Raw genomic sequence first — 57,671 nt, 5'->3', positions numbered from 1 at the left:
TCAATTCTTTCTAACTGAAAGTGTTGGTAGCCATACTTAACAACAGCTTCTAAAGCTTCACTAGCTATTCCTTTTCCCCAGTAATCTTTACTTAATTCAAATCCAACTTCAGTTCGATAATGTTTGGTAAGCATATTAAGAAAACCACAACTTCCAATAACCTTACCAGAATCTTTTAGTGTGATTCCCCATCTAATTCCTGTACCTTCTTTGAATATAGAGTCATACCATCTAATTTCATCCCATACGTCATTTACCGTTTTGAACGGTTCTAATCCCATATGTTTAACAACATTTTTATCAGATAAATATGTAAACAAATCTTCAGCATCTTCTGTTGTTACCTGTCTTAAAATTAATCTTTTTGTTTCAATTATTGGAAATTCTTTTCCCATTGGATTCCTCTCCTCACAGGCTTTAATAATACATAAATATAAAATATACATAAACATAAAATTGAAATCGTATTTTCTAGTGTTTAACTAATTAAACACTAACAATTGTAAAAATCTCCATAACCCCCTTACTGTTCCAGTATAACGTATACCCTAAATTAATCAAAAAATTCTCTTAACAATCATTGATGATGTTTGTGTTCTGTATAGAACTTTTAAGAAGTAGTGCAGCTGTGCAGCTGGTGTGGTTCTTAGCATGTTTTTCTCGTTTTCATTATTATCTACACTAATTTTTAGATCTGGGGTAGGCTTATTCCTTGGATATTTTGCTTATGAAATTTATAGCAAGAAAGAAGAAAGTTATTCATAAAAACCTATCTTCCGTAAACGGGGGCTTTACTTCAACATGGAGTGAAGCCTTTGTTTTCTTCAAGTAAAAGGGCAGCATTCCTGTAATGAATAAAATTAATTATGTAAAATCAATGAAGTTTGTGAAAAAATATACTTAAACTACCTGAAAATAAACTTCTGTAATTTAGGGGAAAAGGCAATACTTAAGAAGTCAGTTCATTCGTCTTTAAAAATGGGGAGAGCGTCTAATTCAATGGAATATTGTAGGTAGATGGAATCGGTTAAGATGCTTCAGGTTCTTGTAATGTAACTGTGTATCCTAAACCCTCAAGTCTTCGTAAGGAATGCTGAACAATCTTACAATGGACAAAAGTAACGCAACGGGGCAATTAATGTTTCACCTGTTCGCAGCCTTTGCAGAATTTGAACGTAATTTGATTGAGGAACGCTCGGCTGCAGGACGATCAGCAGCAAGAGCGCGTGGTCGTCATATTGCCTATAAAGATAATATTTTATATGTCAATAGAGAACCTTATGATGAGCCTTATTTAGAAGAATATAGAAAAAACTAATTGACGGTGGTACATTAAACAGAAGATTCCACACTAGAAGAATACACTGGAAAATTAACGATTCCTGATGGTTTCTTATTCGTAGTAGGGATCCGAAAGTCGGTTTAATACCTATGGACAAAGTTTTAGGAAAGGCCAATATTAGATTTTATCCATTAGATAATATAGGTATCGTAAAATAAATCAGGAATTGGGAGGCGAGGTGTTCAAATAGAGCAATCGCTTCTTAAGCTAACGTAACAGGTTAGTTGAAGAAGAACTGTTGCATAGATTGGTTGTATTGGAACAATTCACTTTAAATGAAGAGGTAGTTAGATTGAATATAGGCTTATTAAATAGCCACGTTGGATTCTACAAAATTAAAAATAGCATTCTCCGTAATTGTTTTAAAAGTGTTACAACATTCTGATCCTCATTTTGATGTTTCAACTTGGCTTTATTGTAATGTATACGAGCCTCTATATAATTAAATTAGGTGAATGAATGAAAAATGGATAGGAGGCTTATTCTAGTGAAGAAAACATACGGTGAATTTGCGACTAATAACGGATCTATTGAATATTCGATTGTAGGGATAGGAGAACCAGTACTCGTTTTTCATGGTGGACATTCAAATTGTCATGAAGAATTTGGATATAAAGCATTATCAGAGAATGGCTTCTCAATTATAACTCCTTCAAGAGCAGGGTACGGAAAAACATCTAAGGAAATAGGAGATTCTCTCTCAATGGCTTGTGACTACTACGCAAAACTATTACAGCATTTAAATATTGAAAAAGCTCACGTATTGGCTATATCAGCTGGTGGACCAACAGGGATTATTTTCGCCAAAAAATTTCCACACCTTACACGTTCACTTACTTTGCAATCTGCAGTCACTAAAGAATGGCTCACTCCAAAGGATCGAACATATAAGGCAGCAACGGTCTTATTCAATTCTAGAACTGAAAAGTATACTTGGGGTATGATTTCAGCGATGAATAATCGTTTCCCTCACTTCATCTTCAAACAAATGTTTTCATCTTTTAGCACTCTAAAATACAAAGATGCGAAAGATAAAATTAATGGTAATGACATTGCATTAACTGCTCAAATGAATAATCGTCAACGCTCTGGTCATGGATTCTTAATTGATTTATCGCAAACAAAGGAACTAACCGTTAAAGATTTAAAATCTATAAATTGCCCTACCTTAATTATGCATAGTAATTTTGATAGTTCAGTTGCTATAGAGCACGCCAAGCTAGCTCACGAAAATATACTACATTCAAAACTATGTCTTTTGGATACTTGGGGACACTTGATTTGGCTTGGTAACTTATCCAAAGATATTGATGATTTAGTCAAAAAATTTTTAAAAGATAATATCTCTTGATTAAGTAATTCTAACGCTAAATGATCAAAGAGCTTCTTTTGCAAATTTCAATCATTAAAAAAGTGAAATTCAATTTAAACATAATCTTGGGTTTACGTTTCCTCACACAATGTTGTGGGGAATTTTTTATTTTGTTCATTGTGGGTTGAAAGTTAGGTTCTAAAATAGACTTGTTAGAGAAAAGAGCTGCCTATGTAACTCAATGAACTTTAATTAACGCATCCGTAAATTGAATATATCGATTATTAAACGTATTACTGCATAATAAGAATAACAAGACAAAAGGAACCTTCTAATTGGTTCCTTTACCGTTCTAAATACAGCTTGCTCCAACAGGATGGGATACAGTATATAATTGAATATGTAGGGTGAAAGAGGTGTTTTTATTGGAGAATGACTTATTTTACGGTGGAGATTACAAATATATCCCGGCTACTTCTGTGAATCGTGGGAAAGGTATTGAAGTACTTCCAGATTTGTTCTGTTATACATTTTATAGATAGTTGCTGGGATAGTAAAATTATGTAATTTTTACATTTATTTCATTTACAATTTTTGAGAAGAATGATTAAATAGTTTTTACTTAAACACTTATGATTTAATATAAAATAAAAAGGGGGATTAATATTGATATTCCGACTAGAATTATTTGTCCATAATTTAAATGTATCTAAGGAATTTTATAAAAATTTAGGGTTAAGTCTAATTTACGAAAGTGAAGAGAGGGTAAATTTTGAAGGGGATAACATAGTAATAATGTTAGCTCCAGACCATACATTACATGATAATCATCATTTTAAACGAGAAGGTTACTCTAATAAAGGAAAAGGAAAAGGAGTTGAACTAATATTATTATGTGAAAATATAGAAAAAATTTATGAGAATTTTAGAAGTTTATATCCATCTTCGATTGAATCTAAACTAAAAAAACAAGAGTGGGGTCTTGTGGACTTTAGAGTAATGGACCCAGATGGATATTATTTTAGAATATCCACAGGAAAATAAATTAGTTTAAACACTACCAATTATGGCTGAAGTTTATGAAATTAAAGATTTATCTACCATGAAAATTAATTTCTTCAAGAAAAAAAATGACAATACTTAAGAAGACCCTTGCCTAATCGTTAAAAAAAGAGGAGAGCGGACATTAATAAGACTATTGTTTTCGGTAGACTATTAGTATTGACTCCACTAACCATTTTCATTCTCTGTGGTGCAGGACTATTTTGTACTGCATGGATGGCTAACGGGGTGCTTTACTTGAAGATCATTGAGTTGCATATGCAGCTGTGCAGAAATAATAAAGTTGTTTAATTTACAATAAAGTCATTTAAAAAATAATATAGTTGTTTAAAAATCCTTATTCCACGTACGGAGCAGCATTCCTGTTTGAAAGATGTTCAGGGTCTTGAAAGAAAAAGAGCCCTCTAGTATGATGCATGAGTGTCAACGAGCATTGACCCATCATCAAACAAGGAGGACTCCCTTATGCATTCTAAATGGAATGATAAAATTAATCAAGTTTCTGAAAATACACTCGTTGTCGGTATGGACATTGCCAAGCATGTTCATTACGCCTGCTTTGTTGATGAACGAGGGCGTGTGATTGAAAAAGCTTTTTCGGTACATCAATCGAAAGAAGGCTTTGAAAGTTTGTATGAAAAGATTTGTCAAACGATGAAGATAGCTAACAAAACAGAGGTGATTGTCGGTATTGAGCCTACAGGTCACTACTGGATGAATTTAGCGTATTTCCTAGATCAATATGGTATTCCACTCGTCATGGTGAATCCAATGCACGTAAAACGTTCTAAGGAATTGGATGATAATTCACCGACAAAGCACGATAAAAAAGATGCATTAGTCATCGCTCGCTTATTGAAAGATGGACGTTTCAGTTATCCACGTTTACTAAAAAACGTTGAAGCCGAACTCCGTATCGGCTCTACCCTTCGTTCAAAATTAACGGAGGATTTAGCGAGTATTAAAAATCGAATCATTCGTTGGCTAGATCGCTACTTTCCAGAATTTACTCAAGTCTTTCCGAATTTCGGGAAGATGGCGCTTGCAACACTGGAAATGACGCCATTACCAAAGGATATTCAAGGGAAAACAGCTGAAGAGCTTGTATTTCTTTACCGTCAGGTAAAGGGAATGAGAGCCCCACAGTTGCCTAAAGCAAAGCTTCTTATTGAAATAGCGAAGAACTCTATCGGATTATCAGAAGGGACACAGATGGCACAACATGAAATAGCCACGCTCTTACGTCAGTTTCGCTTATTAGAAGCAGAAATCGAAACTGTGAACAGTCAATTAGCCAAAATGGCACAAACAACAATGGAATATGAAATACTGGCTTCAGTTCCTGGTTTAGGAGATGCGACAATCGTTGATTTACTATCAGAAGTAGGTAGCTTTTCACTTTATGAAAATCCACGCCAACTTATCAAACTAGCGGGATTAACATTACGAGAAAGCTCGTCTGGTCAACATAAGGGACAAAAACATATCTCTAAACGTGGACGAAAGAAACTCAGAAATATTCTTTTCAAAGTAATGGTACCACTGATTCGTCATAACGCAGCGTTTAAACTTCTTCATGAATATTACACCACACGCCAGCAAAACCCTTTACGTGGAAAGCAATCAATGGTGGTACTGTGTGGTAAATTACTGAAGGTATTACATGGTATTTGTAAAAAGAAAGTCCGTTTTGACGAGAAACATATGATGAAAGACCTCTACTGTCTCGCAGAGGCAGCGTAAACTAATTTCTTCATCGAACTATAACTAGAAGGATGACACGGAGAAGCCAGCAAAATAACTAAACTCAGACTATGAGTCCCCGGAGCAGCTTAGCAGGCCTCTGCCTTATGAATAGACCGAACGAAGGAATGTAAGCGCACTGACGCTAAGAGACATGGGAGGGTACGTCGTCATAAGCATCGCAGAGATCCCTTGTGTATCAAATAGTGGACTAAAAAAAGCTAATGATTTTCATTAGTTTTAGCGAAGCGTACGCTTTATTTGGTAAAAAAACTATAAATTCAATCATCTGTTTACGAAAGAGGTAGAAAAATTTTTTCTTACAGATGAAAACCGTTGATACTTCAATGTTTATAGAGGGAGGTTAGTTGAAGAGTATTGTTGAATTGTTATAGGTAAACAGATAATTGTGTGCGTTATACAAGGGGGTTTTGAGGTGAATGTAATTGCGTGGCTGATCGTTGCTTGTGAAATAGGGTTTTGGGTTATTATCGCTTTAGGTCTATTCACACGATATATTCTAAAAAGAAATAAATTAGGATTATTTTTCCTAGCTTTAACACCTGTTATTGATTTAATTTTATTAGTTGCCACGGGTATTGACTTGTATCGTGGTGCGACTGCTACCCAAGTGCATGCAATTTCTGCTGTATATATTGGAATCTCAATCGCATTCGGTAGGAGTATGATTGAATGGGCTGATATACGTTTTCAATATTATGTGATGAAACAAGGAGCGAAACCATTTAAGAGATTTGGCATCGATTATGCGAAACACTATTTTAAAAGCTGGGGACAACATGTGCTTGCTTTTCTAATAGGTGCCGGGGTTTTATTCACCTTAATCTATTTAATTAACGATTCAGCTCGAACAGAAGTGTTGGCTGGATTTTTAAAAATATGGACACTTGTGTTAGGTATCGATTTTTTGATTGCCATAAGCAATTTTATTTGGCCGAAAAGGGCAAAGGGATAACAATATATACCGCAATCGGGCGCGATTGTTTAATAAGCGTCGCTGTTCTAATTCAACTAACGGGGTGCTTTACTTCAATAAGGAGTTGAGCCTTTTTCTTATTGAACTAACGGGGCAGCATTCCTGTTTGAAAGATGTTCAGGGTCTTGAAAGAAAAAGAGTCCTCTAGTATGATGCATGAGTGTCAACGAGCATTGACCCATCATCAAACAAGGAGGACTCCCTTATGCATTCTAAATGGAATGATAAAATTAATCAAGTTTCTGAAAATACACTCGTTGTCGGTATGGACATTGCCAAGCATGTTCATTACGCCTGCTTTGTCGATGAACGAGGGCGTGTGATTGAAAAAGCTTTTGCGGTACATCAATCGAAAGAAGGCTTTGAAAGTTTGTATGAAAAGATTTGTCAAACGATGAAGATAGCTAACAAAACAGAGGTGATTGTCGGTATTGAGCCTACAGGTCACTACTGGATGAATTTAGCGTATTTCCTAGATCAATATGGTATTCCACTCGTCATGGTGAATCCAATGCACGTAAAACGTTCTAAGGAATTGGATGATAATTTACCGACAAAGCACGATAAAAAAGATGCATTAGTCATCGCTCGCTTATTGAAAGATGGACGTTTCAGTTATCCACGTTTACTAAAAAACGTTGAAGCCGAACTCCGTATCGGCTCTACCCTTCGTTCAAAATTAACGGAGGATTTAGCGAGTATTAAAAATCGAATCATTCGTTGGCTAGATCGCTACTTTCCAGAATTTACTCAAGTCTTTCCGAATTTCGGGAAGATGGCACTTGCAACACTGGAAATGACGCCATTACCAAAGGATATTCAAGGGAAAACAGCTGAAGAGCTTGTATTTCTTTACCGTCAGGTAGAGGGGATGAGAGTTCCACAGTTACCTAAAGCAAAGCTTCTTATTGAAGTAGCGAAGAACTCTATCGGATTATCAGAAGGGACACAGATGGCACAACATGAAATCGCCACGCTCCTACGTCAGTATCGCTTATTAGAAAGCGAAATTGAATCTGTAAACAATGAATTAGCCGAAATGGCTAAAACAACGATGGAATATGATCTACTTGCATCAGTTCCTGGTTTAGGAAATGCGACAATCGTTGATTTACTATCAGAAGTAGGTAGCTTTTCACTTTATGAAAATCCACGCCAACTCATCAAACTAGCGGGATTAACATTACGAGAAAGCTCGTCTGGTCAACATAAGGGACAAAAACATATCTCTAAACGTGGACGAAAGAAACTCAGAAATATTCTTTTCAAAGTAATGGTACCACTGATTCGTCATAACGCAGCGTTTAAACTGCTTCATGAATATTACACCACACGCCAGCAAAATCCTTTACGTGGAAAGCAATCAATGGTGGTACTGTGTGGTAAATTACTGAAGGTATTACATGGTATTTGTAAAAAGAAAGTCCGTTTTGACGAGAAACATATGATGAAAGACCTCTACTGTCTCGCAGAGGCAGCGTAAACAAATTTCTTCATCGAACTATAACTAGAAGGATGACACGGAGAAGCCAGCAACATAACTAAACTTAGACCAAGAGTCCCCGGGGCAGCTTAGCAGGCCTCTGCCTTATGAATAGACCGAACGAAGGAATGTAAGCGCACTGACGCTAAGAGACATGGGAGGGTACGTCGTCATAAGTATCGCAGAGATTCATTGTGCATCACATAATGGATAAAAAAAGCTAATGATTTTCATTAGTTTTAGCGAAGCGTACGCTCAATTTGGTAATAAAAACTATAAATTCAATCATCTGTTTACAAAAGAGATGGAAAAATATTTTCACTACATCACGAAGTGATGAAAACCGTTGATACTTCAATGTTTATAGAGGGAGTTTAGTTGAATAAGGACAGTAAAATAATCAAAATTTAATTACGGTCAATGAAAAAAAATGTATAGAATTAATAGACAAATAACGTGAAAGAAAGATTAGCCCTTATTGTAGCTAGAATAAATGAAATAAAATAACAATAGGCATAAACAGAGCACCCAAAGCGTGGTTTGGGAATATTTTTTCTAAATGTTGTCTATACCCATTTTTCTTACGAGACCCCAAATCGCAGTAGGTCATTTTTTTTAGTACAGTGGATGTTAACATTCAAAAAAATTATCAAAAGTTTATAAGATTTATATTTTTCTACTTTAACCTTGTATCTATAATAGAAAGGGGCAAGTAGATGATGAAAAAAATTATGAAGTGGTTTTCGATAAGTTTCCTCATTTTATTGATTGTACTTATCGGCTCTGTATATAGCTTCCATAAGTTCAAAGAGAATAAAGAGTCAACTTTATTAGAGAATAATACGGGCAAACTAATCGATTTTAACGGGAAGAAGATTAATGTATATTCTGAAGGTAGTGGCGAAAATACATTTGTATTTATGGTTGGTTCAGCAGTAGCTGCACCTATGTATGAATTAAAAGGCCTGTATAGTAATTTTTCAAAAGAAGATAAAATTGCCGTTGTGGAAAGAGCAGGATATGGGTATAGTGATGTATTTAACGACGATCGAGATATTGATGTAATATTAGAACAAACTAGGGAGGCACTAATTAAAGGCGGAAATAAGCCCCCTTATGTTTTAGTACCACACTCTATTTCAGGAATCGAAGCCATCTATTGGGCGCAGAAATATCCGAAAGAAGTAAAAGCAATCGTGGCGTTAGATATTGGTTTACCATCTCAATATATTAAACATCCTGTAGGTTTAGCAGAAAAGACTTATATGAAAGTATCAAATGTATTAAGTAAATTAGGATTCCAGAGAATGATTTCGAATTTAGCATATAACGATGCCGTATTAAAGAAAGATTTTCTGACTTCGAAAGAAAAAAATATTTTTAAGGCGATATCAAATAAACAAGGAGTCAACAATGATATGGAACAAGAGTTGCTATATTCTGTAAATAATAGCGTAAAATCTACCTCATTACCTGTTCCTAAAACTACCCCTATTTTATTTATTGATGCTTACCTTGATAAAAATTCTGAACCTGCTATAGCATCACTAAAAGACTATAAGAGTTTTGCAGAGCAGTTAGACGCTTCAAGTGTAATTCAAATAAAAAGCAAGCATAGTATTTACTTGTATCATCCAACTGAAATCTATAAAGAAACCCAAAAATTCATGCTTCAGACAGTCGAAAATTAATTAGAAAGGAACTAAAAACGTTGTTTACAATTTTAGTTGTTGAAGATGATAAAATGATTGGAAGTTTATTAGAAAATATACTTCAAAAAGAATGCTATAAAGTGATTTGGATAGAAAACGGTGCATCTTTATATTCAGTAATTAAACAAGTGGACTTTGTAATTATGGATATTATGCTACCAGGCGAGGACGGGTATCAGATATCAATGAGAATTAATCGTTTAGGGCTTAATATTCCCATTATATTTTTAACGGCTAGAAGTGATATTGATAGTAAATTAAAGGGTCTTGAAATTGGAGAAGATTACATGGTGAAGCCATTTGATCCGAGGGAATTATTAATACGAATAAAAAATAAATTAGTTGCTTCATACGGAATTTACAAACAAATACAACATTTATCAATTGATGATACCCATATGCGTGTCGTTAATAGTCAAAATAATAAAGAAGTAGAATTTACAGCCATTGAAAAGAAAATATTCTTTTACCTTTATAAAAACGCAGATTTTATTTTATCTAAAGAACAATTCATTGAATACCTTTGGCAGCTAGAAGATCGTAATCCTAATTTAATTAACGTATATATCAAAAAGGTACGTAACAAGATTGACGATACAGATGGTGTGATTATACAAAATGTATATGGAGAAGGGTATCGTATGAATACCCATGTTAAACAATGAAACTAAAAAAGAAATTTCAACTATTGCTATTGTCGGTTATATTCAGTGTTCCTCTTTCTGTTGTAGTGATTAATGTTATCGTAACCGTAATTTACAATCATTTTTCAAAAGATACAGAAACCCAGTTTTTTGAGTCAAAAGCCTATCCAATTATGATAGGGTTATTTATCGTCAGTTTCTTTATTTTGGCTATTTTATTCTCTAAATCCATTAATTCATTGATCAAACGAATTAATTCATTAAACCAAACCATTATGGAGTTGGCGAGTGACGACAAGAAGAGACTTCAAAAGATTCCTTACTCTAGAAATGATGAATTAGGGGAGTTAACCAATGCAGTAAACCTTCTTATTGACCGGACGATTTCGAAGGAAATTGAACTTAAGCAACAAGAGCAAATGAAACAAGAACTTTTAACTCAGTTGCGCCATGATATTAATACACCTTTAACAACTATGCGCTTACAACTTTTCACAATTGAAAATGATTTTTGGCAACATCATGATATTTTCAATTCCCTAAACGAACAAATAAACTATATTTCAAAGTTATCCAATGAATATGACTTTGAGCGCTTATCTCGTGTTGATAACTCATATGTAATCACCGAACAAGTAGATATTCCAAGACTTATTAATACGATCATTTCTAAGTGGAATTATTTATATAAAGTCAAATATATCTCTATTGTTTCCAACCATTCCACAGCTAAATTCCATTGGGTGAGTAATGAAATTTGGTTGCATCGATTATTTGATAATATCTTCCAAAATGTAATACGTCATGCAGCGTGCGATACATTGGAAATCACTTTGCAAAAGGATTCAATTATCTTTAAGGATAATGGTATTGGGTTTAATGTGGAGGAAAAGGGTACCGGCCTACGAATCATCCAAGATATGTGTCGAGTACTTGAACTACATAGTACAGTCCAATCGAACGAAAAAGGTACTGCAATTACCATAAGTTATGTACAACATGAATATCTTCTTCGGTAATTGCAACACCTAAAAATTGAAAGCTTCCCAAATGGAGATTTGGGGACATGCTGTTCAAGCAAAATCACCCCCTACTCATTGTATGAAAAGATTGGGGATATGAGAATTTAAATAAAGTTGTATTATCTTGTTCAACTAACGAGTGCTTTAGTGGAATAAGGAGATTTAAAATAATCAATCTTTTTTATAAAAAACAGTTCTTAAAAATAATAGAAAGCAATCGTTTTGATCAATCTTTATTCAAAACGATTGCTTTTTATATGCAGTAAAATCAAGGATTTAGAGTGATTTATAATCAAACTTTATTCTAAACCAACAATAATCCTAGTACTTTAGAGATAGTCTAAACGTATTGACTAACAAAAACCTATATGTTAGAGTTTATATACACTCTTTCCTAAAGAATTTATTCTATAAATCCTTTAGGTAAGTATTAGAAGTAGGTTTTGCCGCCTGCTTCTTTCCTAAAAATATTGATTGTTAATTTAATACTAAAATGGGTAAACCCCAATCTTTCTAAAAGATAATGATAAGTTATTCCTTATCCTCATCTTTTTAAAGGTTGGGGTTTTTTGCGTTCTTTTCATATTCCCATTAGAAAGGAAGTGAACTATTGTCCGTTTTACTAGCCATTGGAGAGCAAATTTTATCGGATATGTTACGAAAACCACTTATTGAAAAAGGATTCGATGTAAGTAGCGATGAGGTTCTGCATAGGAATTACTTAAATGAGTTAGTCGATATACAAAAGCCAAGCATTGTTATTTTACATGATCTTTATTTACCAAGTGATTATAGCAATTCCGAGCAGCGTGATGCTGAAGTACTTGAATTGATTGAACAATGGCGATTGAAGTACAACAACGAATTACGTGTTGTCTATTTATGTGTTCGAGATAAGAAAGATCCATTTTTAGCACAACTAGTAGCTAGAAATGTACTGGATATTTTTTACGAGCGTGGATTAGATTTAGAGCAATTTACTACCCAGTTAATTGAATTACCTAAATTCTTTAATGTAGCCCGTTTTGGAACAGGTAACTTAGATATCAAGTATGAAGAAGATGGGGATACGACAACTGATAACGAGATGTTGGAAGCAGCTACCGACTCTATAACCCCGAAGGATGAGGAAGTAAAGCCTAATAAGTTTGCACAGTTACAGGCTGGTGCAATGAACATTAAAGAAATGGCCCAAAAGCGAGCTAAAGAAAAGGCAGAAGCGAAAGCTAAAGCTAAAGCTCCTGAAAAAGAGAACAAAGCTAAATCGAATCTTGATGATGGAATTGATGAGTATCTTTTTGATGAAGTAGTTTTGGACATTATGCCGGTACCCGCTCCTCGAGCAACTATAATCGGCACTGTACTAATAGCAGTAGCAAGTGTAACAAGCCATTTAGGTTCAACATTTACAGCGATTAATATAGCTAGTTACTTAAAAGGCAAGGGTTATTCAGTTGCCCTAGTTGAATCTAACTATTCGCAGGATTTTGATCGTATTCACGCTCTCTATGAAGGAGAGAAAAAATTACTCTTAAAAGATAAGAAGTTTGAGATGAGAGACTTAACACATTTCAAATATCGGGAAGATCAGAACTTGAATGATATTTATTCTATGTATGAGTATGTTGTTATGGACTTTGGTGATTTAGAAGAAGCGGCTAACCAAGAAGATTTCAAACGCGCGCATGTTAAGTGTGTTATGTGCTCAGCTGATGAATGGAAATTTCATTGGTTAAAGGATTTTACAAATAGACATGAGGTTGATAATACATATTGCTTCATTGTTCCTGGTTCCAGCTCTGAAAAAGCACAAGATTTACAGGAGCAACTAGAATACGGCAGTGTCTTCTCATATCCAATTCAAGATGATCCCTATGAGCCAGTAAAAGATTGTGAAAGTGTCATTACTAAAATATTGGGTGAGTTTATCAAGAGTCCTACTCTATCTTCATCTAAATCTAAGCTCGCTTTAATTGGTACAAGTATCGGTAGCGTTTTAATAACAATTTTATTAATTACAGTTTTCAAATATTTAGAATAACCAGGAGGTATGGTAGGTGGGTATTCGTCTTAGAACGAAAAAATTAATTAATGCAGGACTTGTTGGAGCGGGTATTATGCTCGTTGTTTCATCTGTTGGAGGATATGTAGTGTATAGCAATGCACAGGAGAATGCAATAAAACTTAGACAGGAATACAAGAAAGAAATTGCTGATTTAGAAAAGGTAGCAGCCACTAATAAAACGGTTTATTCCTTAAATAAGGATGTGAAAAAGGGTAACAAGATTACCGAATCGATGGTAAAGAAAGTTTACGTGCCAGCTGCAGCAGCTCCGAATGACAGCATTAGAGATTCATTATTGGGAATGAATGAGTATTACGCTAAAACAGATTTAAAAGCAAAAACAGTTTTATCAGATGCAGTGCTATATGAAGAAGAGAATATAGCAAATGATGTACGTGAAGCAGAGTACGCCTTTATTGAATTACCTTCTAAATTGGCTAAAGAAGAGTATGTGGATGTACGTATTCAATTCCCTAGTGGTGATGATTACGTTCTGCTTACAAAGAAGAAGATTAAAAACGTGCTAGGCCTTACAGTGTGGTTGAACACTGATGAGGGTGAAATCCTAACAATGTCTTCAGCGATTGTTGATGCATACATCGAGGGTGCTAAAATCTACGCCATCAAATACGTAGATGAGCACATGCAAACTAGATCTCAAATGACTTATCCAGTGAAAATGAACGTTCAGGAATTGATTAAAGAATCACCTAACGTAGTTGATATAGCGAAGCTGAATTTAGAACAGCAAAATCGTAAACGTTTAAATGCGACATTAAGTGAACTTGGTGAAGATGATAAACAACGTATTAAGTCTGGAAATACATCTACTAAAGCAGCCATCACTGAAGATAAAGATAAGAGATCGGAAGAAGAACGAATTAATGCTCTAAATGAAGCTAGTCAAGATGCTGCTCAAGACGAACTTGTTTCAGGTTCATCTTTAGAAGGGGTTGGGAAGTAATGAAGGTTTTACAATTTATCGGCACAAGAGAAAAAGCAGATTTCTCACTTTATTTTGCTAATGTACTTACCTCACTCGATAAACGCGTATTAATCGTAGATACTACTTCAACTGAAATTTATAGACATGGTTATCTTCATATTGAAGAAAATGAAACAATTGGTGAAATTCAAAAAATTGAAGTGCTTTGTGGGATTAAGAATTGGACCGGTGTTGAAAAGGCTTTAAGTAAAATCGGTGAAAATCCTTCAAATTATGATTGTATCATTGTCGATATCGACTCTATTGATGGATTACTAGATTCTTGGCCACTTGATGACCGTTATTATCTAAGTAGTAATCACAGACTACATATCACGAAAGATATCGGTCTACTTAATCGTCTATTTGATGAAGTGAACTCAACTACAGTAAAACGAATATACTTTGAATCTCCATTTGCGTTACGTGCAGACTACTTAGATCATCTAATGAATAACCGACCAGAGTGGCATGCATTCTCTCATACAGTTGAATATGACGACTTTGAAGAACGTTTGAAATTGCAAATGCAACATGAGCAAATTATACCGCTTAAACAATTAAGTAAATCATTACGTGAAACGATTGAATCCATCATTTCTTTACAATTTGAAATTGAACTGGAATCGGTTAATAAAGTAACAAAGACTTCACTATTCGGTAAACTCGGATTTAAAAAGAAACAAATGGAAGTTGATAATCAAGCAGATTCTAACATTCTTTCTATATCCAAAAAATCCAAAGAACTTACAGAATCTTAAAAGGAGGTGTGATGAATGGGTAAAACCATTGTGAGCTGGTCCCCAATTCATGGACAAGGGGCAACCACTACAAATACGGTATCGTTAGCATCAGTCTTTTCTATCGAATACCAAGTACGCTCATTACTAACACATACGCAATTGACTTACTCTTCAATGGAATCATTATTGGGCAAGGACTTACGTGGAGCAGGTTTTGAGCAAACAGGTATCCAAGCCTTAGAAAGATTATACAAAAGCAAATTGCTAAAAGCGGAAGCTGTTGAAGATTATACTGAAACAATTTTCCGAAATCGTTTAGATATGTTAGGTGGATCTAGTAAAGCAACTGACAAAGGTTTATTAGAAGATGTCCTAGCCGTTACTAAACATGTATACGACACAGTTTGGATTGATGCTCATTCGGGGTTACGTAATTGCACTACTGTTTCTCTGTTAGAAGCAGCAGATGTAGTTTTAGTAAATTTACCGCAAAACCGCTTCGTACTAGATGATTTCTTCAATGGAGATTATCTACCTGAAGAAGTGAAAAATAAAAAAATCATTATTTTGCTTAGCATATATGATTCAGATTCTACTTTCTCAATTCGTAAGATTAAGCGCAAATACAACATTAAATGCCCGATCTTCCCAATCCCTTACTCACATCATTTAAAAGATGCTAGTAATCAGCAAAAAGTATCCGATTTCTTTTTAAGACAAGTAGGACTTGGGAAAAAATCACCTTCTTATGAGTTCATACAATCGTTGCAAGATGTAACTGGGCATATTGCAAGAGAGTTAGAGTTTATTGGACAAAAAGAGGAGGATAAAGAATGAATTTTTGGCTAAATGCTACTGTCATTGGCCTGATCTTCCTTCTTGTCGTAATATATGTCGTTTGGAAAATTCGTCGTCAAAACAAAGAGTTGATGAATATACAACAGTCTAATGAAGAACGAGCTCGCTATAAGGTTGAAGTCATTGAGAACTTTATTAAAAATCGTATGACGGAGTTAACAACAATAAATCTATACGGTTTAGGGCTATCTGAAGAAGAATTCATGAGACGTACGAGAAGACGACAAGAATTGAAAGAGGCACTAAAAAACTGTAATACGGGTGACTTATCATCCAAAATATACGTTCGTGAGTACATAAATGACATCTTAATGAACGAATATGGTTTTGATGAAGAAAATATCAACTTGCCTATTCCTTATGCTACACCTGCTCAAATGACTGCAAGAGAACAATTTGACACAATTCTCTATTTATATCGTAAAGAACATGGTGAAAATGGTTTAGGACAATTAATTAGCAAGTATGAACTTGATGTAGCAAAACCAAATGGTGCTTATCGTATCAATGATGAAGATATACGCAGCATCTATAAAAAAGAAGTAAAACGATTAAAATTCGAGGATAAGTTATATATCCTTTCCGAACGAATTTATAGCTCATTTAAAGGCTTTGGAGTAATTGATGAAATTCGCGATATGAACATTGACGGTGTTTCAGGTGGGGTTAGCGGACTGCCAAAACGAATGGAATCATTTCAATCTGACCAGCAGTTAATTGATACATTACAAAAAGCTAAAAGCAGTTTGAATAGTGTATGGGTTATGTATAAAGGTAAGAGTATTCACTTCTCGTTCTTATCATTTGAACATGAAGCGGAGCTAAGAAGGGTTGTAACCAATATCTATAAATATGGCTACCCTGGACAACTTTCTGAAAACAGACCTTATATTATCAATGAAATGTTCGATGGATCGCGTGTTACGGTTATTCGACCTAAACTTGCTGAATCATGGGTATTCTTTATCCGAAAAAAATTCGATTTAAAGAAATTAAGTTTGTATGAATTGATAGCACATCCTCAAAATGATCTACCAATTCAAATGATGAAGTTTTTAATGCGAGGTAACCGTTTGACAGCTATTACCGGTTCACAAGGTAGTGGTAAAACAACATTATTAATGGCTCTTATCAAATATGTGCATCCGTCATTAAACTTACGAATTCAAGAAACAAGCTTTGAATTGAATTTACGCTCTCTTTATCCAGAAAGAAATATCCTATCATTCCAAGAGACAGATACTATGAGCGGGCAAGACGGACTGGATTTACAAAAGAAAACAGATGGTCATGTAAATATTTTAGGTGAGGTTGCAACCGATCCTGTAGCTGCCTGGATGATTCAAACAGCTCAAGTAGCATCACTATTTACTGTTTTCACTCACCATGCTAAAACTTTTGCGAATTTAGTCTATTCATTGCGTAACTCATTATTAAAAGTAGGCATGTTCTCTAATGAGGCTATTGCAGAGCAACAAGTAGTAAACGTACTAGAGTTTGACATACACCTCCGACAAGATTACGACGGTACTCGATACATCGAACGAATTACAGAATGTATTCCAGTTGATCACTCACAGAAAGCTATGGATGTAGCTAAGTTAAGTGCAACTAATACTAAGGATGAGAAATTCGATTTGATGGTTGAAGCAGCAACGATGTTTTTCCGTCAGCAAACTCAACGTCAGCAATTTATTGAAAGAAACATTATTGAATTCCAAGATGGTAGATACATTGCCAAACACAAAATTAGTGATGATCGCATTCAAAGTATCGCGAATCAACTTGATACTAATGAACGTGCTGCCTTCTTATCATTCATCTCCGAAGTTTGGGGGGAAGCTGAATGAACAAGCTGCTCGTACTAATAAGTGTTTTTAGTTTTTTAGGATTCCTAGCAATAGTTTTACTAACGGTTTTATCTACTAGGAAAAAATTAAAACTGCAGTCGAAATTGTTGGGAGTTTCTTCAACTACAAAAACCAAATGGTCAAATAAATTCAATGACTTTGCTCAACGTTGGTACAACTTATTATTACGAGTACCTTTGTTGAAAACTGTAGTCATTCGCATTAGAAAACGAATAGAGACCTTATCAATCTACGATGAATATTCATTACGTAGAGAAGTTATGAAAATCATCTTTGTGATTTTCTCAGTTTTTGCAGTAGTTGGCGTATTACTAGTTGCAATACGGCCAAATTATTTGATTGTATTTTGGGTTTTTGTTGGCATGTTTTTCACTTCAGGATTGATGGTAGACTTCTTTGTTTACCGGGTGGAAGCAAGACTACTAAAGCAGTTAAAGGAATTCAACAATAGAGTAAGGTTCTTCTTCCAACAAACAAAAATGGTTGATGAATCTGTATTTGAAAGTATTTCTTTTGCAGGACCCGAAATGAAAATTCAGGCAGAACGTATCTATAGCATTTTAAGTAGTTTAGAGCCTGAAATTGAATTAACGAAGTATGAAGAGGTTGCACCTAGCCGCTTCCTGAAAGTGCTAGCTGGATTGGTTCTAATGGTAAAAGAAGAAGGCGATGTAATTTCTGATCAAGGTAGTGCATTTTTAGCGGGGCTAACAGCAATAAATGTAGAGCTAAACAATGATATACTCTATCGTCAAAAACTCGAATATCGCTTACGTGGTCTTACAACAATTGCTATTGCACCAATCTTTTTAGCATTACCTATAAAAATGTGGGCAGTAAATACTTTCCCTATTATGGCTAGTTTTTATGAATCTCGAATTGGATTTATTTCAGAAGTTTTTGTGTATGGTGTTTCGGTTTTAGCCTACATATTAATTAGAAAAATACGAGACGTTTCTGAAAATAAATACTACATGAACATGCAAAAAGAACGATGGGAAAAAATCTTACTCAAGAAAGTCCCGTTGTTAGGATCGTTAATCAAGATATTCAAGCCAAAACAGTTTAGTAAACGTGAGTATAAGTGGAAAAAGCTGATTAATGCAGCTAATTCACCTTTAGATATTGATTCAATAGCAGTTCAAAGATTCCTATTATCTCTATCTATATTAGTGATTCTATTAAGCGGATTTATCTTCGGCCACTATCGCGAAAAGCATAACGTGATGTACAGTGTTTCATCTACTGCAATGTTTGCAGGAAATACAACAGAAGAAGAAAAGTCTATTCTCCGAAAAGAAACGGCTTTTGATCGTGAACTCATTATTGCGATGGAATCACAAAAAATTAAATCAAAAGAAGAAGTTGAAAAGTTCGTACTTGCTTCATTAGGAAAATCAAATGGTAATGACCCAGAGACTAAGAAAGTAGTGGAACGTGTTTCGACTAAGTTCCATACCGTTAATAATGCTTTCTTAAAATGGTGGGAAGTATTGGTTGCATTTATTTTGATGTATGTAACGTCATACGTGCCAATTTTTATCTTGATGTATCAGAAGGCATTACGAAAGAAGGACATGGAAAATGAGGTTTATCAATTCCTTATCCTAATTGGTATTTTAAAAGAATTTGAGAGTATGAGTGTATTCAAAATCCTAACTTGGTTGGACCGCTTCAGTATTATCTTTAAAGCACCAATTCAAGAAGCAATCCAAAACTATGATGCTGGTGCAGAAGATGCATTATACGCACTAATTGAAAAGGTAGGATTTGAGCCATTCCAACAAATTATCGAGCGATTACATCTTTCAGTTACTCGAATTTCAATCAAAGAATCATTTGATGATATTGACATCGAAAGGGCGTACTACATTGAGCAGCGTCGAGAAAGTAACGAAAGATCTATTGATATTAGGGGGCTATTTGCATCCGTAATTTCATGGACACCAGTAACAGCATTAATATTCTTGTACCTGGTTATCCCGCTCATTTATATCAGTATTAACGAGTCACAAGACTTGATTATGAAAATACAATAATTATTCAAAAGGAGAGAATTATTTATGTTAGGTTCAGCATCGCAAGCACTCAAATTAGGAGCAGGTCTATTATTAACACTTGCAATCATTTCATTATGTGTAGTTGTGTACTCCGCTTCTACAGACCCAGCAAAATCTTCAACAAGCGATTTTAATGGTATGGCTTCAGAATTAAAAGATCAAAAGTATCTTTCTTATGACAATACAACTGTTTCGGGTTCACAAGTTATCAATGCTATCCGTCGCTTCTCTAGTGAAGGTAAAGCCGGAAACCTTGGTGTACAAGTTGTAACGGGACAAGGTAATTCATCATGGTACTTCAACACAGTTTCTGGGAATGGTGACACTGTAACTACTTCAACATCTGATATTAGTAAACTATCAGATTCAGTAAGCACTCAATATGTTAATCCATCAGGTACATTTGATTCTGTAGTAGTACGTGATTCAAACCAAGTTATTCGTGCTATTAAATTCACACAACAAAGCAAGTAGTCATCACAATTTTGTAATTGGAGGAAAGGGATACGCTTTATGCGTATCCCACTACTATATATGAACAAAAGCACACTAGACGCACTTTCTATTTCTGCTAATATTTTGTTTTTTGTAGCAACTTTATCTTATATCGTATGGACTTATCTTGAAATGCCATCGAGTTTCGATGCATTACAAGGCCCCGGAACGGTATATATGGAGGAAACAAAAATTCCTGAAGAAGTGTTATGGACTGGTTCACAGGTTGTTGCAAAGCTATACCGCATTAACGATAACGAGGTTCCAATCACAGTAAACGGCAGAGTATTTAAGAATGATGCAGATGTTATGAAGAATCAGAAAAAGGTTGATTTAAAGAGTAGATATTCAATGAAGATTGAATACGATCATGATGGGGAAATTAGTGAAATTGTTTTCAAGAAAACATCGTAAAGGAGGTAGCTTGACTTGCCAAATGGATTCTCAAAAGTAATGGCATTTTTGTTCTTTGTATTACTAATCATTTTTACAGTTTATCAAAATTACAAAATTCAAGATGACTTAGCGTATCAAAATACATTTCATTCTGTTACTGATTTTGTCGATAACGTACGTTCTAAAGGTTACATAACACCTAAAATGTATGAAGATTTTCAACAGCAATTGGACTTAGGAAATTATCATTTCAATGTAGAAATGCTACATAAACAAAAGATCTATACACCTATCTATACAGACCCGAAGAATGTGAATTCATTTACAGGTGAGTATGTTATAGATTACGACGAATATTATAATGAGCAAATTGAAGAGGTACTCTTTAATGAAAAGTCTAAAACCCCAATAAAAGAGCGTATGTACAAGTTGCAGGAAGAGGATTTCTTTCAAGTGGTAGTTAAAAACCAATCGAAAACAAATGCAAATATTATTTTCGACTTTTTAACCTCAAATGTTGGAAATAGCAATGACTCCACAATTTACGTTCCCTATGGAGGAATGGTGCTAAATGAAGATTACTGATTTTGTTCTAGTGATAATGATTGTAATGTTACCGCTTCTTCTTTATTCAGAATGGCGCTCCGATGATACAGCTACGTTATCGCAGCTAAATAAACAATATGATTCAGCACTTACCACAGCAACTCAAGATGCGACACAAGTGCTTAGAACGAACGTAGCGCCAGAATTAGAAGCAGGCTATTCTTCAATGAAGATTAACCCGACGAATTTAGATGTTGCCTTGAAAATATTTTTACATACAATCTCTTTAAATTTTCAAATAGAAGGTTCAAATGATGAGGATATTTTATCTCATTATGTCCCAGTATTTGCTGTTCTTGAAAATGACGGCCTATCACTAAATGTATTTCAAAAGTCTATAGATAAAGACGAAAACAGCATAGTAAAGCGTACATGGCTGCCTAAAATTCCGTTTTCTTATTCAGATAAGCAAGGAAATATCATCAATTTTTCTGTTGATCAGAATATAGAGGTATATGTTTCTTCTTTAAATGAGTGGTATGAAGGAACGCGAGAAGAAGTCTTATCGGAAATATCTAATGATGTAGATGTTGAAGAACCGGAGGAAGAAATAAAGGAACAGACTCTATTAGACCGATTACCGGATGAATTAAGAGATGAACTAGAAGAAGCTTTGTCAGAAGAACTATTCAATAAATTGATGGAAGAACTTGAGAAACTAACTACTATAGATAACTTAACAGATGAGATATTGGATGAGATTGCTGAAGAATCCTCTTATAAATTGGTAGATAAGTTGTTGAATGTACTCTCACCAATTGATGATAAAGATGATGAGGAAGAGGATGATAAAGGAAGTGGTGGTGATACCGAGTCAAATTTACAAGATCGGTTATCTGAAGAGACAAAAGCTGCCCTTGCCGAAGTACTTTCAAAAGAATCCTATGATAATTTCATTCAAGCCTTAAAGGAAAGTAGAACTGAATTTGATATACCTGCAGAGATCCTTAATGAACTTATGGAAACATTACCTGATGAACTGTTTGATAAAGTCATAGTGGAATTAGCTACAGTAAGCGAAGACGAGCCAAGTTGCAAAAAAGAAGAAATTACAGGTCAATGCGTTGATGAGGGCGATTCTTCTGATGGTGAAGAAACTGGAGAAGACGTTGGTACTGGAAGTGGTGGAGGTGCTGATACTGAAACTGAAGTAACCCCTCCTGACGAAACAAAGCCAGACACTGATAATAAGCTATCCATATTATTGTTGGGTGACTCTAAAGAGTTTAATAGAATTCGAAAGCATACCATTGTTTCTACCATGCAAGAAGAATTTGCATATTACATTAACATTCACAATACGTATTCAAAGAACTTAGGTATTAATTATAAGTTCACTTTCCCACTAATTAGCCAAGAGGATTGGTACAACACGATTGATGATGTTGGCGTTTTCTCATTTGTACAGGGTTACCCAATGAAACGAGTTGATAATGTATACAATCAACACGCATTTGCAGGAGCACGTATTTTCAGAAGTGAAGTGATTATGGGCGCTACAGTAAACAATAAAAAAGTATTTTTTAACAAGTCCTGCAAATTTAAATATAAGGCAACAGAGATATTTAACTCTAAAAATGAAGCAGCTAAGGCGGGGTATAGTGAGATATCTTGTTTAAATACAAAAGATAAGGAGTGAATACATTTGGTTTCTATTACAACGACTGATATTCAACAAGCATTAAAAGCTCAATTATTTATGAAAATGGATGTGCCATTATACAAGCGGTCAAATGGTTGTAGTTTTGAAAAAATTAATAAATATCTAAAAAGAAATGAAAGTTATATAGCAATTGATATCCAAGAAGATTACATTCAGTTATCTGACGGTACTTTTATTAAGGATATTAACAATGAACACTATGATTTAACATACGGGGATATCGAAGTTCTGGAGCGCACACCTGTCTGTAGTAGGGGCGGTGTAGTTCTCAGGTATGTTGTAAAAGGGCAGCACTTGAAGATTAAAAATATAAACGACAATCATTTTGAGGTTGGTAAAAATGAGTACATCTCATTTAGTGATTCTATTTCTGTTAGTTATTTGTAATGCTTTGTTACTTTGTACTTTGATAACTTAATAATAAGGGTGTATTACTATTGTAAAATAATGTAATTGTGGTATACTATTAGTAGCAACTATAGAGAGAGAAGGTATACCATGAAAAAGAAATTTAGCAAAATTGGCAAATTATTACTTGTAACAGGTATAACAGCAAGTTTATATGGAGGCTTTTTAGCAAAAGATGCAAGTGCAGAGTTAAATAGATTAGATTATGACTATAAATCAACTTGTTCAATGGTGATTGATAAGAGTAAAAATAATATTACAAAAAATCAACCTGATGCAGTACCAACAGGCTCATGTAAAAAATATACTTCAGGATATTATTTTAAGGATCAGTGGGATACCTTTTATTCCATCAATGGCTGGGGTTCTAAAAACGTAAACTATAGCGGTGAACCATTCATTATCAATGGCAATATAAAAATGGTTGTATATCGTATAGATTCTTCAAAGAAACTAAAGAAAAATACTGTAATGCATATTGCTAAAGATAAAAAAATCAATGTTCGTAAAACTGCTAGTTCTGAAGGTAAATTCGTAACTTCTGTTAAACAAGATAAAACAGTGAAAGTAAAGAAGGTATCTGGTAGTTGGGTTCAAGTAACAGCTAATAAAAAGACTGGGTGGGTTCCACGTAAATATTTAGTTGACCAAGTCATTATCAATGAAGTTGTTACATCAACCATCAAGAAAAAGGTAACTGAAGTAAAAACAGATGCACTATTAAAAGGTGAAAAAGAAGTCTTTACTAAAGGACAAGATGGGAAAAAAACGACAGTTTATAAGAAAAAATATAAAAACGGTAAATTCATATACAAAAAAACTGCTTTTACAGAAATAGAAAAACCGGTTATTAATTCTACAGTACTAATAGGTACTAGGGACTCCTTTCTTAATAAACAATAAGGATGATAAATATGAAAAAAATAATTAATTATTGTAAAGCACCCTTCTTCATTGGGTGCTTTTTTCTTATGTTCACTTTGTCAGTAAATGCTCAATTAACAGATGAAATTGAAGGGAATTATGAGAAATGTTCATTAACTATAGACGCCAATAAAAATACATACGAGAAAGAAAGATATGCTATAGCATCTGGTGATTGTGGTGAGTTTATACAAGGTTATTATCTACAATACGATGATACATTTTCAGTTATGGGGGCTACAAACCATTACGTAAACTACGATGGAGAACAATTTGAAGTCAATATTGGAGAACAAGGTACAACGTTGCTTACAGTCCATTTAATTGAACCAGAAATTGAAACAGAACAAGTAAAAGAAAGGCAAAGAAATAAAAAGAAATTCCAGAATGATCCGTACTACGAATTTAAAGATACAGATAACCTTGAGCGAACAGAACGCGTGATAGTTGAACAAAAAGAAGTTGAGAATGAAATAAACAAAAAGCAGGGAACTCAAACTCAAGTAGAAAACAATTCTATATCGAATAATAACGAGAATAAAAACCTTGTACAAGATAAGGTAAAGGACAATTCGAAAATTAAAACAGATCAAGAAAATAGTTGGAGTAAAGAGCATCCTAAAAAGGATTCGTCCTCACAATTCCTACAAATCTTAATAGTTCTTCTCTTCTTAGGAACTGGTGTAGGAATCATACTAAGTGTACGTAAAAATTAAATAAAGGAGGGTATATGTTGAAAAAATATTATGCAACTATATTAATGTTTTTCTGTTTTTTTAGTTTCTATTTTTTAAATGATGAAAAAGTTTATGCAGCTGATTCACCATGGGATGTTTCAAAAACAGTGAAAAATGATTGGAAAAAAACATATGGCAATAAGAAGTATGATATGGAAACAGGTAAGACTCTTGTATATGATATCTACGGCAGTAAGTTTACTAAAGGCGGTTATGATATTATTACAGAAAAAAAATTCGGAAAAGAAACAAAGAAATATTTAAACTTTCAGGGTTGGGCAATTTTGTTTGGTCATAAAACTCATACCGCAACAAATCATGAAACTTATATTGCTTTAGAAAATACGAAAACAGGAGTAAGGAAAATTTACGGTACTATGTCAAAAGGTAATTACAGTGCGACAACTGATGTTGCTTATAACCGGTATTGGGGTGGAGGTCTTTATAATCCATGTGGACCAAATGTTACTAACGTTTCAAACCTTACTTGTAATATGAAATACGAAGATGTTGTATTTAATGCATGGATACCTTTAGACGAATTATTTCCAAACATTAATGAAGCAGGTAAGTGGAAGATGTTTATAGTAAAGAGGGTTAATTCAAAGCTAGTATATACTGAGTTATTTGTTCCATTTAATTTCGATAGCTTAAAGTATGGTTTAGGAGAAATTGACATGACAAGTGGTGTAGATGCAACTACTTTACAATTAAACTCTTACCCCGTTATACGAAGAACTTCTCCCCGAGCAAATCAAACGGGAGCTGTAAAAGGTTATTTTATTAACGGTAAGAAATACAAGTCCGTTAAATACAATGAAGATGAAACAGCCATGTGGTTCGGAGTAAAATCGCCCCACGATGGCGGAGCTACAAGGTGGGCTGCTTCACCATATTGGAATTTCGGTGGAGACCAGGCGGTTATCTCTTATAAACCAGAAATTAAACCAAGTGTAAAGTTGAAAATGGTCCCATTAACATGTGTAAATACTGAATTAAATCCTGTCATTGATATAGTTACTGGTAAAGGGAAGAAAGAAACCTTAAATTCTAGCAGTTCCAAAATAACCTGGAAGAGTAGCAAACCTTCAGTTATTAGTATTAGTGGTGGAAAGCTTAAAGCTATAAAAGTAGGTACTTCTACCATCACAGTCTATTATAAAGATCCCACTACTGGTAAAACCTATAAAGATTCTCAAAAGGTGAAAGTAGCCGATTGTGGGGACACAGATGAACCTTTTGGAGTTTGTAAACACGTTATTGATGAACCAACAGTTAAGGATACTATGAAAAAAAGCACAGTTGCTAATCCAAACGGATCAATTGCAGCAGAAGGTGTTTTTGATGTATCTCAAGGTATACCAACAAGTGAGGAACTAAAAACTAAAGGTACAAGTGAGAAGTATGTATTTGACCAAGTTTTCCAAAATAAAATCGGAAAAGTTACATACACAGTACCAGTTAAGAAAGATTATATCTTTAAATGGAAAGAAAAAGTAACCGGTGCTGATGGCAAGGAAACAACAGAATCTAAAACTATAACTATGCCTCTCAATACTGAGGTAGAAATAAAGAGAGATTATTCATATTGGGATATTGGTAGAATACAATTCTATCAACTCAATCAAATTGATTTAATGAATTATGTTTTTGATGGAGAAATAGATAGTTTGATTTTTGAGGAAGATATAGATTTATATGCAAATAATGTTGAACCTGTTAAGAAACATGTTTATCCGGCTGAATGTAATATCGTTGATTTAGGAAGTAAAACTATTGATTCAGGAAGCACACCTCCTACTGGAATTCCAAAAGAAGACCTAACTGGTGAAGTAGATAAAAAAATAGGTAAAAATAAAGTGAAAAATGATGCAGTAGAGTTAGATGAAGAAGTTATTATGGATGATGAAAAGGTAGAAGAGAAGACGAAAAAGCCAAAAAATATACCTGATGCAGAAAAGGCTACATTAGAAAATCACAATATTCTAATACCTAATTCTAAAGTCAATTATAATCAATCACCAAGTCAAGGTACTTCCATTTATTCACGGACAGAAAGTATAGAGAGTATGGATATTGAGGAAGAAGCAGATAAAAAGATCAGCAGTAAATCTTCTGCTGTTACAAAACAAGCAACAAAGTCTGTTGATGGTGAAGGTGATGGTTCAGACGATGATCTTGAAGATACAGAAGAACTAGAAAAATACCCTGAAGAACGTGAATTTGAGTTTGACCTAAACTCAGTAACCATTCATACACCTATTGTTCTAAAAGGTGACGCCAGTGATGAAGTAGAGTTCGATCAACGAATTGACCGTACACCCCATAAGACAAAGCATGTGTTAATCCTAGATAGACAATTTAGAGTAGATTTATCTGCTACTGGTTCACATCGTAGTATTCCTGGATATGGTACAAGAGACTATACAAAATATATTGATTATAAAGAGGTTAAGTTCCCATTCGATGTTTATGATTCAAATAAGGCTATTTTCTATCCAGCTGGTACATGGATAAGATTCAGTGCATCACAGACATCAGCAAGCTTCTTCTTACCAATATGGGTACCTGAGGACGAATATAAAATTCAATATAGAGAATTTGCAATTAATGCCCCTTCAGAACCAGGTTCAGAAGCTATTAAAAACGTAACCATTCCTAATGGTTCATTTTATATATCACCTGCAGGTAATCAATCTGCTGCACATATGGTGACGGATGAAATAAATGTTGATGTAGTAGGACGTGTGTATGACTTCAGAGTGACTGATGTTTCTGACTATAACTGGGAAGACGTTTTCCGAACTGGTAAGGGTAGTGAACATACCAAGAACTACTTTTGGGTGGGCACTAAGAATAGAGACGGTTTAGAACGCGGAAACAATCCTGCTATTACCTTGCCTATTCTTCAAGGTAAACATACAGACGGTTACAAAAATGTAGCTGTTAAAACAGGCTACAATTTTAAATTTGATTTAAAGACGATGGGTAATATGTTCGCAAATAACGACGCAATCCGTATTACTCCTAAATTTTATATTGTAGATAAAAATGGTCAAAATCGAAAAGAAGTTGATATTTATTATCATGATTCCGACGGCTATTTTGTTCAAGTAGGTTCAAATAATGATAAAACTTATCGAAAAGTCATGCTAAATACACCATTACGTAATTTAACAAGCGATGAGCTTACGCCAACTGCTGACTACTACTACAGACATGCAGATAAATTCGGACTAAGTGAAGAAGTTGCTAATACTTTTTATAGTACATTTATCAGAAATTACGTAAAGAAAACTACAAAGAAAAATACAGTAACAGGTCCTTATGGATGGCAAGTTTTAAATTGGAATTTACGAAATTATATTGGACCGAAATCAGAAATGGTTCCTGAGAAAACAATGATTCCTTCAAAAGATACGTTACGTAGTGAGCAACAATGGTATGGAGAGTATAGTCTACCTTCTAAAGTTTACGTAGTAGAGAAGGGGAAAAATGTTGCTGGAGCAGGTGTGATGAATCGATTAAATGAAAATCACCCTATGTTCTTGAAGAAGGGTTATATAATAATTAACTTTGATATTGAAACAATCCGCGACGGAAAAATCAATGATCCATACTTGCGCTATGTTAATGGAAGCGTATCAAATGAATTGAAACGTGAAGGCTTTAAATATTCTTACACCGACCCTTATGGCGGAATATTTAATTTAATCGATGGAGATGTACTATTCTACCATGCAGATAAAAAATCTGATGATGATTTTAAAAGTGGAGTTACTCATTGATCATAAACAAATCATAAATTAGCTTATGTGAAATGACAAAATAAACGTATACTGGACAATAAAAACGTATACCTAACAAAAAAGTTGTATTAAAGAGAAGGCTACTTTTACTAAAAAAAGTAGCCTTTTAGAATTTTTTGTAAATGACACCTGAATACATATATAATGGAGGTTACACATGAGTTTACAAATCAATATTAGTTTACTACCGATTTTATATATACCTATTATCTATATTTTGTTAGGCATTTTTGCATTTATTGTTTCACGGAAGACAAATATAAAAAGAGAATTATATCTTTCTATATCTTTTATTGGCATTGCATTATTTTCGATATTAACGTTTAAATATATAGGGGTACCAGATATTCCATTTTGGAGTAATCTTTATCAATATGCGAGTATTTGTCTTGTATTTCAAATTCTAGCAACTACATATTTTTCGAAACAAAGAATTAAGACAGAAGTAGCAAGTATTACACTCATTACTGTATTATTATTGTTTTCACTACTACTTGATGTTTTCTTTGCTGGCCAAGTATTATTTGTCTCCTTTCTGATTTATGGCGTATGGCAAACCCATCAAAGCATCACTAAAAAAACTAAGTATTTGTTAAGAGGGGTTTCATTTATCTTAATTGGATTTTTTCAATTCTTAGGTCAATGGTTCCCTCTTAATAGTGGTAGCTTTTTGTTTAGTATTATGCTAGTTTTAGCAATAATAGTGGAGTGTCAATTTTATTTTATGAGAGTCCTAAATATGCTACGGACGGCTAGTATTAATAGCATTACGGACCCCTTAACCAATTTATATAATAGAGGATTCATTTTTAAGAAGAGTGCACAACTTATTAATAATCAGCAGATTTCTATTATCTTTATAGATTTAGATAATTTTAAACAACTGAATGATAATAAAGGTCATGAATTTGGTGATAAGGTATTAATACAGGTAGGGGCATTATTGAAACGTGAATTAATAAGTAAAGGCCTAGGATGTCGTTATGGCGGAGAGGAATTGATAGGTATAGTGACAGATGGTGATGCAAATGATATTGCTATGCGTCTATGTAAATGTATTGAAGAAGAAACTGACGTAACAATAAGTGTAGGTGTGGCATCATCTGAAGAACTTATGGATAATGATGTAGCAGCACTCATCAGAAAAGCGGATGAGCGGATGTATATTGCAAAATCCACGGGAAAAAATAAAGTAATTAGTTCAAACATTTAAATAATAGAAGCTGTATACCTTCTATTTTAATTACAAGAAAGTTCCATTTCAATATAAATAACCTCTAAGTGAATTTCCTATTCTATTTCTGTATCGTTCAAGCGTAATTTATATCTTTAATAGAGCTTGAAGAATTTCACTATGTAGAAGTAATCAATAATGTTGATTTATAGGGGGGACTATAACGTTGTTACAATATCAAAGTGATACTTATCGGTATCACAGGACTAAGGATGTTTTTTGCGAAGATGGTTTAAATACGATATTTGTATTTGCATGTCTGAATATTAATAGAGAACAATATCTTGGGGATTTTAAAAGAGAACAGATGATACCTGGACCATCTGTTTTAATTGAAACCGATATTAATGAAGCACCTCAGGTACTGAAAAATCTGCCGAATGAAGACGTATTCTTCACATTGACAAAAGCAGAGTATGAATTATTAGAAGAAACGTCAGAAAAAGATGAAGTCGCTTTTTTACTATATAAACATGTAATTAGCGATTGAATCTTAGTGAGTAGTTTGTTATCTTTTTCTTATAACTTTTTATTTTTACTACGAGCAGATTTTTCACTTACAAATCATGCGAAGAACATACTAACTTAAAGCCTTTGGGTTGATTAGAAGAAACATAGTTTATTTTATAGAAACTATGTCCTTTTACTAATCTTCCTAAAGGCTTTTTTGTTTACAAAAATTTGAAAAGTTAATTTCTTTAGGAAAGGGTGTTTAGAATGGCAAATCAATGTGTAAATGTATTATCAATCAATGGAGAGGTAGCTGCTCTCATTAGATTCATGAGTGCTCTATTGAATTCTTCAAAAGAAAATGAATTTTTAGGAGCTTTTTATCCAACAACAGAAAAGAGAATGGAAAAATTATGGGGAGTAAAATCCGAAGTACAGAGTTGTGAGTTACTATTCGATGACCTTGGAGCTCGCGTTATTTTTAAAACGGATAGTAATGAGCCTAAAAAATGGTTACATTACGTTTCAAGGTTATATCCATCATTAGTTTTTAATTTAAGTTTTTATGAAGCAATTAAGAAATATGCAGGATCTCATTCAGCAGCATTTGGAAAAATGTATTCATATTACTTAAAATCAGGATCTGTGGATTATAGGGAACTTGTATTTTTAAAAGATAATCTACATGACTTCTCTTTCGAAATACCAGTTTGTGATTGCTGCGGTAAAGAAATAAGTGAAGATAAAATTGAGAATTTTGGAGAAAACAATCCCTACTTCTATTGTGCAAATTGCTCAAAAGGAGGGGCTCACAGTGTCGCTCTTTAATTTCTTAGAGTCAAAATTAGGTAGAGAATACAAACTGACATTTTTTTGTCCGTTGCGTAACAACGAATTTGTAGCGGCTTTAACTCCCTTGGGATTTAAGTTAAGCCGTGATAAATCTTTATCATGGGTGAGTGATTTAAAAACAGTATTTACAATTAAACCATTTAATTCAGAGGGAAACGAATCATCTGGCTATGTAATTCACTTTGAAGGTGACTACAGATCATTGTTTCAACTGATTAATCATTCTTTGAAGCAGATTAATCCTGAATTCGTAAATATTGAAATGAGATTAAATGATGGATATTCCCAAAGTGAGAATATCAGTATTGCACGTAATAAAGGCTTTCAAGAGGCTTCTACGTTAGGTATCTATTCTGTCGATAATATCGGCATTGTTTTGTTACCAGGGGGCACAGCGGTAGTACAGGCCCGTACTAAATCATTACAAATAAGTAAACTAAATGTTTTACTTACGGCAATTGATACGCTGGCAGCCAACTTTAAAAAGGAAGAGGTCTATGACTTATTTACAAGTGAGAGATTAGTTATATGAAGGGAATTTGTGTTGATCTTGGATCGTCAGTAAATCTAAAAATAGATGAAGAATATTTTTTATTTACATATGGTCCAAATCATTATAACGCAAGTCGCTTTAACAATCAGGGTGCCCATTTCGGTATTATTCAGGAGTTAAACGGTGAATGGGAGCAACTCGCATTATTTTAGAACAATTAATAAAGTAGTGCATTCGATAAAATTACGTTGCTTTATAAAAAAGTTTGATTAAAATCATCTCACCTCTTTAGATTTTAGAGGAGAGATGATTTTTTTGTTGGATAATTATGCTAATATCACTATAAATATTGTGAAGAAATGTACTTAAACTAACGAGGCAGCGCGACAAGTTTTGTTATAAGCACTAATGTGTGAAAAAACAAAGGATTCCTTGGGGAATCCTAACTTTATAACTGAGGATAGAAATGATAAAACCATGTATTTTGAAACTATCCCATTAAGATTCCTGCATGCGTCATAAGGGACAGATTATGGGGTCTGAAGCTCAGGTGAAGTCGGCAGAACAAAGGCTGAAGCCACTCCTCACGGAAAAGGTATGCCAATGGATATGCCGGATGGCTGAAAAACTAAATATGGTGAGAATTTTCTTGTGGAAAAGAACAGACGAACTTCCGGATGTACGGGTCTAAAGTTAGAGCATAAGGAAACTTGTGTACCATCCAACGATGGAGTGAGTGACGTGGAGTAAAAATTGCTTCTATGAAACACGTTATACCGAACAATGGCGGTATCCAGCTCACAGGCTTACAGGAAGCACCTAAGTTTAGAAGAAATATAGCTAGGTTATAAGGGACTTGGAAAATAAGGAACGTTGTCTCAAGGGCTGTCACCCGAAACGGTTGCTATAAGCGATATGGCGAAATGCATTTGTCCTTATGAGGGTAGGGGTACGACCAGTGAGACCTCTGTAATGGAGTTGGAGGAACAGCCCCAAGTCTAGCGATAAGTAATAATTATTTTTCAACTGTGCATTGCACCGGTCGGGTAAGAACGTGGGAACATCACTTCAAAGAGGAATGATGCCACAGTGCAAGCTCTACGATATTGGGATTATTACGGGATGACAGACACCTTTACAGACTTACATCAACGAGCCAAAAATAAAGAATCATTCCATCTGCTATACGACATCATCACGTCGAGGAACAATATTTTATTAGCGTATCGAACAATCAAGTCAAATAAAGGGTCGAAGACCCCTGGAACAGATGGTAAAACTATTGTAGACATAGAGAAACGATCAGAGAACGATTTAGTAGAAGAAATACAAAGTAAGCTGAAAAATTATCGTCCAAAGAAAGTCAGACGTAAACTAATCGAAAAAGATAATGGCAAGATGCGACCATTAGGTATTCCATGCATTCTGGATAGAATCATACAACTGTGCTTTAAACAAGTGTTAGAGCCTATTGCAGAGGCTCATTTCTATAATCATAGCTATGGGTTTAGACCTTTACGGTCTACTCATCATGCGATGGCAAGAATTCAATTTCTAGTTAATCGGTCGAAACTCCACTACGTTGTAGATGTGGATATAAAAGGGTTCTTTGATAATATCAATCATACCTTGCTTATTAAGCAGTTATGGAATTTAGGTATTCGGGATAGACAGGTCCTTGCCTGTATATCCAAAATGCTAAAGGCTGAAGTGGATGGAGAAGGTATTCCGACAAAGGGTTCTCCACAAGGTGGCCTACTTTCACCGTTATTGTCTAATATTGTACTAAATGAATTGGACCAGTGGATTGCGGACCAATGGGAACTATTTCCCCTCCATAAATCACTTAAAACTAGAGGTCAACTTCTTGCAAAGAATCGAACTCACTTAAAAGAAGGCTACATAGTTAGGTATGCTGATGACTTTAAAATCATCTGTCGAGACTGGAAAACTGCCGAAAAGTGGTATCATGCAGTTAAATTATTTTTAAAAGAACGTTTAAAACTTGATATTTCACCAGAAAAATCGAAGATTATTAATCTGCGCAAGAATGAGTCTGCGTTTCTTGGTTTCACAATACGTGCCAATCGTAAAGGAATAAAGCGAGTTGCACATACGTTTGTCAAAGCTGAAAAGATGCAGAAAATTAAGGCGGATGCAAAGAAACGAATAGAAATACTCCGAACATCGCCAACTACTCAAAATGCTATGCGCTTTAATAGTTTTGTCTTAGGGTTACACAATTATTTTAGCAGAGCTACTCACGTCAACTTAGCGTTCTCACGACTTGCCTATGAAATAGGTGCATCTATGTACAATCGTCTTAAACCCGTTGGTAAATATGAACATCCTAACAATCCTCCACCTGTGTATAAAAAGTTCTATGGCTTAGGCTCTAAAACTTATAAAATCGCCGGGATATACCTCTTTCCTCTCGGAATCATCAAAACTAAAAATGTGATTGGCTTTACTCAAAGTATAACCCCATTTACCGAAGAAGGTCGAGTGCAAATATCCACACGGTTGAGTAAAGATATAAGACAGGAAATAGTATTGTTAATGGAATCAAAAATATCGACACGGAGTGTCGAATATATGGATAATCGGATTAGTAGATACAGTATGAAAAAAGGAAAATGTGAAATAACTGGCATGTTCCTACAAGCACAAAATGTCTACTGTCACCATTATATACCTAAGTATCTTGGTGGAAGCGACAAATTCAATAATCTACGTATTCTCCAAAGAGAGATACATGAATTAATCCATATGACCGACAAAATTAAGGCGAATACACTCATAAAAACTTTGGGCATCACTGAATCGATGTTAGAAAAAATCAATAAATATCGAGAAAAATGTGAGCTAGAAATAATCAAATAACCCAAATCAACAAGAGTAACTTGAAACTTATAATTAATAATACCATCGCTAGATGGAACGCGGTATGCTTGGAAACTGGCACGTTCCGTGTGGAGTAGGGGAAAAGCTGGAGATAACTTCAAATGCTTACCTATTACTAACGCATTAGTTTAATAAGGTGTTTGTTATATCATTTAACAATAGAAATAGATGGATGGTATTTAAAAGGTGAGTTTACTACAGAGCTAATGATATCAAAAAGGATTACTGAATGAAAATAATCAAAGAATTTAGGAACACAGAAAGATTTTTGTTGTATTGTGATCAGAAGAGTCTGTATAATCTAAAATATACAGAAAGAAAATAAATACACAAATATAATTAATAAGAAAAGGAGGAAATAATATGAAATTTGATGATATCATTGATTCCGCGGGTAACTTTATTACGATTCATGGGGTAAAGGGGAACCAGTTTGGTCATGAAGTAATATCGGCACAATGTACAGTAGATTATGTATTAAGGTTTTTAGAGGTTGATAAATCGGTTCAGAGAGATATGATTGAGAAACAGGTTGCTAGTATAAGTAAATACATTCAATATGGTTTAGAAGGTAATAATATCTATTTTCCTCCATTAATTTTCTCTGCTAGAGGGAAGGGAAGATTCAATGAAGTAAGTAATCAATTTCATCTTAAAACTGATGACACCATGGTTATATTAGATGGACAGCATCGCATAAGGGCATTTGAAGTTTTGAAGAAAAGGCTAATGTCCAGTCGTAACGCTGAAGATCAAAAAAAATTGAATTTTATAAAAAATTACCCTTTAACAATTCAAATATTTAGCGATTTAACAATTGAAAAAGAGCGTCAACTTTTCACGGATGTAAATACAAAGTCATCTAAAGTGAGTAATACTCTTTTAGTAATGTATAAAGAAAATGATTTATGCGGAAGGTTGGTTAAAGACGTTATCAATAATCATCCTTCAATTTCTCCTGACAAATTTGAAGTCCGTGCTAAAACCACTACAACCAAATTGATGACAGCCGCAACACTTTATAATATATGTTTAACACTTAATGATGGAATTATTTTTTTACATGGTGGTACGAGTAGAATTAATGAGACAAACTACCTTTTATACAAAAAAAATGTTGAGGATTTTCTAACCTTACTAATGAAGTATGCCCCTGACCAGTGTTTGGATAGAAACAAGTATTTTATAATGAATCCGAATGTTTTACGCGGAATAGCGAAGTACATATACTCTTTAAGAGAGAAGGACGCCAATCTTGAAATGGAAGAATTATTCCTGAAATCTGTGCGTTTTATAGATTGGTCACATAAAAACAAAGAGTTGAAACAGTATGGTATTCCATTTAATAACAACACTAAAAAGTATCGATTTACAGTTGGTACTCGAATAACAAGCCAAATATCCAATATGTTAATAAAACAATATGAATTAAATGTTGGGAAGGTGCTAAATGTTTGATATAAATTTAAAAGGGCTTGTAAACCATATAAACGGTGAATCCCAAGCTATAATGACTACACAAATAACAGTAAGGGAACTTTTGGAAGTTTATAAAATTGATAATGTTATTAATAGGGATATAAACTACTCCAGATTAGGTCCACTTGCAACCTATATTGATTCTTTTGATTCGGAGGTTGGTATCTTTTTACCGTCCCTTGTGTTTGCATTTACTGGAGACCCATCTAAATATTATGATACGACTAGAAAAGAATTGCGTTTACCGCCAGGGGTAAAACTAAAAGTAATTGACGGACAGCATCGTATTAAGGGTTTAGAGCATTTATTACGACATACAAGTGATACAGCAAAGAAGGAGAAAATTTTAGGTAGTACTTTAACGGCTCAAATATACTTCGGATTAGATGAAGTAGATGAAAAAAATGTCTTTGTGGATATTAACTCCAATGCAAAGCGTGTCTCTATGTCATTAATTACCAAATATGATACAAGGGATATTATGAGGGTTTTAGTAAGAGATACATTTGAATCATGTCGAGCTCTGGAAAATGCCGGGGTAGAATTTATGAAAAGCAGAATTGTTAGACCTACAAACACGTTACTTTTTACGAGTGCCCGTTTAAAAAACTTCATCAGTATATTGTTATTCGGAAGACCTAAATTAAGTAAAAAGGCTGAACAATTGATAAAAGATAAGTACGACGATGTTCTAGCGTTTTTAGATAAGTTTTTTGTTGTTTTGTTTGATGCTCTTCCTCCGGTTCCAGGTGATGTTAATAAATACACACTAGGTCACGAAGCACTTCAAAATGCAATAGCTTACTACCTACATGAGCAGATCATAAGCGAAGCGGATAAAGATATAGAATGGATTCCAGACTGGGAATTAGTGTTGGAGAAGCTAGAATACTTTGATTGGAGTGTACGTAATCCGCTATTTCAACAGTATATGATTACTTCAAGGTCGAGTAAAAGTGAATTTAAAGCTTTTATTGATAATAGATACCAGAACCTATTGGAAATATTAAAGGCTGAGTTAGTTTAAGTACCCATGATGACTTGACAATTTTTGTATGTTTCAATTAACAAAGTGGTTGCCATTCTAATGAATTTCTAAAATATTCCTCTAGAAAATAAGTAAGTCGCCCATATTAGGGCGACTTTATTTGTCTTTGTCTTCTATTAGTTCAATGATATCTCTAGTATCATCTAACTCTAAAGTATCTGCTATTTTTTCTATATGACTAAAGTTTATATTTTGCCTTTTTTGATTAGCTAATTCCCTTAATAAAATTCCTCTTTGATTGACTAGTTCATGAATCTTCGCTTTGACTTTTTAAAGTTAACTCTGTTGCAGAAACCGTATACGAATCGCCTGCCTGTAGTACACCGTTTATATGAAAATTATAGTAACCATTTGTTACTACCGGAAAAGCAGAGCTGCATTCCCGCTATCATCTAGAAAGGCAGTTGCAAGGTCTGTAGTACCGTCAACAACTGTTAAATTTGCTGCTAACACATCAAAAAATCTTGTGGAAGTACCATTAACGTTTACATGAATATTAATAATGGAAAGTGCCATTAGCAATCGGGCGCGATTGTTTAATAAGCGTCGCTGTTCTTATTAAACTAACAGGTGCTTAGTTGAATATGGGTCATTTAATTGATCAAACTTAGTCAGGATAAATACGTGTATTAACAAATAAGAAAATTATAGAATATATACCATTTTACAAAATAATATGATAATATAATTTTATAACCATTTTATTTATTACTCATTGCGAATGCAATTTTACGCGAAAGCAACTACTAACTTAAACCTTTGGGTTGATTATGTAAGCAGAATTTTTCTGTTCTTTACTAATCACTCAAAGGTTTTTTTTTCGTATATTGCCAATTAATGAGTGCGTGGAATGTAGTTAATAATTTTTTAGGAGGTGAAAATTACTATGAGTCTATTCCTGGATTCAGCATTGTTGACAATAATTTTTGCAGGATGTTTTATATTGATTGGGACCAAAAATGAAGTTTTACATTCATTAAAGCCCATTGACCAACTTAAAACAATCTTAAGAGGTGCAACTATAACCGGTAAAATCTTATTAGTGTTAAAAGGAGTCATTCAACCATTATTGATTGGCTGCTTCGGTGGTTTTATTACTGTAACAGCGATGTCATTGGACAACCCTATAGTGGAGTTGTTAAATCCATTATTTATAAAGGTTGGAGTACCCGTTCTAATAGGGTATAGAGGTTGGAAAAACATCATTCCTTCAGTAATATCTGTATTACAGAGTCTACTTAATAAACAAGAAGTGGGAGAAATTAATAATGCACAGAGTGTAGAAAATGATACACAAAGTGAGCGATAATGGTATAATGAAAGAAATAGGTCCATTTAGTATTAGTGGAAGTGGAATTTAAGGAGGATGACTTCTAAATGACTATAAAGGTTATAGAGGTTTTAAATTCACAAGAGATTAAAAAATATAAAGAGTTTAAAGAAAATTTATCGACTGAGAAGAGTTTAATTGGTGCGCTATATAATGCCATGGGAGCAAGTTTAATTCTTTTTAAAGCAAAACGTCGATACATCAAGGAACAAAGAGGCCAATTAATAAACAATTAAGAACGATTAATCTAATTTTAGATTATCGTTCTTTTTTATTAAATATATTTGTAGAGAATGTTTATACATATACATTTAGTAACAATTATTGACGAAATAAAGTTGAACATAAACTAGAGAGACATTGAAATTCAACTAAATAATACATTTGTAAAAAGGGTTGGCAACAAATTAATGAAACATGTTATACTAATTCCATAGTATTCTTTTTAATTTTTATTGCAGACCAATTCGTGTTATGCGACTTAAACCAACAACTAACGACCTTTGGGTTGATTGAACGAAACAACATCTTTTATTTATGTTGTTATCAATCTTCCTAGAGGTCTTTTTTTTGTGCTAAAAAAGGGTATTTATTTTTCTTTAGGAAAGGGTGTATTTAAATGGCAGCAACAAAAATGGCTTCTTCTTCAGGAATACAATTACGTTTTATTCTCTTTACTGAAGTTAATAAAGCTATTAAAGCGTACTGTAATGAGATAGGAGACCAAGAAACTGCATTTACTTCTGATACCTTCCGTTTACTACACCACTTGGAGCCTGTATTTTTTAATGAAGATACTGGGCAATGGTGGGATTCAAAGACCGAAATGATACGTAATGAATTTGAAAATGGTCAAAGTAAAGATGAGATTCGTGAGAGTTTATATGATAGCGAAAAAGAAGAAGGTCATCTATGCTATACTGAGTATTGGAAAGAAAGTATCATGAAAAGCGTTGATAAAACTACATAATATTAATTACTATTAATGGGCAGGCGGCACTATCGCTTGTCTCTTTTGTTTAAATGTACTGGTATATAATCGAAATAAAGCCACCCTGCTTGTAAAAAAATGCGATGAAACACCTCTTTAGATTACTATAATTTAAGGAGGTGTTTTTTTGACTAAAAGTGCAAGAACTTCAAAAGTTTAGAAATGGATTAAAGAAGGTCGAGGCTCTGGAATTAGTGCCGATTATAAGCCAGGGTTAAATATTCAAGAGCATCGTCTTATTTTAAGCAATTCCAAAATTGAAACGAATGAACTTGGCACACGTTTTCAAGTTGATGTAACAATTGAAGATATTTATTTAGTCAGCTCTTTTGATGCAAATCGAATTATTGGTAGAACTGTTGTTTACGCAATTATTGATGTGTATTCACGTATTGTTACAGGAATATAGAATTCTAGATTCATTAAATACCTCCAAATATTTTCAATTAATTTTTTCTATTATCCTTTTTGCTCTATAGTTTTCTTACCATGTCTCAATGCTATAAATTTGGTTCTATTAAATTTAATTTACTTTTTATCCCAAACTACTAGTATTAATCAATCCCTATTAAACATTCTCATATTTATACTTTTTTTTTTGTTGTATCTAAAAAACATAATAAGTCGATATTGTTTATCTTCTATCTCGACCTCAATCACACTAACTTCCGGAATCACGTATTTCCTACCTTTTATGCCATCTCTCAAATAAACAAAACGTTGCGAGTCAAAGTGAGTTATTTGGCTTATAATGGAATAGTAACGTTAAGTGTTATTTTATATTTATCATAAAGGAGTTCTTATGAAATTAACAAAATTGATATTAAATAATTATCGCAGTTTTGGACCAGAATCTACTATTATTAATATTACAGATTTAACTGCATTTATAGGTCATAATAGTGCAGGTAAAACAGCAATTCTAAGTGCACTTCAAAAAATGTTCGGGGATGGTAAAATAACTAAATCAGATTTTCATATTCCTTTTGATAAGTCATCAGAAGAAATAGAAAAAAACAATTTATCGATTGAAGTACATTTTGAATTTTTTAAAGATGATGAAACCGCAGATAGTTATGCGATTCCTATATACTTTGAAAATTTTGTAGTTAACAAAGAAGGTGCTAAACCCTATATTGCTATGCGTCTAGAAGCTAATTGGGAAAGAGGAAATAATCCCGATGGGGTTATAGACTTTAAATTTTATTATGTGACACAAGGTGAAGTGGAAGAGAGTAACAACCTTAAGCCGTTATCAATTCATGAAAAATCCAAAATAAATGTTATATACATACCTGCTGTAAGAAATCCTACAGAACAATTAAAAAATGCAACTGGAACGATTCTATGGAGAATTTTAAAACAAATTAATTGGAAAGAAGCAGATAAATTATTAGTAAATAACAAAATTGAAGAATTAGATTATCAAGTTTCTAGCCAACGAGGTATTTCTACAATACAAAGAATTATTTCTTCTCAATGGAAAAACTATCACAACGATTCTAGATATAAAGAAGCTAACATAAAGTTTGGGAGTAACGATTTAGATACTATTTTAAAAAAATTAGACGTAGAATTTACACCATCGCATACTGATAAAGCATTTAAAGTTAATGATCTAGGTGATGGATTAAAATCTTTATTCTATTTGACTTTAATTGACTCTCTCTTAGCAATAGAAAATGCAGCAATAGATGAAATAAAGAGAAATATTGTTGAGGAAGAAAGAGTTTTAAATGTTGACCCTCCTGCATTAACGTTAGTTTTAGTCGAGGAACCAGAAAATCATGTCAGTCCGCATTTATTGGGTAAAGTTATCAAAAACCTTAAAAGTATACAAAGTCAAAACAATGCTCAAATATTGATTACTTCTCATAACCCGACAATTATTAAAAGAATAGAACCAACTGAAATTAGACATTTGAGAATTGATAAGAAAACTAGTACTACTGTTGTGAAGGAAATTATGTTACCGAATAAACAATCTATAGCATATAAATATGTCAAAGAAGCCGTTAGAGCTTATCCAGAACTTTATTTTTCTTCACTAGTAATTTTAGGTGAGGGTGATAGTGAAGAGATAATTTTACCTAAAATTTTACATCTTTGCACAGGTGATTTAGACTCAGTAGGTATTTCTGTGGTGCCTTTAGGAGGGAGACATGTAAATCATTTTTGGAGGCTTTTAAGCCAATTAGATATTCCTTTTATCACATTATTAGATTTGGACAGAGAGCGTGATGGAGGAGGTTGGGGAAGGGTAAAATATGCTTATAAACAATTAATTGAAAATGGGATAAATAAAAAAGAAATTCTAACATTAGAAGGTGGAGAAATTCTATCTGATAGCGATTTTGAAAATATGCATACGTGGCAGTTGAAATCAAAAGAACATATCCAAGTATTAGAAGTTTGGATTACAACTCTTGAAAAGTATAATATATATTTCTCCAATCCTCTGGATATTGATTTTATTATGATTGAACAGTTCTTAGATTACTATTTGTTGACACTAAATAATGGAGAAGGACCTCTAATTAAAGTAAGTGGGAATGAAAAGCAAAAACGGATTCATGAACTTACTGATGAAGAAAAAACACAAGAAGTTTATGCAAAAAGAATTGAAGACAGTGTCAGAAAGACACTTAAAGAAAACGGGGGTAGTGGCGAAACATATAGTGACTTTCAAAAAGAATTAATGATTTGGTATAACTACTTCTTTTTAACTAGAGGAAAACCTATAACTCATTTGCAAGCATTGAATTACATTGAAGATGCAAAATTAATCGAGAATATGCCGGAAATATTTAGACGTTTATCAGAAAAGGCTAAAAAATTATTAAGATAGAGGAATGATGTAAATAATGGTTTCTCTTAAAGAATGGCAGCCAACTGATGGGCTGGTTTTAGAGGACGAAGCTTTAAATGCTGTAACGGATTTGAAAAATTCATTGATAGTTGCAGGACCAGGTGCAGGAAAAACAGAATTACTTGCTCAAAAAGCATGTTGTTTGTTAGAAACTAATAGCTGTACTAATCCCAGGAAGATTTTAGCGATTAGCTTTAAAAAAGATGCAGCATCTAACTTGAAAGAACGTGTTAATTTAAGGATATCTAATAAAATTGAAAATAGATTTACATCTCAAACATTTGATTCATTCGCTAAGAGCATACTAGATAGATTTTTAAATGTACTACCAGAAGAGTATAGACCTAATCCGGATTATGAAATTGTTGATAAACAACAAAATATGATTGTAAAAGCATTTGCTAAATTTAATGTTTATCTTAATAATAAAGATTTAAAAAAGTATTATTTTAATTGTTTAATTAGTTCAAAGTTGCCAGTTGAAAAAGGTAGTTTAATTGAAAATGTATGGCAGTTTTTATTAAAGGGTGATGAAAATAATAAAGCTACCTTGAGTTTTCCAATGATTACTCTTTTAGCAATCTATATTTTAGAAACCAATCCATTTATTTTAATGTCATTAAGAGAAACGTATAGTCATCTGTTTTTAGATGAATTTCAGGATACTACAGATTTACAATATGAGTTGGTAAAGGTTTGTTTTTTTAATACTAATACTTCAATTACAGCAGTAGGAGATAATAGGCAAAGGATAATGATTTGGGCTGGTGCAAAAAAGGATGTTTTTGAGTCCTATAAAAATGACTTTAAATCTAGAGAGTATTCTTTAAAAATGAATCATAGATCTGCACCTAGACTCTTAGAAATACAAAAGATTGTAAATAATTATTTACAAGATAAACCCTTTACACCAATTCCTAATCCTAAATGGTCTGCAAATGATGGTATAGCGGAAATATGGTACTTTCTAGATTCTAAAAATGAATCTAAAAAGATAGCTTCAAAAATTAATGATTTAATACAAAATTATAATGTTCCTGCTAATGATATTTGTATAATTGTAAAACAGACTGTTGATAAATATGAAAAATCAATAGTTGACGAATTAAAAGCGCTAAATATTAATGCTAGAAATGAGACTATTTTTCAAGATTTATTAAAAGAAGATGTGGTAAATCTTATTATCAATACATTAAAGTCTGCTTTAGATACTAGTAATAGTGATTCATGGCTTTCAATTTGGCATTCTAAAACTATTTTTGAAGGAATTCACGGAACAAAAAATGAATATACTTTTGATAAGCTAATAAAAGAAGTAAAACAATTTTTGAAGATAATAAAAAGAAAGTTGGCTTCCATAATCAATGCTGGAGAATTAGGAATGCTATTTATAGAAATTTTAAATTTTTATGATTTGAATAAAATTAGAAGATATTATCCTCAATATTCTCAAGGTACATATATAAATAAATTAAAAGAGGATTTGGAAGAGTATCTATATCACTATTTCCAAGGAACAAATGATTGGTTATTAGCCATCCAAGTTTTTGAAGGGAAAGATTCAATTCCAATTATGACTATTCATAAAAGTAAAGGTTTAGAGTACGAAACAGTATTTTTTGTAGGATTTGATGATAAGGCTTTTTGGAGTTTTTCTAAACAAGAACAAGAAGATACTTGTACATTTTTTGTAGGTTTATCAAGAGCTAAAAGATATTTATATTTTACGTTTTCAGAAAAGCGTGAATGGACATATTGTACCAATAACAATATTTCGATTTTATATCAAATGTTAAGCGAGTCTAAAGTAGTTGAAGAACTAAATTTCTAGCTGTTTTATAATCATGAAAATTGCATGCCATCTATACTTAATATAGATGGATTAAAGTAGAGTTGAATTATTGAAATATACAATGTCTACAACGGCGTTTGTAGTTTTGTACGTTAGGTTTGATTATATTAATTTAGGAATTAAATAATGTCCTCTAGTATGAGAAGAAATTTGAATTGTAGAAGGAAGGGTTTTTATGATAACAGATGTTGCTGGATCTATTAATGGATATTATAAGCAAATATACCTTGCTATTAAAGAATTACTCATGTTAAAAAATGATAATTCAAGTGTAGGTATAGAGTGTGGGGCGGATATTCGAGTCTTTAATGATAATAATATAAATAAATCGATTGAGGTGAAATTCTATAAAAGAAATATAGGTTTATATTCACCGGAGATTTCAAAGACTATACATAATTTCTATACGCAAACAGCTGATGATCATATGCTGTATTTTAATACAAATACTAAAGTACCTAGTACAGGTATTTTTAAAGAAGATGGAGATATATTTTATTTAAATAAAGAAGAAGGTATTTCATATATCCTTCATTTATTGATAAAACACGAGTCTAATAAAAGTAAAGTAAATACTATTAGAGAATATTTCATAAAAGTTGGCATTGTATGTGATAAATGTACAAAAAACACTTGTGATATTTGTATATCAAAATTTATTGAGCAGTATAAAAATCAATATCCTATGCATTTTAATGAAATAATTAAAATTAACCCAACAGTACAACTAAACCAATTTGTAAAAAAATTAGGTTTTATATTTGAAGATAAACCAAAGGATCAATCGATAACGAGATTAAAAAAAGAATTGAAAAATTTATTAAGAGAAAATTATAAAGATTTAGTTTCTGATTTTGATGAACTTATTTTGGAATCAATAATTCATAAAATTGCAATTAGCTTTTTCGATTCTACCGTGGTTAATTCACTTATTAAAAATCCTACTATTGATTTTCAAACACATAAAAAGGTTGCTAAATCTAATGTTAAACATTTCATTTCTACATATCAAACATTTTTAAATGAATATAAAGAAGACGTACTTGAATTAAAGATATTTGACATAGTAGAAGAATCTAATTTAGATGAGCAAAAAATAATATTTAAGTTCAATCAAGAATTTGAAGAGTACATATTTTCTGAGAGAAATTTAGAGGTTTATAATACAGCAACGATTAAACAATATTTCAGAGATATCGAGATGAAATTTAAATCAGAGTATGAAAGAAATGCCCTTGTAAGTAGATTTGAACTCTATAATAAAGGGTTTGGACTGTTAGGTTACTTAATGAGTTTAAAAGTTAGAGAAATATTTGTTAATGAACCCATAGTTTTTTTGAGAGGAAAAGATGAAGAATTCCTATCTATAAAAAATAATAATTATTACGATTATAAAAAGATATCTAAATTTATAGGTGCTAATAAACAATCTGAAGATGAGCACTATAGATATATGGAGTTAGAAGAGTGCTCTTTTTTAGAATGTATATCTGAGTGTTGTACGACGCCATTTATAAAAATAGATAAGTTAGAAATGAAGACGTCTTTAGAAGAATATCAAATAATAAATACTATGTCATTTGGAGTAATTGAAGAAGTAAAAAAGCTAGCTTCTTCTAATAAAAGTTTGCTGATTATAAGTTCAGCTACTATGAATAGAAAACCTTTTTTAAATGCAATGATTTCGTCTATACCTAAGAATTATTCTTTTTTTACAATTGCAGAAGATTTATTATCATTACCTACTATTTGTAAAGAAAAGCCTAATGTTACTGTAGATAGCTTGAAGGAGGACTACATTAAAAATATAAAAAAAATGGCGATTGCTGCTAGTGTATATAATAAGTGCATTGCATTAATTGATAATTACGAATTGGATGACAAAAATATTTTTAATAACTTTAAGATTCTTATGGAGGAAAATAATTGTGTAATAGGAACATTACATAGAGATAGTAGTAGGTATAGAAATATGACAACGTTTGAGGAAGTATGTGAAAATTTATCAATTTTTGATGATATAGATTTTAATATATTTGATAGCTTTATTATACTTGAAAACTATTTTGTAGATGGAAAAAAGCAAGATGTAATCAAGATTTTTAATAAAGCCTTAATTTAATCAATCTTTTTAGTAAAAACTCCTGTCGTATTAAAATCAAAATCATGTATTTTCATCAATCTTTGTTCAAATACAGGGTCTCTTCCATTATAAAATAAACGTTCACAGATTCTAAACTAACAAGAGTAACTATATTTTTGTTGATCTGTTTAATATTATTTTACTGTGACTAATACATATGGTAAGATACTATTATTAATTTTTATTTTACTTTTATTGCAGACTATTCAATAGTTTTGCGACAGCAACTACTAACTATACAGCCTTTGGGTTGATTCGATAACACAACATCCTTTTTCTATGTTGTGATCAATCACCCAAAGGCTTTTTTGCGTTTTCTAAACTTAATTGTTTTGAAAGTAGTTGTTTTAAACAGGTGAAAAAGAGTATTTGATACCTTATCCATCAAATGAGACGAAATTTTATAATACAGCACTACAATTAGATCGTGGAAAAAAGGCGAAATACTGGTCTACCACTGTTGAGATGGCTGCAAGAGCATTTGAATCGTACGTTATTTGTGAATTAAAAGAACGTAACTGGACAAATGATTATCTGGTTTGTGGTCTTGGACATATCTATCCAGAAGGTGAAGAACTATTGCGCATTAATGCAGCTATAAAAGAATTACTTTCAGAAACATTACATTTATTGAGGTAATTTTATTTATTATTCGACACTTTTCTGTTAAACTATGTTTTACAACATTATCAACGTAATAATAACAATAACTCTTTGGAGTCCTCTTATGAGGGGTTCAAAGAGTTTTTTTATGGGGAGAGATTGAATATGAATCAAATAGAACTAAACTTTAAAAAAATTGCATGTTATGGAGAACTTACATTTGGTGTTATTGAACATGGTGAAACAGTAACAAAATATGAATCTATTCTTATCGATGGATCAACGAAACGAAGCAGAACTATACTAGAATCATCTAATCATTTTGAAAGTATATGGGCTATTATTCAATTAATTTTGCGTGGTGGTGAATATCAAGGTATTTCTCTAGAATCAGTATCTAGAGAATTTAGGTAAAGTTTATCTAGTCAGCACTGATTAAATTCGTTATAATGGAAGGGTATAATATTGTTTCTTTTTATTTCTCACTCATTTTTGAGTGATGTGTCTGCACTTACTAATCATGGCCTTTGGGCTGATTGAACGTTTTATAGCATCTTTTACTTATGCTATTAACCAATCATTCCAAAGACCTTTTTTTGTGCTTAAAAAGATAGAATTAAAGGTAAAGGAAAGCGAGGAATCAGTATATTTTACATAAAATCCGAACATGTACTGGGGAAATCAATTGTAGATTTAAATTATGAACAAATTAACTATTTCTATTAGAGAAATAAGAGGCAGAAGCAATTCATTTATTACATACCTTCATTGGTGATGTATATAGTGGATTGCTTTTTTCTTATAACTGGAGGAATCAATCATGACCCTAAATTTTAAAACAGAGAGTAACGACAACCCTAAATTAATGGAGACTTATCAGGATCATGCCTATTATCAGGTCTTTTGCTATGCAGTAGCATTTGAAAATGAGGGCAAGAGTAATGAGAAATTGTTAATGACTATTGTTAGCGGTAGTGATTCTGCACTTCAATCCCTGAAGGCTACCATAGATATTGGTACGTATGGTGGAATTAAATTTGGATATGGAGAAAAAGAATTAAATGGATATAAATTCAGGAGTGAACAATCGTTTAGAACTGAGAAAGGTAAGTACGAAAAATTTGCTATGACCTTAAATAATAGTCGTAAAGCATTAGCTATCGTACACGAGGATATTCTGAACAATACTAAGTATGTAAACGTCGAACCGCTACGTCAGATGACCAAATAGTCTTTGATTTATTCGGGTGATGAGAGTATATATTAATGCCATTACGATTTAGTGGCATTTTTCTATGCTAACTATGGGAGGAATTAATCATGATTTACTTACAAAATCTATTTTTATTGGGGTTCGCCGTATTTTACTTTATATATGATGGAATGGCTGCTTACTATGCGGTGTTCTTAAATATTGCAGAAGGAAATATGGAAGATGAATCAACGACAACTAAAGAAGCAGGAGAATTAGTAGAAAATATTACTTCTTGGTCTCTACCATCTCATTTTTCAGAAGATGTAGAGACAAACTTCAAAGAACATTCAATAGCAGTTGACGTAGAAAATCAAAAATATCAAATTTCAGAATTAACTACAGAGAATGACTGCTTCGTCCATTCTATACTAACTGAATTAGGGTTAGATACAACAGATATACATGAAGAAGCAGAGGAAGTGACAGGAGATATGATCTTAACAATGAATGATTGGCATGAGGAGAAACCAAATTTTAATGCAGACTTGGAATTTACAGCAGCAGTAACTGCTCGCATTGCACAGAACATTAAAGGTATTCAAACATGGGTGTGTTCAATTATTGGATATGAAAACGAGTACATTCATGTATTAGATGGAGAGAGTAGAGCTTGGATAAATATAATTGAATTTGATTACTTGTCTTTATCCTTACATGACGTTATTGAAATAGAAGTTGATAGAAATGATAACGGGTTACAAGCTAAAAAAATAACGATTTTAAAATCAAATGCTGATTCATATCAAAATTACATTTGTGAAGTTGAAAATCTTCCAATAATTGATGATTACACATTTGAGGAAACAGAATTTTACGTGAAATCTGCCGAAGTTTAATACTTCGGGGGTTTCACCGATATATTTATCCTATTATAATATAATTTCGATTCGTGACAATAGTCCTAAATCAATAGAAGTATAGATACATCGGTGAATTCCACTATTAAATGTTAAATTATTATAAATTCATGGTACTTTATAATCAAAATTTGTCATAACTCAAAAATTTATGATAAATGCTATTGTTTTAAGGTTGGTTCATAGGTACTATTTAAGTACGAGTAAAAAATAACACATTATTAGTAGTTTTCGCAAATATAAACAAAAATTAACACAGGAGTTGGAAAAATGTCTTCAATAAGTACTAATGAAACATTTATACAAGGTGTACGAGATACGCAAATACATGTAAAAAAAGTAACATACAGCTGCAAACCACAAAATAGTATCATTAGCCGTAGCGCGCATGGCAGTCAGTCTTTATCACTATCAAAACAATATTTAGACCATCTAGATAAACAATCTTCAAATTTCGAACAAGAATTAGTTAATAAGTTTTCGAAGTTCTGCAAACATAAATTTCTTATTACTGTTAACGCAGATCCAACAGGTAATCTTGATTTAGAAAACTTAAAAATTGAAATTCGTATTAGCTGCCCAGACTCAATAACAACTACTGCAAGAACTTTTAAATCATCACTAGATACATTATTGCCATTTGCTGAATATCTAGAGAAGATTACAGTTGGGATACATGATCATCGTGTCCGTGTAGTCGAGGGTGAATTCACTATTTCTGCAGAAGAACTAATATGGGCTATCCAGGAACCTATTCGTTATGAGAAAATCGGTAAACATTGGCTAAATCATTTCCAAGATATATACCTTCGCTCTAAGAGTGTCTTTTCGTTTGAGGCTACCTTGGATGTGTTCGAAGGTCAAATGTATGCCGATGCCATCAATATAGATTTAAGACAAACATTTCCTAAGTGCTAATATGGAGGGGCGATAAACCTTGATCAATAACCTTAATTGTTATTCTTTATTAAATAGTTTTATACCTACCCCTGGTCAAGTTGGAGATATTACCGAAGATGGGAAAATTACAGGGTCATCTTCGAATATCGGTGATGATTTAATTAATACTGGGAGTGAATGGGCTGTCAGTATATTCGACTGGGGCATAAAAGGAATTACCATTTTATTTGTAATTGGAATTATTGTAATGATTATGTCTATTATCTTTAAGCATGGTCAATGGCAAAAATTCGCACAATCGACGATGCTTTGGTCTTTTATCTCTATGCTTATTTTGAGAGGGGCACCCATTATATTTTTATCACTACAAACAAAAAACGATGTTGACGTAGCTTTTAAAACAGCTCTAAGTACATTATCGCAAGTAGCTATTTTCATCGGAGTAGTTGGAATTAGCATTAGCTTATTATTCAAATTTGGGTACAGATTAATACAACACCCTGAATATCACAAGTGGTACAAAAATGCGCGGAATGTTTCTATCATTATGATTGGCTTTGCATTGGTTGGTCCTATAATTTTTGCTCTTTTATAAACAAAAGTTATAAGCTATAATAGAAATTATCTTATATATTATTAAAAGGGCATACCCCTCTAACTTAGTGATTATTCACTTTTTTGTAGAGAGGTATGCCCTTTTTCACATTTTCAGGAGGAGCACATGGATATTTTCTTAATTACATCCCAAAATGACAATACTTTAATTTGGGAAGAAACTATAAAATTGGCTGCACCTACCGCTAAAGCAATACCAATTTCTATAAAGTCTTGGAAGAGGGAGATAGACCAATGTCACATCATCGGTCCATCAATAGCAATACTACTTAATCCTGAGATTATGGAAGGGTTTACTGGTTATATGAAAGATCACAATATATCTGTAATCTGTATATGCGAAGACTTTAAACAAGTAGACGTAAGCGCATTACTTGGAATGGGTGTGAAAGCATTGGCTAATAGACATCTATCAATAGAGCGGTTAAGCGATATTATCCGAATTGTAGAACGGGGCGGAATTTATATCGAAGCAGCAAACGAAATTGATTCACAGGAGGAAGTATTTTGACTACACCTATTTTTTGTTTTGAAATAATGAGTGAAGCGGGTTTAACAGAGGAAAGTTCACCTCATTACATTCAAATTTCAATTGAAGACGTTTTAATTGTAAACCAGGCAGTTTATGATGCTTCACATAAGCAACTTTGTCTTCTACTCGCTATGAAATTCGAAATAGATGTGTCATTTATTAAAGCAATTAGCATTAATGAATACAACAATGCTTATCTTTAATTCTACGGATATGTATAACCGTCTGTAACATTACACATTCAAGGAGGAAGTAAATGCAGGATATAGTTGGCATCCCTATCGATAGTAATTTATTTAGTGTATTGATTTTAACAATAACAACAGCATTAATTTTAACTGGATTTCGAGAAATCGAGGAACATAGAAGTATACTTAAAAAGACATTTTTCTATGGTATGGTTCCAACATACTTACCATTATTGGTGTTAAATATCGTAGTATTATTAATCCCTTCTAGCCCAAGCATTATTATTGAAACCCAGTTCCTATTCTTTGTACTATTTATCTTTATATCGATTATATACGCCCTTGAAATTCTCATGACAATTCCAATAAAAAGACTTAAAGTATTTCAAAAATAATTAGTATCGTATCTAGGGGAATTAAGTACCCTATAATATTTTCGACGTTACTAAGTACTGATAAAGCGAGGAGTTATAAATGGGGTTTGAGGACAGCTACATATACACATTAATAAAAAAGGAACTTAAAGAAGTGACCAAGCTCATTCCTGGTTCCTATAGTAATAGATTACCTTCGCTTATTATTTTTATTTACTTTCATTCAGGAAGTATTTTGAAGAGATTAAATGAAAACGTATCCTTACCAACCGAAGCAATAGAATTTTGGATGGAACACATTGAATCAAAGCTAACACTCATGAATGATTTAGATTTATCCGTTCCAAGTGAAATGATCATCCAATACATAAATGAAATATTCTATATTGAGTGTGTATTGCAGAATGGTAAACCTCACATGTTTTTACATGCGCTATCTGACATCATGAGATACGATTGTACACCTTATAAGAAAGTCGATTCGTCTGAGGGCTCCACAGAAGCACCCAAAAAATCTGGATTTCATAAATAAGACACTAATAAGCTAAGTTTTGCAGAGTTATAAATGAAGTTTGATTTAGACTTAGTCAATCATAAAAGTCTTTGAGCTTATTAGAAATGATTGTTTAACCATTGGTACTAATAAGAACAAAGACTTTTTACTTTAAATAAACTCACCGAATTTAGCTGGATCCCATTGATGTATAGCATGTTTCTCTCTTTCAAAGACTTTTTGAAGATAAATCATTGTCGTTTCTATTTTTTCATGTCCTAACGAGCGCATAATGTCATGAATATCAATTTTGTTCATTTGTGAAATGATAGCAAATGCATGACGAAATACGTGTGGTGTAATAGTCAGTTTACTACTGCCCATTACTCCTTTTGGAAGTGATTCAATTTGCCCTTTCACATACTGCGATAAATATGAAGGTGTATATGCTTTACCTGTATTGGTAGTAAATAGCGGACTTTCAGGTGACGCTTCATCTAGCGCTGGAAGCCCCCTTGCAAATCGAAACATACAGATACTATTGTACGCTTTTTCTTTCAATGGAATATCACGCTTTTTGTTTCCTTTTCCTAATACTTTTAGGTACCAACCGCCGTGTATTGTGTCTGGCACCAAATCTCCAACTTTCAATTTGCAGAATTCTTCATTCCTCATACCGGTTGTGGTAAGGACATGAATAATCGTAAACATAATAGGCTGCTGCATATCACGAAAAGTATTGAGAAGAGTCACAACCTCATCGGGTCCAAGATCGCGGTTTGGACGATCTTCATTTTTTGTATTTATAATTTTCAAACCGTCATGCAATGGCTCCGAGACATATTTTGTTCTATGTAAGAAACGGAGGAATGAACGTAACACTGTAGTCTTCCTATCTAATGTAGAAGCAGCATAAGAACCATTCTTTATAACATAGGGGCTCGAAGTTGCTAGCCAGTTCTGATATTTACGGATATTGGTAGGAATCAACGATTTAAATAATGAACCGTCAACTATTTCACCAATCTCAAATTCTGCTCCATGTATCAACATGGATTCTATAAATTGCTGTAGTTCACGTCTATATTCATTTGTACTTCGTTCAACTCTATCGTCGGATTTTCTCAAATGCTTATTTTCATATAAAAACCAAACTACCATATCAGTATCGCTAAAATCTTCAAATTTTGGTTCTCGATTTTTTTCTGCGTTATCTAACCGAATTTGTAAATCCTTAATTACTTGTGAGTTCGAAAGTGCCAATTGCAAATCCTTCCGGATTTCAACTTCATTTTTTTGGATAATTACTTCCATACTTACAATCACTTCCTTTTTGAGATTTATTTATATCTAATATAGGATTCTATAATAATTATACACATGTTTTATAATTCCATGTCCAATTTTAATAAAATATAATCCAACATAACAAATAATACATTTGTTTATGGTTATTATACATAAATATATTATTGATTTAAATTATTTATATAAATATAATTGCAATAATAAATAAACAACTATATAACGGATTCGTTATCAAGGAGGGCATAACATGGAAAAACAATTGAGTTTCTTTGATTTAATACATAGTAAATCGGCTAAAACAAAATCAAATGAAAAATTGAAACCAGAAATATTAAAAAAACAATCTTCGCGCATTTCCAGTTTGAACAACCAAGAAAAGAATTGAAAAATGATTCAAACTCAAAATGTCGTATAACCAAAATATCTGAAGGGGAAGTGTAGGGGAAAGTATATTAGTACATAAATACTCCACGAAATTAATGCCCTTTTCTAAATGATTTGGAAAGACACCATTTAAATAGAAGAAACTCTAATTTATATGAAAGAAATGAGGAATCATCATGAGTAAACCTGAACAAGAAATAGAGCAATACCTGGAGAATTATCACATAGATCTTAATGAATATATGGAAATGGTTGTGGACCAAATGCCGAAATACAAGGTCAAACTAATACCACCAGCTTTAACAGCTGCAGGTATGTGTGTAATAGGGCACTTGATTCCTAACTTCGACAACATGTTTATCCAATTATTTGTATTCACTCTACTGTTTGCACCTACGTCATACATGCTAAATCGCAGTTTACAATCAATACTAAATTGGGACTATATCACAACTAATAAGCGAAAAGGAAAATTAAACTACAAAACCATTCAGAAGAATTCTTATAAAAATATGCCTTACTTTCTTTTTAACGACCTTATAATGAACATCTTGTTTATTGCAATCACCGTATTTGTTTGGGTTATTGACCCTACAATACCAACGAATATAATCTTAGGAATCGGATTGTTCGCATTATTTCTTATAGGTGAACAAACAAAATTAAAAACACGCTTTTTCTTTTTTACTAGAGATAACCTACTGAATGAATTGAAACAAAAGGAGGAAGTTTAGAATGTACGCAGATCCAATTAAAGTAAATGCAAACCTGGTTGGGAAAAGGAATATTAATCAAGTAATCGAGATGTATGAAACTGTATTGAAATGGGACCCTCAAAGATATCAGCATGATGTAAAGTTAATCTTATCACCGAAATATCAAGAATTAGAGCATCTTTGGTTAGGTGAAGATTTTTGTAGTTGGATGAAAAAAATAATCATAGAGAAACCAGAAATGATATTTTTTTTAGAAAACAATGAATTTGGAGTAGACTTAGCACTAGCTTGCATTGGATTAATAGTTAATAAGACGGATGCAAGAACACCCTTAATCAACAATATTCAAATTAATCCAAAAATGAAAAATTATTTAGTTCAATCCTTAGAAGAATTTGTACAACTTCACGAAATTCCAATTTCATCAACACATGAACTATATATGAAGATACTAAGCGTACCCAATACTCCTTATGCAAAGGAAGAAATATATGTATAAATTACTATTAACACTTATTTCATCGATGATATTGCTGTCAGCTTGTACAGACGTTGCAAATGATATATCCGATAGTCGTAATAAGGATGTCGAAGTTGCTCTTAAAAACTATGTTGATGAATCACTTGATGAAAAAGAAGCAGCCAGTAAGATTGAAAGAGAAATAAATGATTTTAGAGATAATCCTAAGGGTAAGTTAAAGAAATGGTTATCTTCACAAGCAAAAGTAACTAACACAACCTATGATACAACCGATTCGATTATAGATGTAACGTATGACAACTGCTACGACGGCGATACATGTACGTTCTATACCAAAATAGGTGATAAGATAAAAGTCCGTCATTTGCTGTTAGATAGTAGTGAAGTAAAAGATAAAATCACAGGAAAACCTCAGCCCTTTTCTATAGAATCTAAGAAATATACAAACAATCTTTTATCACAAGCTAATGAAATTCAAATCATTTTTGACGTAGGAGAACAAATTGATAAATATGGTAGGTCATTGGGATATATACTTATTGATAACGAACTATTAGGTGTAAAGTTATTAGAAAATGGTTTGGCCAAAATAAGATATGTGAATCCACCAAATACAATGTATCTTGAAGAATTCGAAAAAGCTGAAGATATCGCAAAAATCAAAAAGGTGAAGATATCGCAAAAATCAAAAAGGTGAATTTGTGGTCAAATAGAGAGAAGGAATAACAGTGGTTCAATTGTCAGGATCCTTACATAAAAGAAGATTGCATATGAAATAAGAGCTTGTTTAGAAGAATATTAGAGTCAACGTACGTGATGTTCCAAACAACCGCAATTTAGGATGGTGTGAAAAATGAAATTTAACTTGTTCAGAGGTAAAACACTAAAAAGCGAAAAGTGGATTTACGGAGGGCTTATATACACTAAACCCTTTCCAGTAATAATGAAGTCTTCGGGTATTGCATTTCAGGTTAACCAACATACAATCGGACAATTAATTTCAGATTCCATAAATGGTTACCCAATTTCCACAAATGAAAATTGCGTTTTCGAAGGTGATATTTTATATGATGAAGTCAACGAAAGTAAATGGCTAATTGATTTTTCAACAAGCCTGATAGGTTTTGCTGCAGTCGCTCTTGATGATAAACCTTTCATGGAAAGAATAATCAGTGGCCATGAATTAAATCAGATGATTTTCAATACAAAAATAATTGCAAACAGATGGGACAACCCAGAGTTATTACCTCACCCTAATTACACATTTGAAAAGTACAAATACCCTAATTGATACTGTTGTAGTAAATGATTTAATTGCCTTACTTTAAATAAACTTAAGGCAGACAACCTTTTTTGAATCCCGATAGCCTTTTTACGTGTTATATTAATAGAGATTTATACAAACGTACATAATAGAATTGTATATACTTGAAGATAATATTACTTCAATAAAAGCATGGAGTACCTATTAGTATTTTAATTCTATAATCTCTATATATTAGATTGGGGTATACAAATGACTAAACAATCATCGGAACATTATACACGAGAAGAAGTGGCCAAACTATTAAACATAGCTGAATCAACTGTATATGCATATGCTCAACAAGGAAAAATAGAAGCTATAAGCAATCCATATAGGATTCAAAAATCAGCACGCTATTCCAAGACTTCCGTTGATGAATATCTAAAAGAAATTAAAAATGATGATAAAGGAATAAGTGTATCTGAACTAGCAAAAAAACTAAAGGTAACTAACCAACGTATCTACCAAGTAATTAACAAGCATGACCTTCTAGTTAATACTATTCCATACGGAAATAGTAAAACAAAATTTGCTATTCCTTTAAATACACAAAATGAAATAGAAAAGCTGCTAAAAACCACTAAGACTAATAAAGGGGCTAAAAGCGAGTTTTATTCATCAAAATATGAAATAGCATTGTTCCAACTTCTTCATAGTACTACAGGTGAATCATACCGTGTCATTAAGAATGAAGATAATAAGTGGGGTATCTTCCTCCCAGGAACAAATAGTTTCGTCGATTATAAAACTGCTCATATGGAATTAGAGCTGAAAGCTGCTTATCCTATACATCAAAACAGAAAGAAGAAATTTGGCCATGCTCAATTTGATTTACCTAAAAATAAGCCTCAAGCTTTATTGTTTTTAGATTATATTTATCAACATGCTGGGGTGGAAAATATTCATATGCTGGATGGCTCTCAAACGCTTGAATTGTTTGTTAAACAAATGGAAATATCCCTTAAAGATTATCCGCTCCCTCCTTCATTGACACTAGAGGACATCCGTAATTACTTAGTAGAAGGTGAATTATTAAAAGATGAAGGTAGTACACTCCATATAATAAACAGCCAAAAG

56 protein-coding genes and 3 pseudogenes (2 of these 59 running past the window's edge) are annotated in these 57,671 nt (G+C 32.9%); 55 read left to right on the top strand and 4 right to left on the bottom strand.

The window, feature by feature from the left end; genetic code table 11:
• A protein-coding gene (locus tag ACZLO7_RS22735; protein ID WP_464941428.1) for a GNAT family N-acetyltransferase crosses the window boundary here: on the bottom strand, positions 1-395 show its 5' portion. 148 nt of this gene lie to the left of the window's left edge; only the first 395 of its 543 coding nucleotides appear in the window; the start codon lies at positions 393-395; the stop codon falls past the left edge of the window.
• A 704-nt stretch (positions 396-1,099) separates the two neighbouring features.
• Here ACZLO7_RS22735 and ACZLO7_RS22730 point away from each other — a divergent pair.
• The 32 genes and pseudogenes from ACZLO7_RS22730 to ACZLO7_RS22575 form a co-directional block, all read left to right on the top strand.
• Positions 1,100-1,234, top strand: a pseudogene (locus ACZLO7_RS22730) (recombinase family protein); the annotation flags it as partial.
• Positions 1,235-1,829: 595 nt separating this feature from the next.
• Positions 1,830-2,693 (top strand): alpha/beta fold hydrolase, encoded by an 864-nt coding sequence (locus ACZLO7_RS22725; RefSeq protein WP_427754595.1) that lies wholly within the window; start codon positions 1,830-1,832, stop codon positions 2,691-2,693.
• 386 nt (positions 2,694-3,079) lie between these two features.
• Positions 3,080-3,184: pseudogene (locus tag ACZLO7_RS22720) on the top strand (MBL fold metallo-hydrolase); the annotation flags it as partial.
• 136 nt (positions 3,185-3,320) lie between these two features.
• Positions 3,321-3,698, top strand: a complete 378-nt coding sequence (locus ACZLO7_RS22715) for a VOC family protein (protein ID WP_427754597.1) — start codon at positions 3,321-3,323, stop codon at positions 3,696-3,698.
• A gap of 483 nt (positions 3,699-4,181) precedes the next feature.
• Positions 4,182-5,459 (top strand): IS110 family RNA-guided transposase, encoded by a 1,278-nt coding sequence (locus ACZLO7_RS22710; protein ID WP_511261430.1) that lies wholly within the window; start codon positions 4,182-4,184, stop codon positions 5,457-5,459.
• A gap of 436 nt (positions 5,460-5,895) precedes the next feature.
• Positions 5,896-6,435 carry a hypothetical protein gene (locus ACZLO7_RS22705; protein ID WP_053418064.1) on the top strand — a complete coding sequence of 180 codons (540 nt, stop codon included), beginning with the start codon at positions 5,896-5,898 and terminating at the stop codon, positions 6,433-6,435.
• Between the two features lie 226 nt (positions 6,436-6,661).
• Positions 6,662-7,939, top strand: coding sequence for an IS110 family RNA-guided transposase (locus ACZLO7_RS22700; RefSeq protein ID WP_511261411.1), 1,278 nt, complete (start codon positions 6,662-6,664; stop codon positions 7,937-7,939).
• A 719-nt stretch (positions 7,940-8,658) separates the two neighbouring features.
• The gene (locus ACZLO7_RS22695) at positions 8,659-9,630 is read left to right on the top strand and encodes an alpha/beta fold hydrolase (RefSeq protein WP_464941230.1); all 972 of its coding nucleotides are present in this window, start codon (positions 8,659-8,661) and stop codon (positions 9,628-9,630) included.
• A gap of 20 nt (positions 9,631-9,650) precedes the next feature.
• Positions 9,651-10,316, top strand: a complete 666-nt coding sequence (locus ACZLO7_RS22690; RefSeq protein ID WP_464941209.1) for a response regulator transcription factor — start codon at positions 9,651-9,653, stop codon at positions 10,314-10,316.
• Between the two features lie 23 nt (positions 10,317-10,339).
• Positions 10,340-11,314, top strand: coding sequence for a HAMP domain-containing sensor histidine kinase (locus ACZLO7_RS22685; protein ID WP_464941210.1), 975 nt, complete (start codon positions 10,340-10,342; stop codon positions 11,312-11,314).
• 613 nt (positions 11,315-11,927) lie between these two features.
• The gene (locus ACZLO7_RS22680) at positions 11,928-13,358 is read left to right on the top strand and encodes a hypothetical protein (RefSeq protein WP_464941211.1); all 1,431 of its coding nucleotides are present in this window, start codon (positions 11,928-11,930) and stop codon (positions 13,356-13,358) included.
• 16 nt (positions 13,359-13,374) lie between these two features.
• Positions 13,375-14,346 (top strand): SAF domain-containing protein, encoded by a 972-nt coding sequence (locus tag ACZLO7_RS22675; protein WP_464941212.1) that lies wholly within the window; start codon positions 13,375-13,377, stop codon positions 14,344-14,346.
• A complete protein-coding gene (locus ACZLO7_RS22670) occupies positions 14,346-15,128 on the top strand; it encodes a hypothetical protein (protein WP_464941213.1) in 783 nt (260 codons plus the stop codon). Before ACZLO7_RS22675 ends, ACZLO7_RS22670 begins: the two co-directional genes overlap by 1 nt.
• Before the next feature lie 15 nt (positions 15,129-15,143).
• Positions 15,144-15,947, top strand: coding sequence for a hypothetical protein (locus ACZLO7_RS22665; protein WP_464941214.1), 804 nt, complete (start codon positions 15,144-15,146; stop codon positions 15,945-15,947).
• On the top strand, positions 15,944-17,818 hold the full coding sequence (locus tag ACZLO7_RS22660; RefSeq protein WP_464941215.1) for a pilus assembly protein CpaF: 1,875 nt from the start codon (positions 15,944-15,946) through the stop codon (positions 17,816-17,818). Before ACZLO7_RS22665 ends, ACZLO7_RS22660 begins: the two co-directional genes overlap by 4 nt.
• Entirely contained in the window at positions 17,815-19,878 is a 2,064-nt protein-coding gene (locus tag ACZLO7_RS22655; protein ID WP_464941216.1) for a hypothetical protein, read from the top strand. The genes ACZLO7_RS22660 and ACZLO7_RS22655 overlap by 4 nt, the downstream gene beginning before the upstream one ends.
• Before the next feature lie 24 nt (positions 19,879-19,902).
• On the top strand, positions 19,903-20,373 hold the full coding sequence (locus ACZLO7_RS22650; protein WP_464941217.1) for a hypothetical protein: 471 nt from the start codon (positions 19,903-19,905) through the stop codon (positions 20,371-20,373).
• A gap of 39 nt (positions 20,374-20,412) precedes the next feature.
• A complete protein-coding gene (locus tag ACZLO7_RS22645) occupies positions 20,413-20,808 on the top strand; it encodes a hypothetical protein (protein WP_464941218.1) in 396 nt (131 codons plus the stop codon).
• Positions 20,809-20,823: 15 nt separating this feature from the next.
• Positions 20,824-21,375, top strand: coding sequence for a hypothetical protein (locus ACZLO7_RS22640; protein ID WP_464941219.1), 552 nt, complete (start codon positions 20,824-20,826; stop codon positions 21,373-21,375).
• Entirely contained in the window at positions 21,362-23,035 is a 1,674-nt protein-coding gene (locus tag ACZLO7_RS22635; RefSeq protein WP_464941220.1) for a hypothetical protein, read from the top strand. Before ACZLO7_RS22640 ends, ACZLO7_RS22635 begins: the two co-directional genes overlap by 14 nt.
• A gap of 6 nt (positions 23,036-23,041) precedes the next feature.
• Positions 23,042-23,446 (top strand): hypothetical protein, encoded by a 405-nt coding sequence (locus ACZLO7_RS22630; protein WP_464941221.1) that lies wholly within the window; start codon positions 23,042-23,044, stop codon positions 23,444-23,446.
• 111 nt (positions 23,447-23,557) lie between these two features.
• Positions 23,558-24,370 (top strand): SH3 domain-containing protein, encoded by an 813-nt coding sequence (locus tag ACZLO7_RS22625; protein ID WP_464941222.1) that lies wholly within the window; start codon positions 23,558-23,560, stop codon positions 24,368-24,370.
• An 11-nt stretch (positions 24,371-24,381) separates the two neighbouring features.
• A complete protein-coding gene (locus tag ACZLO7_RS22620; protein ID WP_464941223.1) occupies positions 24,382-25,107 on the top strand; it encodes a hypothetical protein in 726 nt (241 codons plus the stop codon).
• Between the two features lie 14 nt (positions 25,108-25,121).
• Entirely contained in the window at positions 25,122-28,916 is a 3,795-nt protein-coding gene (locus ACZLO7_RS22615) for a DUF5704 domain-containing protein (protein WP_464941224.1), read from the top strand.
• 178 nt (positions 28,917-29,094) lie between these two features.
• Complete coding sequence (locus tag ACZLO7_RS22610) at positions 29,095-30,150, top strand: GGDEF domain-containing protein (RefSeq protein ID WP_464941225.1); 1,056 nt, start codon at positions 29,095-29,097, stop codon at positions 30,148-30,150.
• 187 nt (positions 30,151-30,337) lie between these two features.
• Positions 30,338-30,661 (top strand): hypothetical protein, encoded by a 324-nt coding sequence (locus ACZLO7_RS22605; protein WP_464941226.1) that lies wholly within the window; start codon positions 30,338-30,340, stop codon positions 30,659-30,661.
• Between the two features lie 227 nt (positions 30,662-30,888).
• Entirely contained in the window at positions 30,889-31,449 is a 561-nt protein-coding gene (locus ACZLO7_RS22600; RefSeq protein WP_464941227.1) for a hypothetical protein, read from the top strand.
• Positions 31,436-32,005, top strand: a complete 570-nt coding sequence (locus tag ACZLO7_RS22595) for a hypothetical protein (protein ID WP_464941228.1) — start codon at positions 31,436-31,438, stop codon at positions 32,003-32,005. The genes ACZLO7_RS22600 and ACZLO7_RS22595 overlap by 14 nt, the downstream gene beginning before the upstream one ends.
• Positions 32,002-32,178, top strand: a complete 177-nt coding sequence (locus ACZLO7_RS22590; protein ID WP_464941229.1) for a hypothetical protein — start codon at positions 32,002-32,004, stop codon at positions 32,176-32,178. Before ACZLO7_RS22595 ends, ACZLO7_RS22590 begins: the two co-directional genes overlap by 4 nt.
• 910 nt (positions 32,179-33,088) lie before the next feature.
• Positions 33,089-34,849 carry a group II intron reverse transcriptase/maturase gene (gene ltrA / locus ACZLO7_RS22585; protein ID WP_464941439.1) on the top strand — a complete coding sequence of 587 codons (1,761 nt, stop codon included), beginning with the start codon at positions 33,089-33,091 and terminating at the stop codon, positions 34,847-34,849.
• Positions 34,850-35,233: 384 nt separating this feature from the next.
• Positions 35,234-36,328 carry a DNA sulfur modification protein DndB gene (locus tag ACZLO7_RS22580; protein ID WP_464941104.1) on the top strand — a complete coding sequence of 365 codons (1,095 nt, stop codon included), beginning with the start codon at positions 35,234-35,236 and terminating at the stop codon, positions 36,326-36,328.
• A complete protein-coding gene (locus ACZLO7_RS22575) occupies positions 36,321-37,376 on the top strand; it encodes a DNA sulfur modification protein DndB (RefSeq protein ID WP_464941105.1) in 1,056 nt (351 codons plus the stop codon). The genes ACZLO7_RS22580 and ACZLO7_RS22575 overlap by 8 nt, the downstream gene beginning before the upstream one ends.
• Positions 37,377-37,493: 117 nt before the next feature.
• Here the strand turns inward: ACZLO7_RS22575 and ACZLO7_RS22570 are convergent, their stop codons facing one another.
• Positions 37,494-37,652, bottom strand: a complete 159-nt coding sequence (locus tag ACZLO7_RS22570; protein WP_464941135.1) for a helix-turn-helix domain-containing protein — start codon at positions 37,650-37,652, stop codon at positions 37,494-37,496.
• Positions 37,645-37,728 (bottom strand): hypothetical protein, encoded by an 84-nt coding sequence (locus ACZLO7_RS22565; RefSeq protein ID WP_464941136.1) that lies wholly within the window; start codon positions 37,726-37,728, stop codon positions 37,645-37,647. Before ACZLO7_RS22565 ends, ACZLO7_RS22570 begins: the two co-directional genes overlap by 8 nt.
• A gap of 612 nt (positions 37,729-38,340) precedes the next feature.
• On the opposite strand from ACZLO7_RS22565, the gene ACZLO7_RS22560 reads away from it, so the two are divergent.
• The 17 genes and pseudogenes from ACZLO7_RS22560 (at position 38,341) to ACZLO7_RS22480 (ending at position 52,438) form a co-directional block, all read left to right on the top strand.
• Complete coding sequence (locus tag ACZLO7_RS22560) at positions 38,341-38,706, top strand: hypothetical protein (RefSeq protein WP_464941107.1); 366 nt, start codon at positions 38,341-38,343, stop codon at positions 38,704-38,706.
• A gap of 68 nt (positions 38,707-38,774) precedes the next feature.
• A complete protein-coding gene (locus tag ACZLO7_RS22555; protein WP_464941108.1) occupies positions 38,775-38,963 on the top strand; it encodes a hypothetical protein in 189 nt (62 codons plus the stop codon).
• 383 nt (positions 38,964-39,346) lie between these two features.
• Positions 39,347-39,697: a hypothetical protein gene (locus ACZLO7_RS22550; protein ID WP_464941109.1), complete on the top strand. Its 351-nt coding sequence runs from the start codon at positions 39,347-39,349 to the stop codon at positions 39,695-39,697.
• Between the two features lie 247 nt (positions 39,698-39,944).
• A pseudogene (locus ACZLO7_RS22545) lies at positions 39,945-40,124 on the top strand (TnsB C-terminal domain-containing protein); the annotation flags it as partial.
• Positions 40,125-40,520: 396 nt separating this feature from the next.
• Positions 40,521-42,566, top strand: a complete 2,046-nt coding sequence (locus tag ACZLO7_RS22540; RefSeq protein WP_464941110.1) for an ATP-dependent nuclease — start codon at positions 40,521-40,523, stop codon at positions 42,564-42,566.
• Between the two features lie 16 nt (positions 42,567-42,582).
• Entirely contained in the window at positions 42,583-44,418 is a 1,836-nt protein-coding gene (locus ACZLO7_RS22535; protein ID WP_464941111.1) for a UvrD-helicase domain-containing protein, read from the top strand.
• A 196-nt stretch (positions 44,419-44,614) separates the two neighbouring features.
• Positions 44,615-46,561: a hypothetical protein gene (locus ACZLO7_RS22530; RefSeq protein ID WP_464941112.1), complete on the top strand. Its 1,947-nt coding sequence runs from the start codon at positions 44,615-44,617 to the stop codon at positions 46,559-46,561.
• Positions 46,562-46,951: 390 nt separating this feature from the next.
• Complete coding sequence (locus ACZLO7_RS22525) at positions 46,952-47,221, top strand: LPD1 domain-containing protein (RefSeq protein WP_464941113.1); 270 nt, start codon at positions 46,952-46,954, stop codon at positions 47,219-47,221.
• A 129-nt stretch (positions 47,222-47,350) separates the two neighbouring features.
• A complete protein-coding gene (locus tag ACZLO7_RS22520; protein ID WP_464941114.1) occupies positions 47,351-47,599 on the top strand; it encodes a hypothetical protein in 249 nt (82 codons plus the stop codon).
• Positions 47,600-48,005: 406 nt separating this feature from the next.
• Positions 48,006-48,416 carry a hypothetical protein gene (locus ACZLO7_RS22515; protein ID WP_464941115.1) on the top strand — a complete coding sequence of 137 codons (411 nt, stop codon included), beginning with the start codon at positions 48,006-48,008 and terminating at the stop codon, positions 48,414-48,416.
• An 89-nt stretch (positions 48,417-48,505) separates the two neighbouring features.
• Positions 48,506-49,276, top strand: coding sequence for a hypothetical protein (locus ACZLO7_RS22510; protein WP_464941116.1), 771 nt, complete (start codon positions 48,506-48,508; stop codon positions 49,274-49,276).
• Positions 49,277-49,567: 291 nt separating this feature from the next.
• Positions 49,568-50,215 carry a hypothetical protein gene (locus tag ACZLO7_RS22505; RefSeq protein WP_464941117.1) on the top strand — a complete coding sequence of 216 codons (648 nt, stop codon included), beginning with the start codon at positions 49,568-49,570 and terminating at the stop codon, positions 50,213-50,215.
• 19 nt (positions 50,216-50,234) lie between these two features.
• Positions 50,235-50,792: a hypothetical protein gene (locus ACZLO7_RS22500; RefSeq protein WP_464941118.1), complete on the top strand. Its 558-nt coding sequence runs from the start codon at positions 50,235-50,237 to the stop codon at positions 50,790-50,792.
• A gap of 126 nt (positions 50,793-50,918) precedes the next feature.
• On the top strand, positions 50,919-51,323 hold the full coding sequence (locus ACZLO7_RS22495) for a hypothetical protein (RefSeq protein ID WP_464941119.1): 405 nt from the start codon (positions 50,919-50,921) through the stop codon (positions 51,321-51,323).
• A complete protein-coding gene (locus ACZLO7_RS22490; protein ID WP_464941120.1) occupies positions 51,320-51,547 on the top strand; it encodes a hypothetical protein in 228 nt (75 codons plus the stop codon). The genes ACZLO7_RS22495 and ACZLO7_RS22490 overlap by 4 nt, the downstream gene beginning before the upstream one ends.
• A 53-nt stretch (positions 51,548-51,600) precedes the next feature.
• Complete coding sequence (locus tag ACZLO7_RS22485; RefSeq protein ID WP_464941121.1) at positions 51,601-51,927, top strand: hypothetical protein; 327 nt, start codon at positions 51,601-51,603, stop codon at positions 51,925-51,927.
• A gap of 79 nt (positions 51,928-52,006) precedes the next feature.
• Positions 52,007-52,438, top strand: coding sequence for a hypothetical protein (locus ACZLO7_RS22480; protein WP_464941122.1), 432 nt, complete (start codon positions 52,007-52,009; stop codon positions 52,436-52,438).
• Between the two features lie 132 nt (positions 52,439-52,570).
• Here the strand turns inward: ACZLO7_RS22480 and ACZLO7_RS22475 are convergent, their stop codons facing one another.
• Positions 52,571-53,713, bottom strand: a complete 1,143-nt coding sequence (locus ACZLO7_RS22475; protein WP_464941123.1) for a tyrosine-type recombinase/integrase — start codon at positions 53,711-53,713, stop codon at positions 52,571-52,573.
• A gap of 241 nt (positions 53,714-53,954) precedes the next feature.
• On the opposite strand from ACZLO7_RS22475, the gene ACZLO7_RS22470 reads away from it, so the two are divergent.
• The 6 genes from ACZLO7_RS22470 to ACZLO7_RS22445 form a co-directional block, all read left to right on the top strand.
• Positions 53,955-54,092, top strand: a complete 138-nt coding sequence (locus ACZLO7_RS22470) for a hypothetical protein (RefSeq protein ID WP_464941124.1) — start codon at positions 53,955-53,957, stop codon at positions 54,090-54,092.
• Positions 54,093-54,267: 175 nt separating this feature from the next.
• Positions 54,268-54,825, top strand: a complete 558-nt coding sequence (locus tag ACZLO7_RS22465) for a hypothetical protein (RefSeq protein ID WP_464941125.1) — start codon at positions 54,268-54,270, stop codon at positions 54,823-54,825.
• Between the two features lies 1 nt (position 54,826).
• Complete coding sequence (locus tag ACZLO7_RS22460; RefSeq protein ID WP_464941126.1) at positions 54,827-55,306, top strand: hypothetical protein; 480 nt, start codon at positions 54,827-54,829, stop codon at positions 55,304-55,306.
• Complete coding sequence (locus ACZLO7_RS22455; protein ID WP_464941127.1) at positions 55,299-55,985, top strand: thermonuclease family protein; 687 nt, start codon at positions 55,299-55,301, stop codon at positions 55,983-55,985. The genes ACZLO7_RS22460 and ACZLO7_RS22455 overlap by 8 nt, the downstream gene beginning before the upstream one ends.
• A 156-nt stretch (positions 55,986-56,141) precedes the next feature.
• Complete coding sequence (locus tag ACZLO7_RS22450) at positions 56,142-56,579, top strand: hypothetical protein (RefSeq protein ID WP_464941128.1); 438 nt, start codon at positions 56,142-56,144, stop codon at positions 56,577-56,579.
• Between the two features lie 225 nt (positions 56,580-56,804).
• Positions 56,805-57,671, top strand: the 5' portion of a protein-coding gene (locus ACZLO7_RS22445) for a helix-turn-helix domain-containing protein (RefSeq protein ID WP_464941129.1). 138 nt of this gene lie beyond the right edge of the window; the window shows 867 of its 1,005 coding nt (coding positions 1-867); the start codon lies at positions 56,805-56,807; its stop codon lies off the right edge, out of view.

This window comes from Viridibacillus sp. d25.2 (assembly GCF_055456015.2).
This window is presented reverse-complemented; position numbering and strand designations above follow the sequence as displayed.

Bases quoted from the DNA above. Each gene is read 5' to 3' on its own strand.
- ACZLO7_RS22465 (WP_464941125.1), top strand. From the start codon at position 54,268: ATGAGTAAACCTGAACAAGAAATAGAGCAATACCTGGAGAATTATCAC.
- ACZLO7_RS22610 (WP_464941225.1), top strand. From the start codon at position 29,095: ATGAGTTTACAAATCAATATTAGTTTACTACCGATTTTATATATACCT.
- ltrA (WP_464941439.1), top strand. From the start codon at position 33,089: ATGACAGACACCTTTACAGACTTACATCAACGAGCCAAAAATAAAGAA.
- ACZLO7_RS22550 (WP_464941109.1), top strand. From the start codon at position 39,347: ATGGCAGCAACAAAAATGGCTTCTTCTTCAGGAATACAATTACGTTTT.
- ACZLO7_RS22515 (WP_464941115.1), top strand. From the start codon at position 48,006: ATGACCCTAAATTTTAAAACAGAGAGTAACGACAACCCTAAATTAATG.
- ACZLO7_RS22460 (WP_464941126.1), top strand. From the start codon at position 54,827: ATGTACGCAGATCCAATTAAAGTAAATGCAAACCTGGTTGGGAAAAGG.
- ACZLO7_RS22470 (WP_464941124.1), top strand. From the start codon at position 53,955: ATGGAAAAACAATTGAGTTTCTTTGATTTAATACATAGTAAATCGGCT.
- ACZLO7_RS22450 (WP_464941128.1), top strand. From the start codon at position 56,142: ATGAAATTTAACTTGTTCAGAGGTAAAACACTAAAAAGCGAAAAGTGG.
- ACZLO7_RS22645 (WP_464941218.1), top strand. From the start codon at position 20,413: ATGCGTATCCCACTACTATATATGAACAAAAGCACACTAGACGCACTT.
- ACZLO7_RS22495 (WP_464941119.1), top strand. From the start codon at position 50,919: ATGGATATTTTCTTAATTACATCCCAAAATGACAATACTTTAATTTGG.
- ACZLO7_RS22615 (WP_464941224.1), top strand. From the start codon at position 25,122: ATGTTGAAAAAATATTATGCAACTATATTAATGTTTTTCTGTTTTTTT.
- ACZLO7_RS22485 (WP_464941121.1), top strand. From the start codon at position 51,601: ATGCAGGATATAGTTGGCATCCCTATCGATAGTAATTTATTTAGTGTA.
- ACZLO7_RS22625 (WP_464941222.1), top strand. From the start codon at position 23,558: ATGAAAAAGAAATTTAGCAAAATTGGCAAATTATTACTTGTAACAGGT.
- ACZLO7_RS22520 (WP_464941114.1), top strand. From the start codon at position 47,351: ATGAATCAAATAGAACTAAACTTTAAAAAAATTGCATGTTATGGAGAA.
- ACZLO7_RS22540 (WP_464941110.1), top strand. From the start codon at position 40,521: ATGAAATTAACAAAATTGATATTAAATAATTATCGCAGTTTTGGACCA.
- ACZLO7_RS22600 (WP_464941227.1), top strand. From the start codon at position 30,889: ATGGCAAATCAATGTGTAAATGTATTATCAATCAATGGAGAGGTAGCT.
- ACZLO7_RS22710 (WP_511261430.1), top strand. From the start codon at position 4,182: ATGCATTCTAAATGGAATGATAAAATTAATCAAGTTTCTGAAAATACA.
- ACZLO7_RS22580 (WP_464941104.1), top strand. From the start codon at position 35,234: ATGAAATTTGATGATATCATTGATTCCGCGGGTAACTTTATTACGATT.
- ACZLO7_RS22635 (WP_464941220.1), top strand. From the start codon at position 21,362: ATGAAGATTACTGATTTTGTTCTAGTGATAATGATTGTAATGTTACCG.
- ACZLO7_RS22535 (WP_464941111.1), top strand. From the start codon at position 42,583: ATGGTTTCTCTTAAAGAATGGCAGCCAACTGATGGGCTGGTTTTAGAG.
- ACZLO7_RS22665 (WP_464941214.1), top strand. From the start codon at position 15,144: ATGGGTAAAACCATTGTGAGCTGGTCCCCAATTCATGGACAAGGGGCA.
- ACZLO7_RS22590 (WP_464941229.1), top strand. From the start codon at position 32,002: ATGAAGGGAATTTGTGTTGATCTTGGATCGTCAGTAAATCTAAAAATA.
- ACZLO7_RS22475 (WP_464941123.1), bottom strand. From the start codon at position 53,713: ATGGAAGTAATTATCCAAAAAAATGAAGTTGAAATCCGGAAGGATTTG.
- ACZLO7_RS22505 (WP_464941117.1), top strand. From the start codon at position 49,568: ATGTCTTCAATAAGTACTAATGAAACATTTATACAAGGTGTACGAGAT.
- ACZLO7_RS22695 (WP_464941230.1), top strand. From the start codon at position 8,659: ATGAAAAAAATTATGAAGTGGTTTTCGATAAGTTTCCTCATTTTATTG.
- ACZLO7_RS22575 (WP_464941105.1), top strand. From the start codon at position 36,321: ATGTTTGATATAAATTTAAAAGGGCTTGTAAACCATATAAACGGTGAA.
- ACZLO7_RS22660 (WP_464941215.1), top strand. From the start codon at position 15,944: ATGAATTTTTGGCTAAATGCTACTGTCATTGGCCTGATCTTCCTTCTT.
- ACZLO7_RS22480 (WP_464941122.1), top strand. From the start codon at position 52,007: ATGGGGTTTGAGGACAGCTACATATACACATTAATAAAAAAGGAACTT.
- ACZLO7_RS22530 (WP_464941112.1), top strand. From the start codon at position 44,615: ATGATAACAGATGTTGCTGGATCTATTAATGGATATTATAAGCAAATA.
- ACZLO7_RS22700 (WP_511261411.1), top strand. From the start codon at position 6,662: ATGCATTCTAAATGGAATGATAAAATTAATCAAGTTTCTGAAAATACA.
- ACZLO7_RS22670 (WP_464941213.1), top strand. From the start codon at position 14,346: ATGAAGGTTTTACAATTTATCGGCACAAGAGAAAAAGCAGATTTCTCA.
- ACZLO7_RS22650 (WP_464941217.1), top strand. From the start codon at position 19,903: ATGTTAGGTTCAGCATCGCAAGCACTCAAATTAGGAGCAGGTCTATTA.
- ACZLO7_RS22555 (WP_464941108.1), top strand. From the start codon at position 38,775: ATGACTATAAAGGTTATAGAGGTTTTAAATTCACAAGAGATTAAAAAA.
- ACZLO7_RS22620 (WP_464941223.1), top strand. From the start codon at position 24,382: ATGAAAAAAATAATTAATTATTGTAAAGCACCCTTCTTCATTGGGTGC.
- ACZLO7_RS22655 (WP_464941216.1), top strand. From the start codon at position 17,815: ATGAACAAGCTGCTCGTACTAATAAGTGTTTTTAGTTTTTTAGGATTC.
- ACZLO7_RS22455 (WP_464941127.1), top strand. From the start codon at position 55,299: ATGTATAAATTACTATTAACACTTATTTCATCGATGATATTGCTGTCA.
- ACZLO7_RS22510 (WP_464941116.1), top strand. From the start codon at position 48,506: ATGATTTACTTACAAAATCTATTTTTATTGGGGTTCGCCGTATTTTAC.